The 49,845-nt window shown below is 48.1% G+C and carries 42 protein-coding genes; 6 read left to right on the forward strand and 36 right to left on the reverse strand.

Going from position 1 to position 49,845, the window contains the following annotated elements:
* Nucleotides 1–54 precede the first annotated feature (54 nt).
* The 16 genes from DXA36_RS28330 to DXA36_RS28405 all read right to left on the reverse strand — a co-directional run bounded on the left by DXA36_RS28330 (nucleotide 55) and on the right by DXA36_RS28405 (nucleotide 20,455).
* A complete protein-coding gene (locus DXA36_RS28330; protein ID WP_118682630.1) occupies nucleotides 55–924 on the reverse strand; it encodes a carbohydrate ABC transporter permease in 870 nt (289 codons plus the stop codon).
* Between the two features lie 158 nt (nucleotides 925–1,082).
* On the reverse strand, nucleotides 1,083–2,495 hold the full coding sequence (locus DXA36_RS28335; protein WP_182479301.1) for an ABC transporter substrate-binding protein: 1,413 nt from the start codon (nucleotides 2,493–2,495) through the stop codon (nucleotides 1,083–1,085).
* Between the two features lie 303 nt (nucleotides 2,496–2,798).
* The gene (locus tag DXA36_RS28340) at nucleotides 2,799–3,686 is read right to left on the reverse strand and encodes a DegV family protein (RefSeq protein ID WP_118682632.1); all 888 of its coding nucleotides are present in this window, start codon (nucleotides 3,684–3,686) and stop codon (nucleotides 2,799–2,801) included.
* Between the two features lie 215 nt (nucleotides 3,687–3,901).
* On the reverse strand, nucleotides 3,902–5,800 hold the full coding sequence (locus DXA36_RS28345; protein WP_182479302.1) for a glycoside hydrolase family 127 protein: 1,899 nt from the start codon (nucleotides 5,798–5,800) through the stop codon (nucleotides 3,902–3,904).
* Between the two features lie 36 nt (nucleotides 5,801–5,836).
* Nucleotides 5,837–6,685 (reverse strand): carbohydrate ABC transporter permease, encoded by an 849-nt coding sequence (locus DXA36_RS28350; protein WP_118682634.1) that lies wholly within the window; start codon nucleotides 6,683–6,685, stop codon nucleotides 5,837–5,839.
* A complete protein-coding gene (locus tag DXA36_RS28355; protein ID WP_243114768.1) occupies nucleotides 6,685–7,596 on the reverse strand; it encodes a carbohydrate ABC transporter permease in 912 nt (303 codons plus the stop codon). The genes DXA36_RS28350 and DXA36_RS28355 overlap by 1 nt, the downstream gene beginning before the upstream one ends.
* An 88-nt stretch (nucleotides 7,597–7,684) precedes the next feature.
* Nucleotides 7,685–9,097 carry an ABC transporter substrate-binding protein gene (locus DXA36_RS28360; RefSeq protein ID WP_118682635.1) on the reverse strand — a complete coding sequence of 471 codons (1,413 nt, stop codon included), beginning with the start codon at nucleotides 9,095–9,097 and terminating at the stop codon, nucleotides 7,685–7,687.
* Nucleotides 9,098–9,228: 131 nt separating this feature from the next.
* Nucleotides 9,229–11,049, reverse strand: a complete 1,821-nt coding sequence (locus tag DXA36_RS28365; protein ID WP_118682636.1) for a sensor histidine kinase — start codon at nucleotides 11,047–11,049, stop codon at nucleotides 9,229–9,231.
* Complete coding sequence (locus tag DXA36_RS28370; RefSeq protein ID WP_182479303.1) at nucleotides 11,043–12,635, reverse strand: response regulator transcription factor; 1,593 nt, start codon at nucleotides 12,633–12,635, stop codon at nucleotides 11,043–11,045. The genes DXA36_RS28365 and DXA36_RS28370 overlap by 7 nt, the downstream gene beginning before the upstream one ends.
* Before the next feature lie 320 nt (nucleotides 12,636–12,955).
* Nucleotides 12,956–13,999, reverse strand: coding sequence for an electron transfer flavoprotein subunit alpha/FixB family protein (locus DXA36_RS28375; protein WP_118682638.1), 1,044 nt, complete (start codon nucleotides 13,997–13,999; stop codon nucleotides 12,956–12,958).
* 29 nt (nucleotides 14,000–14,028) lie between these two features.
* Complete coding sequence (locus DXA36_RS28380) at nucleotides 14,029–14,814, reverse strand: electron transfer flavoprotein subunit beta/FixA family protein (protein WP_118682639.1); 786 nt, start codon at nucleotides 14,812–14,814, stop codon at nucleotides 14,029–14,031.
* Between the two features lie 46 nt (nucleotides 14,815–14,860).
* Nucleotides 14,861–16,015, reverse strand: a complete 1,155-nt coding sequence (locus tag DXA36_RS28385; RefSeq protein ID WP_118682640.1) for an acyl-CoA dehydrogenase — start codon at nucleotides 16,013–16,015, stop codon at nucleotides 14,861–14,863.
* 28 nt (nucleotides 16,016–16,043) lie between these two features.
* Nucleotides 16,044–16,883 carry a 3-hydroxyacyl-CoA dehydrogenase NAD-binding domain-containing protein gene (locus tag DXA36_RS28390; RefSeq protein ID WP_118682641.1) on the reverse strand — a complete coding sequence of 280 codons (840 nt, stop codon included), beginning with the start codon at nucleotides 16,881–16,883 and terminating at the stop codon, nucleotides 16,044–16,046.
* A 233-nt stretch (nucleotides 16,884–17,116) separates the two neighbouring features.
* Entirely contained in the window at nucleotides 17,117–17,893 is a 777-nt protein-coding gene (locus tag DXA36_RS28395; protein WP_118682642.1) for an enoyl-CoA hydratase-related protein, read from the reverse strand.
* Nucleotides 17,894–18,088: 195 nt separating this feature from the next.
* On the reverse strand, nucleotides 18,089–19,270 hold the full coding sequence (locus tag DXA36_RS28400; RefSeq protein WP_118682643.1) for an acetyl-CoA C-acetyltransferase: 1,182 nt from the start codon (nucleotides 19,268–19,270) through the stop codon (nucleotides 18,089–18,091).
* Between the two features lie 342 nt (nucleotides 19,271–19,612).
* Complete coding sequence (locus DXA36_RS28405) at nucleotides 19,613–20,455, reverse strand: DegV family protein (RefSeq protein ID WP_118682644.1); 843 nt, start codon at nucleotides 20,453–20,455, stop codon at nucleotides 19,613–19,615.
* A 291-nt stretch (nucleotides 20,456–20,746) separates the two neighbouring features.
* Here DXA36_RS28405 and DXA36_RS28410 point away from each other — a divergent pair, with 291 nt between their 5' ends.
* A complete protein-coding gene (locus DXA36_RS28410) occupies nucleotides 20,747–21,604 on the forward strand; it encodes a type II secretion system protein (RefSeq protein WP_118682645.1) in 858 nt (285 codons plus the stop codon).
* A 237-nt stretch (nucleotides 21,605–21,841) separates the two neighbouring features.
* Here DXA36_RS28410 and DXA36_RS28415 read toward each other — a convergent pair whose 3' ends face one another.
* Entirely contained in the window at nucleotides 21,842–22,144 is a 303-nt protein-coding gene (locus DXA36_RS28415) for a hypothetical protein (RefSeq protein ID WP_118682646.1), read from the reverse strand.
* 14 nt (nucleotides 22,145–22,158) lie between these two features.
* Complete coding sequence (locus DXA36_RS28420; RefSeq protein ID WP_118682647.1) at nucleotides 22,159–22,296, reverse strand: GntR family transcriptional regulator; 138 nt, start codon at nucleotides 22,294–22,296, stop codon at nucleotides 22,159–22,161.
* A 209-nt stretch (nucleotides 22,297–22,505) separates the two neighbouring features.
* Between DXA36_RS28420 and DXA36_RS28425 the strand changes: the two genes are divergently transcribed.
* The 3 genes from DXA36_RS28425 to DXA36_RS28435 all read left to right on the forward strand — a co-directional run bounded on the left by DXA36_RS28425 (nucleotide 22,506) and on the right by DXA36_RS28435 (nucleotide 25,961).
* Entirely contained in the window at nucleotides 22,506–23,831 is a 1,326-nt protein-coding gene (locus tag DXA36_RS28425) for an MFS transporter (RefSeq protein WP_118682669.1), read from the forward strand.
* Complete coding sequence (locus DXA36_RS28430; protein WP_118682648.1) at nucleotides 23,828–24,511, forward strand: ChbG/HpnK family deacetylase; 684 nt, start codon at nucleotides 23,828–23,830, stop codon at nucleotides 24,509–24,511. Before DXA36_RS28425 ends, DXA36_RS28430 begins: the two co-directional genes overlap by 4 nt.
* Nucleotides 24,512–24,656: 145 nt before the next feature.
* The gene (locus DXA36_RS28435) at nucleotides 24,657–25,961 is read left to right on the forward strand and encodes a CehA/McbA family metallohydrolase (RefSeq protein ID WP_118682649.1); all 1,305 of its coding nucleotides are present in this window, start codon (nucleotides 24,657–24,659) and stop codon (nucleotides 25,959–25,961) included.
* Between the two features lie 156 nt (nucleotides 25,962–26,117).
* Here the strand turns inward: DXA36_RS28435 and DXA36_RS28440 are convergent, their stop codons facing one another.
* Genes DXA36_RS28440 through DXA36_RS28455 form a run of 4 tightly spaced genes read right to left on the reverse strand, consistent with a single transcriptional unit; the run spans nucleotide 26,118 to nucleotide 30,913 of the window.
* The gene (locus tag DXA36_RS28440; protein WP_118682650.1) at nucleotides 26,118–27,293 is read right to left on the reverse strand and encodes a DUF4185 domain-containing protein; all 1,176 of its coding nucleotides are present in this window, start codon (nucleotides 27,291–27,293) and stop codon (nucleotides 26,118–26,120) included.
* Between the two features lie 56 nt (nucleotides 27,294–27,349).
* On the reverse strand, nucleotides 27,350–28,987 hold the full coding sequence (locus DXA36_RS28445) for an extracellular solute-binding protein (RefSeq protein ID WP_182479304.1): 1,638 nt from the start codon (nucleotides 28,985–28,987) through the stop codon (nucleotides 27,350–27,352).
* Nucleotides 28,988–29,008: 21 nt separating this feature from the next.
* Nucleotides 29,009–29,941 (reverse strand): carbohydrate ABC transporter permease, encoded by a 933-nt coding sequence (locus DXA36_RS28450; RefSeq protein ID WP_118682652.1) that lies wholly within the window; start codon nucleotides 29,939–29,941, stop codon nucleotides 29,009–29,011.
* Between the two features lie 27 nt (nucleotides 29,942–29,968).
* On the reverse strand, nucleotides 29,969–30,913 hold the full coding sequence (locus DXA36_RS28455) for an ABC transporter permease (protein WP_118682653.1): 945 nt from the start codon (nucleotides 30,911–30,913) through the stop codon (nucleotides 29,969–29,971).
* A 150-nt stretch (nucleotides 30,914–31,063) separates the two neighbouring features.
* On the opposite strand from DXA36_RS28455, the gene DXA36_RS28460 reads away from it, so the two are divergent.
* Complete coding sequence (locus tag DXA36_RS28460; protein WP_118682654.1) at nucleotides 31,064–31,930, forward strand: AraC family transcriptional regulator; 867 nt, start codon at nucleotides 31,064–31,066, stop codon at nucleotides 31,928–31,930.
* A 75-nt stretch (nucleotides 31,931–32,005) separates the two neighbouring features.
* On the opposite strand, the gene DXA36_RS28465 is transcribed toward DXA36_RS28460, so the two are convergent.
* From DXA36_RS28465 to trxB, 7 genes are all read right to left on the reverse strand, one after another.
* Nucleotides 32,006–32,524, reverse strand: a complete 519-nt coding sequence (locus DXA36_RS28465) for a nitroreductase family protein (RefSeq protein ID WP_118682670.1) — start codon at nucleotides 32,522–32,524, stop codon at nucleotides 32,006–32,008.
* Between the two features lie 56 nt (nucleotides 32,525–32,580).
* Nucleotides 32,581–33,357: an EFR1 family ferrodoxin gene (locus DXA36_RS28470; RefSeq protein WP_118682655.1), complete on the reverse strand. Its 777-nt coding sequence runs from the start codon at nucleotides 33,355–33,357 to the stop codon at nucleotides 32,581–32,583.
* Nucleotides 33,358–33,405: 48 nt separating this feature from the next.
* Nucleotides 33,406–34,569, reverse strand: a complete 1,164-nt coding sequence (locus DXA36_RS28475; RefSeq protein ID WP_118682656.1) for a M23 family metallopeptidase — start codon at nucleotides 34,567–34,569, stop codon at nucleotides 33,406–33,408.
* A gap of 128 nt (nucleotides 34,570–34,697) precedes the next feature.
* Nucleotides 34,698–36,353: a GH39 family glycosyl hydrolase gene (locus tag DXA36_RS28480; protein WP_118682657.1), complete on the reverse strand. Its 1,656-nt coding sequence runs from the start codon at nucleotides 36,351–36,353 to the stop codon at nucleotides 34,698–34,700.
* Between the two features lie 426 nt (nucleotides 36,354–36,779).
* Entirely contained in the window at nucleotides 36,780–37,307 is a 528-nt protein-coding gene (hpf, locus tag DXA36_RS28490; RefSeq protein WP_118682659.1) for a ribosome hibernation-promoting factor, HPF/YfiA family, read from the reverse strand.
* A 614-nt stretch (nucleotides 37,308–37,921) separates the two neighbouring features.
* Nucleotides 37,922–39,247, reverse strand: a complete 1,326-nt coding sequence (locus tag DXA36_RS33730; RefSeq protein ID WP_243114769.1) for a C40 family peptidase — start codon at nucleotides 39,245–39,247, stop codon at nucleotides 37,922–37,924.
* Nucleotides 39,248–39,835: 588 nt separating this feature from the next.
* Nucleotides 39,836–40,741: a thioredoxin-disulfide reductase gene (gene trxB, locus DXA36_RS28500; protein WP_118682660.1), complete on the reverse strand. Its 906-nt coding sequence runs from the start codon at nucleotides 40,739–40,741 to the stop codon at nucleotides 39,836–39,838.
* Between the two features lie 231 nt (nucleotides 40,742–40,972).
* On the opposite strand from trxB, the gene ymfI reads away from it, so the two are divergent.
* The gene (gene ymfI / locus DXA36_RS28505; protein WP_118682671.1) at nucleotides 40,973–41,692 is read left to right on the forward strand and encodes an elongation factor P 5-aminopentanone reductase; all 720 of its coding nucleotides are present in this window, start codon (nucleotides 40,973–40,975) and stop codon (nucleotides 41,690–41,692) included.
* Between the two features lie 29 nt (nucleotides 41,693–41,721).
* Here the strand turns inward: ymfI and DXA36_RS28510 are convergent, their stop codons facing one another.
* The 7 genes from DXA36_RS28510 to DXA36_RS28540 form a co-directional block, all read right to left on the reverse strand.
* On the reverse strand, nucleotides 41,722–43,140 hold the full coding sequence (locus tag DXA36_RS28510) for an MFS transporter (protein WP_118682661.1): 1,419 nt from the start codon (nucleotides 43,138–43,140) through the stop codon (nucleotides 41,722–41,724).
* A 7-nt stretch (nucleotides 43,141–43,147) separates the two neighbouring features.
* Nucleotides 43,148–44,227, reverse strand: a complete 1,080-nt coding sequence (locus DXA36_RS28515; protein ID WP_118682662.1) for a mannonate dehydratase — start codon at nucleotides 44,225–44,227, stop codon at nucleotides 43,148–43,150.
* Between the two features lie 263 nt (nucleotides 44,228–44,490).
* Nucleotides 44,491–46,017 (reverse strand): serine hydrolase, encoded by a 1,527-nt coding sequence (locus tag DXA36_RS28520; RefSeq protein ID WP_118682663.1) that lies wholly within the window; start codon nucleotides 46,015–46,017, stop codon nucleotides 44,491–44,493.
* Between the two features lie 198 nt (nucleotides 46,018–46,215).
* Complete coding sequence (locus tag DXA36_RS28525) at nucleotides 46,216–46,947, reverse strand: hypothetical protein (RefSeq protein ID WP_118682664.1); 732 nt, start codon at nucleotides 46,945–46,947, stop codon at nucleotides 46,216–46,218.
* 12 nt (nucleotides 46,948–46,959) lie between these two features.
* The gene (locus DXA36_RS28530; protein ID WP_118682665.1) at nucleotides 46,960–48,291 is read right to left on the reverse strand and encodes an MATE family efflux transporter; all 1,332 of its coding nucleotides are present in this window, start codon (nucleotides 48,289–48,291) and stop codon (nucleotides 46,960–46,962) included.
* 171 nt (nucleotides 48,292–48,462) lie between these two features.
* A complete protein-coding gene (locus DXA36_RS28535; protein WP_118682666.1) occupies nucleotides 48,463–49,089 on the reverse strand; it encodes an SGNH/GDSL hydrolase family protein in 627 nt (208 codons plus the stop codon).
* A gap of 14 nt (nucleotides 49,090–49,103) precedes the next feature.
* A complete protein-coding gene (locus DXA36_RS28540) occupies nucleotides 49,104–49,802 on the reverse strand; it encodes a hypothetical protein (RefSeq protein WP_118682667.1) in 699 nt (232 codons plus the stop codon).
* Nucleotides 49,803–49,845 lie beyond the last annotated feature (43 nt).

A 49,845-nucleotide genomic window follows, 5' to 3' on the forward strand; every position in this document is an offset into this window, starting at 1 on the left:
AATGTTGCCAGTTCACCCGGCTTCGGGTTTTCATAATTCACTTGACACTACCCCTTAGTAAATGGTTTTGGAATTATAAAGCCTGAGCTGGAATACCGTGATAATCCCGGCTATCAGGAACATTACCACCGCAATGGCAGAGGCATAACCCTGTTCGTAATTGGTAAAAGCCGCCTCATATAAATAGGTGGCAAAGGTCTGCGTGGAGTTCGCCGGCCCGCCTCCTGTCAGAGAGGCCACCAAATCATACTGCTTGAGGGCACCGATCACACCGATAATCGTCAGGTTATATGTGGTCCCCCTTACCAGAGGGAATGTGATTTTCTTAAGTATCTGGAAATGTGTGGCCCCGTCGATTTTGGCCGCTTCATACAAATCTTCCGAAATACCCGCCATAGCGCCGTAATACAGCGTCATGGAGTAGCCGGTCCACTGCCAGATGTTAACAAGGATAATTGCCCATATAGCCAGCTTGGGATTGGAAAGAGGGGCGCTGACTCCAAAAAAAGAAAGGATATCCTTTAAATAACCGATATTCGGATCCAGGAGCCGGTAGAAAACCTGTCCGATAATGATGGAAGAAAGGATAGCCGGCATGAAGAGGACTGCCTTGGAGACATCCCTTCCCACAAATTTCTTCTGGAACATATCCGCCAGAAGGAACCCCAGAATAGCCTGCACGGTTACGGTAAACAGTGCAAAAAGCAGAAAATTCCGCAGAACAATCCGGAATACCTTGTCTTTGAATATATTCATAAAGTTCGTCAGCCCGATAAAGGTCATATCCGGGTCAATACCGTTCCAGTCATACAAACTGATTTTCACGTTATATAATACCGGATAAACCATATATACCATTACAAACAAAAGCAACGGCAGTACACATAAAAATCCAATTTTCCTGCTGTTTCTAAAATTAATCATCCTTCCGGCCTCCTGCCTTTTTAACTAACGTGCAGAACCTGCGCCCGCCGGACGGCAGCCCCTGTTCCACATGATCTCCGCGGACAGCGGGCCGGACGGACATGACAGCATGTCCACCCGGTGTCTGCCGCCAGGGTACTTCCCATACGGAATCCCTGTTATTTGGAAATTCCTGCAGCGGCTTCCGCCATTGCTGCGGCGGCTTCTTCCGGAGTGGCCGCGCCGGTTCCCAGAAGCTGCAGCTGGTCGAACAGCTCGTCATTTATCTTGGTGTAGAAGGAGCTGCGGAAGCCTACGGTCTGATCGGAGGCGGCTGCCGCCGAAATGGTATCATAAGCCGCTTTATAATCCGCCGTAAGGTCAACGGTGGGGCTGGGTGCATCCTTCAGCACGCTGAAGAACCCAAGACCGTCCACTACGGACTGCTGCATATCGTAGCACATCCATTTCACAAATTCCCAGGCCGCTTCCTGGTTCGGGCTTGCGGCGTTGATTCCCCATGCCACATCGGGAGCGGTGAGCACCGCACCTTCTTTTCCTTCGATGGAAGGAAGGGTTGCCACTTTAATATCATTGGAGGAAAAGTTTTCATAAAAGGAGTTCTCCGCCTTCAGGGAACCCAAATCCCAGGAACCGTTGAAAATCATAGGGATGGTGGAATTTCCGTCGTCATCCTTCCACTGGGAATAGCCTTCGTTGTAAATGGTGGTGGACAGCGCGCCGTCCTGTACAATGCCGTCGGTAAACAGCTTCTGGTAATAAGAAAAGGCTTTTACCACATCGCTTTCCGTCCATTCCGCATCCAGAGAGAATACGTCGTTGCACAGATCTTTGTTGATAGTAGCCAGGATGGCGATAAACATATCATAATTCTGCCAGTTATCCTTGCCGCCGAACATCAGGGGAATCTGCTTTGCACCGCGTAATGTCTGTGCCGCCTGCGTCAGTTCTTCCCAGGTTGCAGGAAACGCTGCAACACCGTTTTCCGTCATAAGTTTATTGTTGTACCAGATGGTCCCCGATGCGCTCATGGCACTGGGGAATGCATATATTTCATCACCGGAAAGCGTAATGGTGGTGAAGGAGGCGTCGGTAAACTGATCCTGCCAGTTCTCTCCCCATTCTGCAGATGCGTAATCCGCCATAGGCGCCAGCTGGGATTTGTATTGTTCCAGATCCGCGCCCGGTGCGATGCCGATAACATCCGGAGCGCTTCCGGCTGCAAAGTCAACCTTGAGGGCGTTATAGTGATCTTCCTGTCTCATTATCGTTACGGTTGCATGGATCCCGGGATGGGTGGCGTTAAACTCATCTGCGATGGCCTGTGTCAACTCGGAATCCTCACTGAATCCCTTATAATTGCCCAGGGCATACTGCCAGGACTGTACGGTGATTTCCACAACCTCCCCGTCCGCAGCCCCGGTACTGTCCGTGTTCTGGGCTGCGGCTGTACTCTGGGAAGCCGTCTCCTTGGTATCGGCGGTTTCTGCAGACGTAGTGTCCGTGCTTCCACAGGCTGCCAGTGACATTACCATTGCTCCTGTCAGCAGCATTGCAATTACTCTTTTCATAAATAAATCCTTCCCTTCCTGCTTCTGAATTTCTCTGCATGTATTTCCTTGTGACTGTTCCGTCCCTTCACAGATACTGCGCCGACGTACCGGACAGTTACCTTTCATTTACTATTGCATTATAGTGTACTGAATAATTTTATCAAAGAGCATTATTTTTAGTAAAAATAGGTTGTTTTTTTTAGATTATTAAATTTCCCCCGTTTTTTTCCGTATTATGGAAAAGCGGTGCCTGTGTCCGGGAGATGCGCATAAAAAAAGAACCGGCAGCCTGTGCATACCGGTTCTTCCTTTTCCCTGCTTCTATTCCGTTCTTTCCCTGCCCCAGAAGAACAGCGCCACGGTTCCCGGCCCTGTATGGCTTCCGATGGTAGTGCCCACATAATTGATTTCCACCTTCCCGTTCAGTTTGGGAAAACGTTCTTCTATCATGTCCGCTACCGCACGGGCATCCTCGCGGCAGGCCGACTGGGAGATATAGCATTTGCCGGAATAATCCAGACCGCCATCCGCATATTCCTCCATCTTTTCCACAATAGCCTGTATCACCTTACGCTTGGTACGGATCTTAAACCGGGGAATCAGCCTGCCCAGGTTATCCATATTCAGAAGCGGGCAGATGCCAAGCACGCCTCCGATAAACCCGGAGGCCCTGGATACACGGCCGCCCTTGATATAAAAGGTGAGGTCCGTAGAAAAAAACCAATGGTTCAGCCTGCGTTTATTCTTCTCCGTCCAGGCATAAAGCTCATCAATCCCCATTCCTTCATCCCGCAAATCTGCCAGCTTATCCATTAAGAGTCCGTATCCTGAAGAAGCCCCCAGGGAATCCACCACATAAATTTTCCGGTCCGGGTACAACTCTTCCAGCTCCTGCTTTGCCGCAAGCGCGGAATTAATAACGCCTGAAATTCCGGAGGAAAGGCATAAATGCAAAACATCCCTGCCCTCCTTCAGGAAAGCCTCAAAATATTCCCGGAATTCTTCGGAATTCACCTGGGAGGTTTTGGTATCGGCTCCCTGGGTCATCTTTTTATAAAATTCTTCAAATGGCATGGATTTGCCTAAATCATCCGCATACTGCACTCCATCCAATTCATAATGAAAGCATATGTAGGATATGTCCCTGGAACGAAAATGTTCTTCCGTCAAATCTGCCGTAGAACAACAGCTTATAATATAATCTCCCATCCTCTCCGCCTTTCTATCCTTTCTGTCAGGATTCTTTCTTCACTCAGCCGTATAGGCGGCCTTGTAGAGTTATTATACCCTATTGTGCAACCTGCCACAACTCCATTTAGCTATAGTTTCCGAAAAACAAAAGACCAGTTTCCCGTCCGCATTGGAAATCTGGTCTTTCTCCTGCTTATTTAATTCCTTACTGACTACCTGCTATCGGCCTTTCATCAGCAGCCCGTGCCATCCTTTTGCAGGAACCAGGTAGTCATTTCGCTCACGCCGCGGTTCGCCCATGCAAAATATGGAATCAGCTTCAGCTGCGTTTCTTCCTCCCCATACGGCTTATCAGAATACAAAACGGCCGACTCTTTTCTTTTCCATGCTTTCATCGTCAGCACGGGGATTTCCAGACCGCCTATTGTCTCTCTTTCCAAATTTACCGCACTTTCCCTTTGAATACGCACATCCCGCAGCAAATACGCATTGTCTATCCCTTCCGCACAAAATACAATCGGTCCTCTTACCACGGCGGCCCTGCCGCAAAGATCCGAAACTCTGGGATTTGCCTCCACGATTCTTGTTTCCAAAGGCAGCTTTACATGAATACAATCTCCCTGGGCAAAGCAGCGGTCCACATAAACATAACCTTTTACAGGGGCACATACTATCTTCTCACCGTTTACTGTGAGTTCTGCTTTTTCAGCCGATGCCCAGCCGGGTATTCTCAGGGCTATGGTAAATGCGCCTGCTGTTTTGACAAGAATCTGCACATCTCCTTCATAAGGATATTCCGTCTTCTGTTCCAGAAGAATTTCCCTGCCGCCAATGCTGACCGTGCCGGTGCCGTTCATATAACAATGGGTAAAAACCGTATTGCCCGATGTTGCGTACATAAAATCGGCGATGGAACCGACAAACCTTAACAGATTGGGCGGGCAGCAGGAGCAGCCGAATACTTTGGCTCTTTCCAGAATCGGAAGGTGTTCCTTCAGCCCCTCCGGCCTGCTGTCATTAAATGCATTTCTGCGTGGATCGACCGACATCGGATTTTCATAAAAAAAGCTGTCGCCGGATATGGATATACCGCCAAGAACCGTATTATAGATTGCCTGCTCCGCCGCATCCGCATATTTTCCATCAGCCTCTATCAGCCACATTCTGCGGGCAAACAACGCCAAAGCAATTGATGCGCAGGTCTCATTATAGGCCGTATATTCCGGCAGATCATAGTCGAAACTGAAGGATTCCCCCCTGTGGGTGGAACCTACTCCTCCGGTGATATACATTCTTTGATTCACAATATTATCAAATAAAGCCTCGCAGACCCCGGCAAGCTCTTCTTCCTTATTCTCTTTTGCCAAATCGGCCATACCGCTGTATAAATAAAGCGCCCTTACGCTGTGTCCCTCCGCCGTCAGCTGCTTTCTGACCGGAAGGTGTGACTGCATATGTTCCTGATCCGTAAAGCTGTAGGTTTCATCCCTTTCGCTTGTTCCTCTTGTATTGATAAAATATTCCGCCAGCGCCTTGTAACGTTCCTCTCCCGTATACCGATAAAGCTTCATCAGCGCCAGCTCAATTTCTTCGTGTCCCGGCGTATCAAAGCCGGCCGAGTGCTCGATACGGAAAACCCTGTCAATTAAATCTGCATATGTAACCGCCACCCTGAGCAACGCGTTTTTCCCCGTAGCCTGGGCATAAGCTATGGCTCCTTCGATTAAATGGCCCGCGGAATAGAGCTCATGATCGGTTCTTCTTGTAAACCTGGCTTCCGGTTCCACAACGGTAAAATACGCATTCAGATAACCGTTCTCTTCCTGTGCGCGCTCCATCCGCCCTACAAGCTCATCTATTTTTTCCTCCAGCAAAGGGTCTCTGCGCTTCTGCAGAAAATATGCCGCGCCTTCTATCCATTTCGTCACATCGGATTCCCAGAAAATATGCGGACGGTTAGGCATTCCCTCCTTCCAGTTGAATTTCAGCGCCTCAAATCTTCCGGTTTCCTCAAATCTGTCATAAACAGCTTCCATCGTAACACCCCGGAATAAATCCTGTTTTTTCTTCCAGAATCCTCCCGTTATTGTTATGTTTTTAAAGGAGTTCTGCTCTCCGGTATACTTTTCCATAGTCGTTCCTTTCCAGATATTATTTACCGCCATCACCTATGCTTTCAGACCGGTCAATGAAATTCCTTCAATCAGATATTTCTGACCAATCAGATATATCAGAATACATGGGGCAACCACAATTGTGGAGCCCGCCATCATAAGATTCCATTTCGTGGAGTAGTCCCCGCGCAGCTGCAAAAGGCCAAGCGCCAATGTAAAATGTTCTTTTTTGTTCAGATAAATAATCGGGCCGAAAAAGTCGTTCCAATTATTCAAAAATGTAAATAAGCCCACCACTATCATAGCCGAACCTGAAAGCGGTAATATTATTTTAGTAAAAATCTGCAGCGCGTCAGCGCCGTCAATTCTGGCCGCTTCGTCCAATTCCTTAGGAATTCCGAGAAAAAACTGTCTCAGCAGAAAAATATTGAAAGCACCTCCGCCAAAAAAGGAGGGTAAAATCAATGGCCAGAAGGTATCCACCATGTTGAAATTACGCCAAATCAAGAACTGAGGTATTAATGTAACCGAACCGGGAAGCATCATAGTAGTCAGAATCATAGCAAAGCATATTTTCTTACCCTTCCACTCCACCCGGGAAAACGCGTATGCAGCCATAGCTGAAGTCAGAAGTGTCCCAACAAGGCAGCCGCCTACAATAATAATGGTATTTATGGCGTAGGTTCCGAAATTTGCCGCTTTTATGGCCTCCGCATAATTACTCCACAGCATTTCCTCCGGCCAGACGATAAACGGATCCATCACATAAATCTGCGTATTTTTCATAAAAGAGGAACGTACCATCCAATACAGAGGGATGACACAGATAAGGGCCATAGAGCCTAAAACCAGATAAAAAATTATTTTGCCTATATAATATTTTGCATTCCTTTTTCTTACCACTACTTATCCCCTCCTTCATAATAAACCCACTTATTTGACGTTTTAAACACTACTATGGTCAATACCAAAACAGCTATGAACAGAATCCATGCCATTGCAGATGCAAGCCCCATATCCATATATTTGAACGCCTGCCTCCACAGATTAAACACATAAAACAAAGAAGAATTATTGGGACCGCCCTCTGTAATGATATATGCCTGCCCGAATACCTGCAGAGCGCCGATGATCCCCATAACCAGATTGAAAAACATTGTGGAGGAAACCATAGGGAGTGTAATATTCCAGAATTTGTGCCATGCATTACCGCCGTCTATTTCCAAAGCTTCATAGTACACCCTGGGTATATTTTGTAATCCCGCAAGGAAAATAACCTGTGTGGAACCCGTCCCCCAGATCCCCATAAATACAATAGATGGCAGCACACTTCCCTTCCCCCAGAAGAATTGGCTTTCCGGCAGATGCAAAAAACCAAGAAGCGTATTAAACAGCCCAAAATCCGGATTCATAAGCAGAATCCACACAAAACTGGATGCCACCGCGGGAAGAATGCACGGCATATAAAACAAAGATCGGAAAAAAGCCCTTCCCACCATTTCCCTGTTCAGCAGCAATGCAACCATAAATGAAAAAGCGAGATTAGCAGGCACCGCCATAATTGCATAAAGCAATGTCACACGCACGGAAATCCAGAATGTGGTTTCTTCCCCGCCGAATAATTTTATATAATTCTGTAAACCAATCCACTCGGGCTTTCCAATAATACTATACTCACAAAAACTGTAATATCCGCTCAGGAGCATAGGGAGCAGGTTAAATATCAGAAATCCCAGCACTGCGGGAAGCGCAAATGACCATCCGACAATATTTGACATGGTTTCCATTTTTATCGTTTTCTTTTCTTTCTTCAAAGGAACCCTCCTCTTACCATACAGGGGACCTGCATATTTTCTGCACGGCCCCCTGATATCTTAACGATTTGTCAGTTTTGTCAATATGCTATTTCCCAAACCAGCCCTGAACTTCCTTATTTGCCTGATCTTTTATAGCTCCCATCGCTTCTGCAGCTGTCTTCTCACCAGACCACACATCATCCAGCGCCGGATTCAATATATCATTTATTTTTGCAAAATTCTTTACCACTGCGGCTGTGGAAGGTTCCGCCGTGCCGTCAACCTGCGGCTTTACAATAGCTTCATAGTAATTGGAAGGGTGTTTATCCGTAATTACGGTTTTAATATACGCATCCGATAATTCGGCTTTTGTGGTAGGCAGCCATAATCCTGACTTATATAACGGCTCACATGCACCTTTGGAAAGTAAATATTTCATAAATTCCCAGGCAGCCTCTTTTTTGTCGGTGTTCATAATGCTTATACCGCCGTATGTCATAACCGTTTTACCGCTGTCACCGCCCATCTTAGGCAGGGCCGCAACATTATATTCCACCTCATCGGCCATCAGAGTCGCATTTACCCACTGACCGTCAAAAGCCATGGCAACCTTTCCTGTTACCAGTGCTTCCGATAATCCCGGCATTGTCTCACTCGCCGTAGGCGTGGGGGCAACATGATATTTATAAATCAAATCGGAAAGATTCTGAAGTGCGGTAATTCCGTAATCTTCCGCATATCCTACTTTGCTTCCGTCTTCTGTCAGATAGTCTCCGCCCAGAGTATAAATAAAAGGCATATAACCTGCCCACCATTTACTGATGTTAATGCCGTAGGTATCAATATTTTCCGGGTCAAATTCTGGATCCAATGCATTTTTACCGTTTTTATCAACAGTCAGCTGCTGACAGATATTCACAAAGGTATCCCAGTCCCATGCATCGGCATAGCTTGCCGGCGGCTCCTCCACCCCGTACTTTTCAAAGATGGCGGGGTTATAAAACATACATATATTTTCAGAACCGATACCATATCCTGCCATATAATCATCGTTCAGCATGAATGTAAACGGATCCATCAGATTGTCCTTGTCGAATTCAGGATCCCTCTCCATGAAATCATTGAGGTTTAACACAATTCCTTCCTCCGCATATTTGTACATCAGGGTATCCGCATTTAAACAGCAGATTTCCGGGATATCATTTCCCGCTATCATGGAAGTAATTTTCGTATCATACTCATCCGGAATATTCATAACCGTAACATGGATATTGGGATGTTCTTTATTGAAATTTTCGGCAATCTCTTCATAAACAGCGAGTGTATCACCGCCGTCCCATTCTGTGAAGCGGATTTCCACCACTTCACCATCTGAAGCGGCCGTACCTCCCCCGTCCTTTTTTTCCTCAACTGCACTGTTTCCCGCCTGATCCGTATTTGTTGTCTTTACCGACCCGCATCCAACCGCAGAAACCACCATTGCAGCTGCCAGCAACATATGCAACAACCTCTTTTTCATCTTCCTTCTCCTTTCGTACTCTACCTTTTCCAGGTAAATGTAAAACTGTTTTCATGTACTTTGAGTTTACCATCCATGCTATATTCTTCTCTACAGGACAATTCTAATATAATCGGACATTTCAAAGTTCCTTACAATTCAAAAGGAATATACAGATGAAGGCAGGTGCCTCTTCCTTCCTCAGACTCCACGTCCACCCGATACCGCTCTCCATAAATCAACACCAGCCTTCTGTGCACATTGGAAATTCCGATTCCTCCGTCATTTGCGGCTTCAGCAATATGCTGTTTCATAGCTTCGGCATCCGTTCCTTTGCCGTTATCGCTTATTCTGAAATGAATATCTTCCTCTTCCTGACAGGCTGTTACCAATAATAATCCGCCCTCCGACTTTCCTTCAAAACCATGGATAATGGCATTTTCCACTAAAGGCTGCAGAAAAAATTTGGGAACCCTGCACTGCATGAGATCGGAAGGGATCTGTATATCTGCAGTGAATATATTGCCGAACCTCTTCGCCATAATAAAAATGTAGTTTGATGTCCACACAATCTCATCAGACAAAAGAATCTTTTCCGATCTGTTTTTGAATGTATACTGAAGCATTTCCGACAGGCTGACAATCAGATCCGACGTTTCTTCATCATCATTCTGAATGGCCAGCATATTAATCGTATTCAGGGTATTATACAGAAAATGAGGATTGATCTGCATGGCCAGGGCCATCAGCTGTGTTTCTTTTTCTCGCAGAGATATTTCATAATTTTCATGAATCAGCCTGTTGATCTCCAATTCCATATGATTAAAGCTTTCCGTCAGCAGCCTGAAATCCCCGCCTTCCGGAACCGGTGTATCGGCGCTGAAATTACCTGTTGCCACTCGCCTGGCAGCTTCTGTCAGCTTTCCCACAGGACGGCTGATTGTTTTTGACAGAAGACTTGCCACCACTGCCGATAAAACCAACAATATTGCCAGCATCACAAGCTGAATAAGCCTGGCCTGCATCAGCGTATCCCGGATCAGCGTATCCATAGGTACCAGCACCCAGGAAAACCATTGCGGATATTCCAAGGTATCATAACACACCAGGTATTCCCTGTTTCCCAATACACAGGTTGAAAAACCATCCTTCCCATAATATTTCCAGATGTCCTCCGGCAGCTTTTGAGATATTGCAAAGCTTTCATTATCACTGGATATCACGATCCCATTCTCGTCGGAAATTCCATAAATACTGTCTTTATATTCAACACTTTTCTCATATACCTTCCTTATACTGTCTTCCAATATGTATACAAAAAGCACCGGATTTTCATCTTTTTCCGAAAGTCTCCGGTAATCGGACTTAAAAGAATACTGAAAAGTCATTTTCCTGACCATAGTAATCGGATACCTGTAAGAATAATCTTCTTTTCCGATGAGGTAATCCGACTGCACGGCCTTTCCGTAGTCATACCCCGCCGTCCAGCACGGCAGTCCGCCTCCCATCTCCGCTTTCTCCAGCAGCCCTGACCGTTCGATTCCATCCAGCGTCGTGCTAAGCATACCGCTATCACCAAAAATCCATTTCGATGTAAAGAGATAAGCTTCATATACATCCTTTGATGTGGAAAACTGCCTGGCAAGCTCTGTTTCCAGCCGTCTGTCATACCGCATCAAATCCGATGTTGAAAGCGAATCAAAATCAGAGAACACTTCATAATAGTATTCATTGTTCAGCATCAGCTGAGAGATATCTTCAATTTGATTCAGCATCATTCTCAAAACATTATTATTTGCCCGCACTACGGAATAGATGTTCCTTGAAGCTTTCTCTATGATATGATCTTCGTAAAAATGCATCATCAGCTGCTGCATCAGTATGGATGGTATAAATGTAAACAACACAAGAATCACTCCGATTTTTTTCCGAAAACTCCATGATTGTATCATATCTCTCGCTTTTTTCAGCATTTTTTATGTACCTTCCTGTATTGCTCCGGTGATATTGTAAACTGCTTCCGAAATACACGGTTAAAATAACTGCTGTCTCTGAATCCGCTTTTCCCCGCTATATCCGCTATTTTTAAGTCTGTCTCCGTCAGCAGCTTACAGGCCAGTTCCATACGTAAAGACAAAATATAACTGCTATAGGACATTCCCATCCTGTTTTTGATCTGTGTTGACAGATAATTCGGATGAAAATGAACCTGATCCGCAAGAAACTGCAGGGACAGATCTTCCTCCAGATGGTTTTTAATATAGCTGATACAGCTTTCCACCGCATCATAACTCATTGCCGTCTGCATATAATATCCGGCAGCCCGGTCCAGAAGATCTTCTGAAATACCAAATAACGACACGAACGAATCACACTGACCAAACAGCTGATATGCTTCATTCAGCAGCACATCATAATCTGCCTGGGGAATCATGCCGTCCAGTTCCTTTAAGACAGACATTATCATTGAAGAAACTCTGTGCTTTATCTTGTTAGGATATCGGTACGGCGCCTGCCCAAGAACTTTTTCCAGCTCCGACAAAGCTCCTTTCCTCCTTTCTCCATCCCCTGCGCGCACTGCCTGCCGTATATCCGTTTCATAGGCTGATACAGATATCATCGGCATTTCCATGACAGCCCCGAATTTTGCATATTGGAAAATCCCTCCCGTTTCAGGGGTAAAAAAGTAAAACGACAGAACTTCTTCAGCCTGCCTGAAGCCTTCCGCCCCATGCTCAATCATGTTTGGCAGGCTGTTGGATATACCTGCCCAGAAAATAATGTCATGAAGCCGAAGCCGCAGCAGCAGCTTCTCCAACTGGGATGCAACGACTGCGGCTTCCCATCCTGCAAGCATTACCGCCGCCTTCTGCTCGGTCTTATCCAATCCATGTTCCCGGGGCACAAAACAGGCTCCGTGAAATCCGTTTATCATTTCTGCAATCAACTGATCCTGCTGCTGTTCACTCATCTGCGCCCTGCTCTGGCGGAACCCTCTCCTGACTTTCCATCTCAGCGCCACTATTGTACCCGGACAGGCAAAACCTTTCAGTTCCTCTTCCGCTGTCTGGGATTCATTCCCGCTGTTTAAAACAGACCAAAGCAATTTCAATCTGTCCTGTTTTTTCCCTTCCTCCACCATTGACTCATAATGGATCAGCTGCCGGCTGGTTTTCCGTTCTCTTTCCAGCTCCTCCGATACTTTATCAATCAGCTTTTGTGCATCGCTGATCCGGAACGGCTTAATCAGATAATCGGATACACTTCTTTGAATTGCTTCCCTTGCATATTCAAACTCCTGGTAAGCGCTTATCAGTACTATTTTAACACATGGATAATTAGCTGATATCTGCCTGATCAGCTCCATCCCATCCATAACCGGCATGCAAATATCCGTTATCACCAGGTCAGCGCCATTATTCTGAAGCTCCTCATACACTTCCTTTCCATTGGCACATGCGGTGATTTCCGTTTCCGGCGTGATTTTCTTCAATATTTTAGTAAGCACATTTCTTTGCAATATTTCATCGTCAGCTACAATAATCCGACGCAATATCATGTCTATCCCCCCTGTAAACCGCAGGCTTACCTGCGATACAACATAAACTATTCGTTTTCGATATTTTCCTAAGTTTACCATTTAACGGCTTTCGATTCTATTGTAAATTCATTACATAATATAACAAATCAAATATGTATGTTCTGCCGGAACAGCTGTGGAGAGGACGGTGATATCCATGATTGGATTAGAAGGTTTGATTGCAGTAATAAGCCTCCGCATTACTGCATTTGGACTTGGCTATCTAATTGGAAGTAACAGCGCACAAAAATAAACCGCCCTACGGCAAAGCCGTAGAGCGGCGGTCATTATTTACTGCATTATTTTGCAGCTTTTGCTTCTTTGATTTTTTCGGTAAGGGCAGGAACAATCTTGTTCAGGTCACCTACGATGCCGTAGTCAGCTACGTCAAAGATAGGTGCGGTATCATCCTTATTGATAGCGATGATGAGATCCGATTCTTCCATACCAGCCAGATGCTGGATGGCTCCGGAAATACCGATTGCAAAATATACATTGGGGCGTACGGTCTTACCGGTCTGTCCAACCTGAAGATCCTTGGGCTTCCAGCCGGCATCCACTACTGCACGGGAGCAGCTTACGGTTCCGCCTACTGCATCTGCCAGATCCTGAAGGATTTTAAAGTTCTCAGGGCTGCAGACACCGCGTCCGCCGGATACCAGAATCTTTGCATCCATGATATCAACCGCATCCACTACGGATTTAACAACTTCCATGATTTCCACATATTTGTTATTCGGAGCAAATCCGGGATTGAACTCTTCCACAACTGCCTTGGCGCCTTCCACCTTAGGAGCCTTCTGCATAACGCCGGGGCGTACAGTAGCCATCTGAGGACGGAAATTCGGGCAGGCGATGGTTGCAATGGTATTGCCGCCGAAAGCAGGACGGGTCATCAGCAGCTGATTATGTTTCTGCTCCTGTCCGGGAATGGGATTTAACGGGAAATCACCGATATCCAGCTGGGTACAGTCTGCGGTCAGACCGGTATGGATTCTCGCGGAAACGCGGGGGCCCAGGTCACGGCCGATTGCGGTTGCACCAACCAGGAAGATTTCCGGTTTGTATTTCTCGATTACAGATGCCAGTGCATGTGCATAGGGCTCTGTTCTGTATTCCTTCAGTTCCGGATCGTCAACAACGATTACCTTGTCAGCACCGAAAGCTGCCAGTTCGTCAGCCAGTGCCTTTACTTCATAACCAACCAGTACAGCAGTTACTTCCGTTCCTAAATCTTTTGCCAGATCTTTCCCTTTGCCAATCAGCTCAAGTGCGATTCCGCTCACTACGTTATCAACCTGCTGTGCAAAGACAAATACTCCCTTATATTCTTCTAAATTCATCCTTATTCACCACACTTTTCTGTTTATTCTTAAATAACGTGTTTCTCCAGTAACTTTTCAACAATGTAAGAAGCAGATTCCTCCGGCGTATCCAGAACTACTTTCTGTCCTGCACCCTTTCTTACCTTATCAGAAGCCTTGGCAATCTGTGTGGGTGAGCCCTTCAGACCTAAGTTGGAATCGTCAACATCTACCAGATTTGCTCTTCCCCATACGGTGATTTCCTTTTTATAAGCATCGAAAATTCCGCCGGGAGTCATGTAACGAGGCTCGTTTAATTCGCCCAGAGCAGTGATCAGGCAGGGCATTTTTGCTTTCAGCACATGATATCTGTCATCAAACTGACGCTCTACGATCACGCTGTCACCTTCCACCTTGATATCCTGTGCATAGGAAATAACCGGGATTCCCAGATGCTCGGAAATCTGAGGGCCAACCTGTGCGGTATCGCCGTCGATAGCCTGGCGGCCAGTGATGATCAGATCATATTCCAGGTTACGGATCGCTCCGGCCAGTGTCTGGGAGGTAGCCCAGGTATCCGCACCGCCGAGTACTCTGTCAGTTACGAGAATACCATTATCTGCGCCCATAGCCATAGCCTCGCGCAGAACTTCTTCTGCCTTGGGAAGACCCATTGTGATTACGGTAACTTCAGCGCCGTATTCGTCCTTCAGTCTCAGTGCGGCCTCCAGACCTGCCTTATCATCCGGGTTCATGATTGTAAGCATAGCACCTCTGTCCAGCGTACCATCGGGATTGAATTTAACGCCGCCCTTTGTATCAGGTACCTGCTTAATACAAACAACAATTTTCATTGTATTCCTCTCCTTGTTTTCTTATATTCTCTTAACCTTAGCGGTGTTATTTCAACAGTGCACCGGAGATTACCATTCTCTGAACTTCGCTTGTTCCTTCATAAATCTCGGTAATCTTGGCATCACGCATCATGCGCTCCACATCGTACTCTCTGGTATAACCATAACCGCCGTGCAGCTGTACCGCCTTGGTGGTAACTTCCATAGCAACCTCAGCCGCATACAGTTTCGCTCTTGCAGCTTCCACGGAATATACCTTCTGGGCAGCCTTAGCCATAGCAGCCTTGTAAACCAGCAGCTGTGCACATTCTACCTTGGTAGCCATGTCGGCAAGCTGGAACTGTGTGTTCTGGAAAGCGCCGATAGCTCTGCCGAACTGCTTTCTTTCCTTCACATAATTAACGGTGCACTCAAGAGCGCCTTCTGCAAGTCCGAGAGCCTGTGCAGCGATACCGATACGTCCGCCGTCCAGGGTATGCATGGCAATACCAAAACCCTTGCCTTCCGCACCCAGCAGATTTTCCTTGGGGATTCTGCAGTCGGTGAAGATCAGCTCATATGTGGAAGAACCGCGGATACCCATCTTCTTCTCTTTGGTACCAAAGGAGAAGCCGGGAGTTCCTTTTTCCACGATAAATGCAGAAATCATTTTTTTCTTTCTGCCTCTTTTATCTTCTACAACGCTGGTAACAGCGAAAATTACATAAACATCAGCTTCTTTACCGTTGGTGATGAAAATCTTGGATCCGTTAAGAACCCATTCGTCCCCGTCCAGATAAGCCTTTGTCTGCTGTCCCTGTGCATCCGTACCTGCACCGGGCTCGGTCAGGCCGAAAGCGCCCAGCTTCTCGCCTTTTGCAAGGGGAACCAGGAATTTTTGCTTCTGCTCTTCCGTACCATAGGTCATGATGGGATCGCAGCAAAGGGAGGTATGTGCGGATACGATAACGCCTGTTGTGCCGCAAACCTTAGAAAGTTCTTCCACGCACATAGCATAAGTTAAAGGATCGCAGCCCTGTCCGCCGTATTCCTTCGGAACCGGGATTCCCAGGAAACCAAGCTTAGCCATTTTTTCTACGGTAGCCCTGGGGAACTCCTCTGTTTCATCAACCTCCTGTGCAAGAGGCTTTACTTCTTTTTCTGCAAATTCTCTGAAAAGAGTTCTTGCCATTTCATGCTCTTTGCTTAAAGTAAAATCCATGATTAATTACTCCTCCGTTTTATCTTATTTACTTGCTGTAATCATAGAAGCCCTTGCCGGTCTTCTGTCCAAGCTGTCCGCCGCGAACCATCTTCTTAAGCAGTGTATGAGGACGGTACTTCGGATCGCCTGTTTCGGATTCCAGAACTTCCATGATAGCCAGAACGATATCCAGACCGATCATATCGCCCAGAGCCAGCGGTCCCATAGGATGGTTAGCGCCCAGCTTCATAGCGGTATCGATATCTTCTACAGAAGCAACGCCTTCCGCATAAATGCCGATTGCTTCATTAATCATGGGAACAAGAATTCTGTTAACTACGAAGCCTGCTGCTTCATTTACCTGTACAGGAGTCTTGCCGATAGCAGCGGAAATCTCTTTGATGGTTTCCACAACGCTGTCAGGTGTATTCAGGCCTGCGATAACCTCAACCAGCTTCATAACAGGAGCGGGATTGAAGAAATGCATACCGATAACAGGTCTGTCAAGGCCTGCGCCGATTTCCGTAATGGAAAGGGAAGAAGTATTGGTAGCGAAGATACAATCCTTCTTGCAGATATCCTGCAGCTCCTTAAAGGTCTGCTTCTTGATATCCATAACTTCCAGAGCAGCTTCCACAACCAGATCACAATCCGTGCAGATAGTCTTTACACCGGTAGTAATCTTACCAAGGATAGCGTCAGCAGCCGCCTGCTCCATTTTTCCTTTAGCAACTCTCTTCTCCAGAGCCTTTGCAATTCTGTTTTTGCCGTTAGCAGCAAACTCTTCATTAATGTCGCACAGAAATACCTCGTATCCTTCCGTCTGGGCAAAAGCCTGCGCAATACCGGATCCCATTGTACCTGCACCAATAATACCAACCTTCATGATGTATAGCCTCCTATGTGTTTTATAATTGAGCCGGGCGTGGAGATGAACCTGAGCCCTGATCGGGGAGCTTGCTCACCGACCAGGACTCAGATTCACCTCCACATGCGGCGAAGCCGCACAGCGAAGGGCCAAAGGCCCTGAGCGGCCCGGCGGAGTAACGCGCCAAAAGTCCTTAAGTCCTTAAATCCCTTAAGTCCTTAAATCCCTTAAGTCCCTAAATCCCTTTTTTCCTACTTATTAAGAAACTTCTCCACTTTCCTCTTCTCCAGGAAAGCCGCCATTCCTTCCGTCTGATCATAACTCTCAAAGCAATCCCCGAACAGCTTCTCCTCGATCACAAGCGCATCGTCCATATCCGCATCCAGCCCGTCATTTATGGCCTTCTTGCAGTTTCTCACAGCGATAGGCGCATTCTTTGCAATTCCCGCCGCCATCTTCTCAGCAGCCCCCATCAGCTCTTCCTGTACATAAACCGCATTCACAAGCCCGATCCTGAGAGCCTCATCCGCCTTAATATTCCTTGCCGTATAAATCATCTGCTTAGCCATTCCCGGCCCAACCAGACGCGCCAGCCTCTGCGTTCCGCCAAAGCCCGGAGTAATTCCCAGACCGACCTCAGGCTGTCCGAACACTGCATTATCCGAACAGATTCTGATATCACAGCTCATGGAAATCTCACAGCCGCCGCCCAGAGCGAAGCCATTCACAGCAGCGATTACCGGAACAGGGAAGGTTTCCAGCTTACGGAAAACATCATTTCCCTTCTTCCCGAAAGCCTCTCCTTCCGCCTTTGTCAGTGTGCTCATCTCCCCGATATCCGCTCCGGCAACAAAAGACTTGGATCCGGCTCCGGTAAGAATCAGACATCTTACCTCCTCCAGATTCACTCCGTCAAGAGTCTTGTCCAGTTCATCCAGAACCTGGGAATTCAGTGCGTTCAGCGCCTTTTCACGGCTGATGGTAATAACCGCATAAGAACCCTTCTGCTCATAAACAATGTATTCCATGATACTCATCCTTTCTCTCTTTCCGCCTGGCGGTTGCCCCCGGCGGGAATTGTCCGCCGCTTGGGCGGTTCATCAACAAGATACAAAAATGTAACCGTTCAGCCCTGCCCCGAACCATTACACGAAACAACCTGCTGCATAACGAATGATTAGCAGACAAAAAGTCTACTAATCATTCTGTTTTTTAAACCTATATCAGTCTCTCTCAACGATGGTAGCGCAGCCCATACCGCCGCCGATGCACAGAGTCGCAAGCCCCTTCTTCGCATCCCTTTTAACCATCTCGTGAAGCAGAGTAACCAGAATACGGCATCCGGAAGCTCCTACAGGATGTCCCAGAGCGATAGCGCCGCCGTTCACATTCAGCTTGTCATTATCGATGCCAAGGTCATGTCCCACTGCCAGGGACTGTGCTGCAAACGCTTCGTTCGCTTCAATCAAATCAAATTCATCTATATTCATTCCTGTCTTAGCCATAACCTTCTGTGTAGCTGCAACAGGCCCGATTCCCATGATAGTGGGATCCACACCGGCCAGTGCGCCTGCCACCCAGGTTGCCATAGGAGTAACACCCAGCTCTTTTGCCTTTTCTTCGCTCATAACGATCACGGCTGCCGCACCATCGTTAATTCCGGAAGAGTTCGCCGCAGTTACAATACCATCTTTCTTGAATGCAGGACGAAGCTTTGCAATACCTTCCGCCGTGGTACCCGGACGAGGGCCTTCATCCTTATTGAAAACGATAGTCTCTTTTTTCTTCTTTATTTCCACAGGTACGATTTCCGCATCGAACTTTCCTGCTTCCTGCGCTGCAACAGCCTTCTGCTGGCTCCATGCCGCGAACTCGTCCAGCTGCTCTCTGGTCTGTCCCCACTGCTCAGCAATGTTCTCTGCGGTGATACCCATATGATACTGGTTAAAAGCATCGGTAAGGGCATCATTAACCATGGTGTCCACCATTGTGGCATTACCCATTCTGTATCCGTAACGTGCCTGAGGTATTGTATAAGGAGCCATGGACATGTTTTCCATGCCGCCTGCAACAACGATATCCGCATCACCTGCGAGAATCATCTGTGCCGCCTGGTTCACACAGTTCAGACCGGAACCGCAGACAACGTTCATGGTAACCGCCGGAACCTCGATAGGCAGACCAGCTTTGACAGATGCCTGACGTGCTACGTTCTGTCCAAGACCTGCCTGGATAACACATCCCATATATACCTGATCAACTGCTTCGGGAGCAACTCCCGCTCTGTTTAAAGCTTCCTTAATAACAATAGCACCCAGCTCAGCCGCCGGAGTTGTGCTTAAGCTTCCGCCCATAGTACCGATGGCAGTACGGCATGCACCCGCCAAAACGATTTTCTTTGCCATGTTTTCTCCTCCATATTCATTAAAAAGTGCGAATTTACCGGGCTTTAACGGTATTGTTAATTTTTTGTCATTGCCCGCAGCCTTTATTATAACATAGAGAATATTTAATAGCAAGGATTTTTCAACTTGAAATCCGATGAAATAACGGATGAAATGCCCGTAACTTTATCAATCAGGAAAACTCTCTTAAAATAAAGTAAAAACTATAAATTTTTCATAAAAATCCCGGTTCTGGACCATTCTTTTTTCCCTTTTAATCAGTTTATACAAACTTCGCAGGAGCAAAATGGCCTTCCGCTCTGCCAGCGGGCGGAAGGCCATTTTGCTCCTGCAAAGTTTAAGTCAGTTTAAAAACACTGCCAGGGCATTCGCCCCCGGACCCACATGCACACCGATTACCGATCCCACCGCCACCGTTTTTTTATATCCGGATCCCAGACGTCCCTTCACGAAACGTGCGAAATCATCCAGACATTCCTTTTTTCCCGTGAAGCCCAGATTATAACCCATGGCTTCATTCATGCCGCCCTCCTTTTCCATTGCCTTAAACAGCTTATCCCAGGCCCCCTTCTGCCCTCTTGCCAGCCCCGCGACCTTAACCTCGCCATAACGCACGGCCAGCACCGGTTTCAGGTTCAGCGCACTTCCCACCGCCATGCCGGCGGCTGAAAGCCTTCCACCCTTCTGCAGATAAAGAAGCGTATCCACTATCAGGTAAATACATACTTTTTTCTTATCCTCTTCCAGTGCCCCAACAATCTGCTCCGCGTTTTTCCCTTCCTTTTGCAGGGCAAAAGCGCGTTCAATAAGAAGCTGTGTCCCCAGAGTCGCCTGCATGCTGTCCACGATATAAATCCGGTCATATTCCACAATATCCTTTGCCACCAAAGCGCTCTGGCAGGTGCCGCTCAGCCTGCTGGCAAGCAGGATACAGATTACATCATCCCCCGCCTCTTTTGCCTCCCGGAAATACGCAAGAAAAGCCTCCGGCGACGGCTGGCTGGTCGTGGGCAGTTCTTCCGATGATTCCAGCTTCTCATAAAACGCTTCCGGTTTTATGTCCACTCCGTCGTAATATTCCTCCTCCCCGAATAATACCTTGAGGGGAACAAGCGTGATGCCCAGCTCCTCCGCCTGCTGCTGCGTATAGTCACAAGTTGAATCACAGATAAAACGAATACTCATTTTTCCTCCTATTAAAAGCGCACACCGCCGTTATCTTACAACAATATCATATGCCGAATCAAATAATTTGATTATCAAAACATTTGAAAGGATAACAAATATTCTGGCAGCTGTCAATGTTATTCTTTGACAATTCCGCAGGAAAAATATTTCCTGCTGTGGAGCAGGCCGGGACATAAAAAGAATGCAATAAAATAGTTTGCTATTTCGCAGGCTTTTTGCTAGAATGAAGGAAATAAATATACAAAAGGGTTACTTCCGCATAATGCGGAAGAGGAAAAGGATCTACATATGAAACGTGAAAATAGAAACAAGGGTTTTACCCTTGTAGAGATGATTGTTGTAATCGTTATTCTCGGCATTCTCCTGGCAATTTTAGTGCCGGGTCTTTTTAAGTACATAAAAAAGGCGAAAGACCAGCAGGCGATCATTGAATGCCGGGCGGTAGTTACGGCAGCGCAGGCTTTGGCGCTTGAAAGCTATGGAAAAAATATTTTTGAGCCTGAATTTTTCCTTAATAACAATAGGTCCCAAATTTTATCTACTGCTGATGTTGATGGAGAAATTAATCTTCTACGTTTTGAGGATACACTTAATAAGGCGCTAGTCACTTATTTAAGCTATACTACTAAAGGAAAAATTAATGTAATTTATGATATTTCTTCTGCGACTGTATATAGCATTCTTGATGATGACATAGGCAAAGGGCGGATTGAACATATCACAAAATTATATAAGGATTCCTCTTCATCAACAAGTATGACAAAATGGGAAGATGCTAAAAATGCGTTCTATAATAATGCCCAATATTCAGCTTTAACGCAAAGTGAACTGGCTTATTTAGAAAACACTTGTAAGTTAACCTCAGAAAACGCTGCAAAATATAAATGGAAGCCATGCAAATATATAGATTCCGCCGGCAATGTTCAATTTTTATTAACTGCAACTCAAGCAAGCAACACACAAAATACCCCTCTTATATATTATAATGGTGCCTATTATTACTGGCAGGGATACGGAAAGCCGCATACGACTTCAATAACAGATGCTAACGCTGAGAATGCTGTGAAAGACATACAATCCAGTACATATACCAGTGATACAATCAATAGCAATGTAAAAGACACATGGGTACGTATCGTAAATTAAATCTGTTTATTAGTATGGATTATATGTTCTTGATAATCTTACACATATAAAAGCGTTATTTCATTACAATGAATTAACGCTTTTATATAATTGCCAATTTATGAATTACATTATAATTTCCACTTACCATAATTGTTATTAATTTAATGAAACATTATCTTCCACATTTACAACCGTATGCTGTTACCCTGCTTTTACTATTTTTTGTATATCATTTCTTATTCAAGATCCCGGGAATCAAATAATCATCCTCTTCACATCGCTTCCCCGCAGTTTCTTATCTATCATAACCATGAGGAAGTCATCTAGGTACAACTGAAGGATGGCCGGGCTGTAGTGCTTCCCGTGGCTGGGCATAATGATCCTGCTGTCCATCTGGTACCTCATTTCCAGGCCGTAGGGTGTGGATACATGCTCCAGAGCCAGTCCCAGCATATGCCCGGAACCGCCTTTCCCCCCTTTCGTACCCTCTTTCTCCTTTTCCCTAACATAGGTTCCTCTTACCGGCCCCCTTCTCACATAACCGCTGTCCGCCAGCATTTCCGGCGCCTTTTTCAGCGTGATGCGCTCACCTTCAGTTCATCACTTAATATATCATCCCCGGGCAGCTTCCCGCCCGGTACGTAAATCCCCTTCCGGATCCGTTCCTGCAATATCTCATACACCTTCTGGTATAAGAATACCTTACCCATCTACGCTCCTCATTTCCGCACTAAAGTAAATTTCAAATTGTTTCCTGCAAGATATGTGTCACAGTTTGCAGGGAATATATCATGAATTTATGAAACGCAGCGTGCTGCGTTGATTGCTATATAAAGAAAAAATGCCCTCCGATTTACAAAATATACTTATTATGCTACCTTTGAATGAGAAGGATGATCCCGCCGCAAAGGAGGATTTTATGAATCAACCGAAGAAAACCAGTCCCTTTCGTTATGCTGTCGGCATGTTCGGCACTTCCATACCTATTAATATGTTCAAAACCTACGCCGCCGCCTTTTATGTCATCGGACACGGCGTCACCACGGCACAATTTTCCATGGTATTGTTCTTTTATACCTTTGTGGATGCCATTGACAATCCGGTCTATGGGTTTTTGTCCGACCGGACGCGCACCCGCTGGGGGCGGAGGCGTCCCTGGCTCGTTATCGGCGCTCCCCTGCTCGCCCTGTGTTTCATCGGCTTCTTCAACATTCCCGCCGGCCCGGTCGGTGGCGGGATCGTTTCCTATATGCTTCTGATGTATATTCTTACGGGAACCCTGGATTCCCTGATAAATGCCAATTATGGAGCGCTCTTTCCCGAATTGTTCACCTCTGATGCAGAACGGGCCAAATCCAATGCCATGCGTCAGGCTTTTCAGCTGCTTGCCATGGTCATCAGCATTGCGCTCACACCGCTGGTAACTGAAGCTTTGGGATACGGGCTGACAAGTATTCTCTACGGATGCCTGGCTGTGGCTGTTATCCTTTACTGTACGCTTGGCTGCCACGAGACCGCACAGGCAGAGGAACTGCCGAAGCCGCGTCTGCTCGCCACGCTCCGGGATCTGCTCACCAATCCCAAGTTCTGGATTTTCGGCTTTACCAACGCTTTTTACAGTGCGGCCATGTCCCTTGTCATGTCCGCGGTCCCTTTCTATGTAAAATATACCCTGGGGCTTGACAGTATGGCAAATACCGTCCTTCTTGGCATGGTTCTCCTGTTCGCCATGGCAGGGGTTTCCGTATGGGCTGCTTTTGTTAAAAAGCATTCCCTGATGCCCGTATGGCGCATTGCCTTAATCGCTTTGACGCTTTCTTTTCTTCCCCTGTATTTCGTATCCGGGCTTATTCCGGCCGTAGCGGCCTCCTGCCTTTTGGGTTTCGGTTATGCGGGCGCCATTACCACCATGGATTTGATCGGCGCACGTATCATGGATGAGGATACACGGAAAAACGGGCTGCGGCGGGAGGGTACGTATGCCAGCGCCATGGGATTTATGAACCGTCTGAGCGGTTTCTATACCAGTTTTGCCTTCCTGATCGTAGGACGCATATATGGCTTTGAAAGCGGGGAGATTCCCGGCCCCCGCCCGCATGATGCCGCACGTTTCCTGATGGTGGTATTTCCGCTGTGCGTCATGGCGGTCAGTGTTCTGTGTTCCCGTTTTCTGAAATTCCCGGAAACAGGAGCAGGTTCTCCCTCTCCGTCGGAAGACGGCGCTGCGAAAAAGGAGTCGGTATGAACGAACGGTATCTGATTATTAATGCCGATGATTTCGGTCTATGTCCGGCCATGAATCAGGCGATCTGCGAGCTGTTCCGTATGGGCTCCATTACTTCCTCCTCTGTTCTTGCCCCGGCTCCGGAGGCTGTGGCTGCCTGTAAATATGCCGTGGACGGCCATTTTCCCGTAGGCGTACACTGGACTCTGTATTCCGAGTGGGAACGCAGCTGCTGGCCTCCTGCTTATTCCTCCGGAAAGCCCTCTTCCCTTACGGCAGACGGCTGCCTGCCCGCCGACGGAGGCGTTGCCGCAAAACGGGCTGCTTCCGGGGATGTGACAAAAGAACTGGGTGCCCAGTACCGGCTGATGGCCGGTGAAGGCTGTCTGCCGGATCATGCTGACAGCCACGGAGGAACCTTATACGGCATCAACGGCAGGTTTTTCTTTATCAATGCCTTCCGTCTCTGTCAAAAATACCGGCTGCCTTTCCGCTTTGCCCGTTCCCCCTCTTTCCTGGAGCGGCAGTTTTGCGGAAACGTATCTCCTGCCCTGAAGGCGGCTCACGCCGGGATCATCTTCCTGGCGGATCGGATGAAGGTTTCTCTGCCGGATGATTTCATCACCCATCCGTTCCTGATCCCGGCATGCTGCGGCTTACCCCCCAATGGCGGAAGCGGGTTTGGGAATACGAATATTTAAAAAGCGGGCGGCTTGCCCATTTTCTGGAGAAAGAAGGTTTCCGCACGGTTTCCTGGAAAACGGCGCCTTTTCCGAACAAGTAACATAGTATCCGCCAATTTCCAAAGCGGCACAGCCATTTTCCCCATATAAAAAAGGAGTACCTATGACGAAAAATATCCATTTCCAGCTTTTTCTTGATAAATTCCGGGAAAGGGAGTATATCCGGCTTCCCTTTGATGTGGAAAAAGATACGGAAAGCATTACGATACAATACAGATATCCTTCTTCTCCCCTGCGGGAGGAAGGCCCGTTTACCGTCGCGGGGGAACCCTGCACCATTGATCTGGCCGTCATGATGCCGGACGGAACAATGGCCGGGGCTTCCGGCTCCGACCGAAGCTGTATCCGCCTCTCCCCCCTTGGCAGCAGTGCGGGTTTTGCCTCCTGTGAGCTGCCGGCAGGGACCTGGCACATAATAGCCGGGGCTTATCATATTCCCTCCGGCGGAGTTACCGTAGAATACGAACTGGAGCTGACATTAAAGGAACGCAGGCTTTTTAAGGGAGACACCCATGTCCACACCACTGCCTCCGACGGGGTTCTGGAACCTGTTGAGGCCGCCATTCTCGCCCGCCGCATGGGCCTGGACTTCCTGATCCTTACGGATCACAACAACAGTGCACAAAATGAACGGCTGCCCTTTTTCCAGGATATCACGCTTATCCCGGGAACGGAATGGACACATTACAAAGGCCATGCGGGCTTCCTTGGGGTAAAGCAGGCTTTCCGCGCTCCTTATTTTACCGCTTCGCTGCAGGAAACGGCGGACTTATTCCGGGAAGCGGGAGAAAACGGGGCTTTCCGCGTCATCAATCACCCCTTCTGCCCTCTGGTTCCCTGGGAATGGGATTTTACCCTGCCCTTTGACGGTCTGGAGGTATGGAACGGTGTCATGTCGGAACGGAATGAAAAAGCGGCCTTCTGGTGGCACCGGCAGCTTTGCGCCGGACGCCGGCTTCCGGTTACCGGGGGAAGCGATTATCACCGGCCCGGTCTGCTGGGCAGCCTTGCCATGCCCTGCCAGTGCCTGTATGCTGCCTCCCGATCCCAAACCGATCTGATGAAGGCACTGCGCCGGGGAAACGGCTACCTTTCTTATCTTCCCACAGGCCCACAGGCGGATCTTCTTACCCTGTCGCCGGAAGGGCATCCTGCCTCCTTTGGTGAGGACGCCGCCCCCGGAGCGTCCGTGGAAATCTTTTTTTCCGGCCTTTGCCAGGGGGATGAAATCCGTCTGCTTACCGATACGGCAGCGGAATCCCTGTCCGCTCCTGCAGGCGCTGCTGAATTAAAACTGACAAGACGTTACCCGGATGCCCATTTTCTGCGTCTGGAATTGTACCGGAGCTATGCCCCCGGCCTCCCTCCCATGAAGGCGCTTCTTACCAATCCGGTCTATTTCCGATAACAGCCGGGAAGTCTTTGAAGCGGCGAGGGCCAGGGATAAAACTGGTTCCGGTGGGGTACGAACTTCAAACAATGGTTTGAGGAGGATACGCGTTTTGAATTTGCGATCCTCTTGTAACCGTTCAGACAAGTCAGAACGGTTACATCTTTTTCTACCCTATAATTCATATTGGAAATACCTCGCCGCAGCCGGGAATGCCTTATCCGTCTTTAATTTCAGTGCCACTTTCTGAACTACTAAATTATAATCATCCCAGGATCCCGATGACACCATATACAGGATCCTTCCGTCCTCCGTCATCCATTTTGTGGGAAAATTAGGCTGATAATCGCCATAGCTTCCCCAGCGGTCATCCTGATAGAACAGTTTCCAGGGTCCCCAGGGTTCCGCCGCCTCGTATAAGGTAAGCTGGCTGTAGTGGGATTCCGGATACCGCATCTGATGGACAGGACGGGGATTCAGGTTTTCATCCACAAAGCTGTAGTTCCCCATCAGATATCTATGAATGCCCGGATTATAAGCCACATGGTTAGCGCCTGTCATTTTATAATAAGTAAATACCGGTTGGGCAAGTTTTTCATTTTTACTCCACGCCGGATGCGCCGGATCGGTCCCGCAATAAAATTCCCAGGAATCCCGTATAGGAATCTGATCCGCCAAAACCCTGCCCAGCAGCAGTGCGTCATTGTTTTCCCAATAGCTGTTCCCATCCTCCAAATCACAGGGAAAATAGGCATAAACATAACCGTCCCGCGCACCGGTATACCCTCTGCCGAACTGCAGGAAATGGCAGGAAGACAGCTTTCCTTCAAAGAAGCTGCGGGGTGTTGTTTCCGGGTCAAAGCTTCTGCCGCCGTCTGTTGATTTTACAATCCATCCATGGATATTCCGCTGTCTGCAGAAATAAGGATTATCACCATAATTCTGTGCTTCCATGCTCAGGTAAAGGCTTCCCCCAATATCCAGAAGCCCGGAAGGCTTAACATAAGGCGCTGCGGGATCCATGCAGTATTTTTTGATATCTATCGGCTGTTCATTGACGGGATCCATGCACCAATGCCCTGTACAGGTCAGGCTGTCAGGGGAAAAACGCAGCGTTTTTATCCTCCAGATATTCATAGGGCAGCCACGGTTATCTCCTGCGCCGGCGTAAATCATATCATCCTTTGCCCAGGTAAGGGGCCACATATCCCCTTCTCCGCTGTGATAACGGAAACGGTCAAAAAGAACCGTCTCGATATAATCTGATTTTTCATAAGGGGGGACTGCCCTGGGATATAAATAATAGTCTCTTCTGTCACCGTCAATTCCTGTTATTTCTCTGATTTTCATAATTTACGCCTTCAAGGGGGAGAACAGACACCCTCTCCCCCTACCCTTACTATAGATTAAAATTTCTGATCCAGGAAATCCTGATACCATTGCAGCCAGGTATCATATTGCAGGGCCTCCAGCTGTTTCAGATGCGCATCCCATGAAGCATCGTCCACTCCTTCCAGAATACTTGTAGCGGTAAAATTTTTAATATAGGCAAAAAGTTCTGTTTCCATAAAGGTTCTTTCACTTGTTTTGGCAGGATCCACGAACCGGACAGGGGGCTGGTTTTCCACAGGCTGACAGTAATCATGCACCTCTTTTACACATTCGATACGATACCAGGAGGTCCAGGCAATATCCTCCGGCACGTCTGCGTTTTCGTCTTTCCTGATCAACGGTCCATAATCCACCATACCATTGGTGTATTTATAATTTTCAATTGTAAAATCATCTGTCAGGCCGTCGGGCAGTTTTTCGTATACCTGACCGCTTTCATCAACATCCCAGGCTTCCCCTTTTGCCCCGAAGCGGGAAATGTATTTTAATTCTGTGGTACTTGACATATAATCCCACCACGAAAGCAGCCTGGAAACATCCTTACAGGCACTGGTAATGGTAAATCCCGTCCGGTTTGCCGCAAATTTATCCTGTGCGCCGGTTTTTACATAGCCAGGGCCGTCTTCTGCACGGATCTCCCCAACCGGCACATAATTGGCGGCGGCAGCATCGCTCATATCCCCATTCGGTATCCAAGTATAATAGCATCCCACAACGCCTTCATTCAATTTGGCATGATATTGTTCGGAGGTCTGTGAAAAAGCTTCCATATCCAGCAGCCCTTCCTGGATCATCTGATGGGAAAACTCCAGGAAGCTCCTGAATTCGTCCGTATTTACGGTTCCTGTTACCTTACCGTCCTTTACCATCTTATAGGCATCCTCATCTGCCGAATCCGTTCCGGCAATTCCCCACGGGTTTGCCGCATTCATAATCTTGGAGCACCAGTCACTCTGGGAAGGTTCAAAAGGAATTTCATCGGAAGCGTCTCCGTTTCCGTTCATATCCCCATCCCGGAACGCTCTGAGGACATCCATAAACTCCTCCGTTGTTTTGGGAATTTCCTTTCCCGCCTTATCGAGCCACTCTTTATTCATGAACATGATACCCATTGCATCGTTTTCATAGCTGGTCTGTCTGCCGGTCATCAGGGAACGGATGGAGCCGTCCGGCCAGGTTACCAAATCAAGACCGCCGGGTATCGTTTCATAATCCGAATAAACGTGAGGGGCGTTATTCTTCAGCATATCATCCGCGGCCAAATCCGCAAAGGAGTCCATATTGTTTGCTATCTGGCCCTCGCTTATCAGTCCCAGAAAAGCATCCGGCAAATCCGAAGCGAGCATAATATTTACCTTGTCCTCCGCGTCCGATGCCGCAATCGGGATCCATTCAATATGTACGCCTGTGGCTTCCTCCGCCAGCTTATAGATTTCCTTATTGTTAAACTCTTCATCCTTGGTCAGCGGATGGAGGACCACCGCAATTTTAAAGGTAGTCTTCTCCTGCTGGCCGCCCGCCTCTGCGGATGACGCTTCCTCCCCTCCGGCCTGTGCTTCCGGGGTTTTTGTTTCTGCCGGTGCTGTGCCTTTGCACCCGGCCATGACGGTCATAACCGCCGCCAGTAAAATTGCCAGTACTTTTCTTTTCATTCCTTTTTCCTCCTTCTTCATTTACCCTTTTATTGATCCAATCATAACTCCCTTGACAAAATACTTTTGCAGGAAGGGATACACACAGATAACAGGCAGTGTGGAAACCACGATAACACCATATTTGATCACCTGAACCATAGTCTGAAGCTTGCGTGCGGCATCGGCATCCGTAGTCATGGAATTGGCGGCCCCCGTTGCCGCAGTGAGCAGTATCTCCCGCAGATATAAGGCAAGAGGATATTTGCTCCGGTCAGTCAGGAAAATCATGGGGTTAAAATAAGAATCCCAGTAGGTTACCGCGATATAGAGCACCAAAACAGCCATAATTGCCTTGGAGAGCGGCAGGACGATTTTGAAAAAGAAACGTCCGTTGCCGCAGCCGTCCACCCTGGCCGCGTCCCGCAGCTCCTCCGGAATGTTGCTTTCCATAAAGGAACGGGTAATGATGATATTATAAACGGCAACCGCACTGATAATGACCATCAGCGTCTTGGTATTGGTCAGCGAAAGCTTCTTTACTACCATATAAAAGGGGATCAGGCCGCCCCCGAAATACATGGTAAATACAAAATAGCCCATCATGGCATTGCGGAAGGGCAGATCCTTTCTGGACAGGGCGTAACCCGCCATCATGGTTACCAGTGTCCCCAGCGCCGTTCCGCCTATCGTATAGATCAGGGTATTGCCGTAACCAATCCATATCCGCGTATCCTCAAATACCTTCTGATACCCCAGGAGGGTAAAACCTCTCGGCCACAGCAATATGCTCCCGTTGTTCACATACGCCGGATCCGAAAAGGAAGCTACGAAAACAAAATAGATCGGATAAGCCATAATCACAATTATCAATACCAGGATCACAGCCACCACGAGGTCAAAAACCTTGTCTTGTGTAAACCGGAATTTCTTGACTTTACTGTTCTTACAGGAAATTTTTTTTAATTGCGCCATAATGATCCTCCCTGATCCCCGTTTTTGCTACCATAAACTGGATCCCGATACTTTTTTGGATATCTTATTCACAACAACAAGCAGGATAAAATTAATCAAATTATTAAACAGCCCGATAGCGGCGGAATAGCTGTATTGCTGCTGTTTCAATCCAATTTTATATACATAGGTAGAGATGACCTCCGCCGTTGTCAGATTCAGATCATTCTGCATCAGATATACCTTTTCATACCCCACACTCATAATATTGCCTGCATTCATAATGAGCAGGATTACCATAGTCGGAAGAATTGCGGGTAAATCGATATGGATGATGCGTTTCAGCTTGCCTGCGCCGTCCACCATGGCAGCCTCATGCAGTTCCTGGTCCACCCCGGCCAGGGCTGCCAGATAAATGATTGAGCTCCAGCCCATATTCTGCCAGATGCCCGACCATACATACAGATGCGGAAAGGCTGATGCATTCCCCATATAATACATATCTCCGGGACCTCCCAGCATGGTAATCAGATGGTTCAGGAAACCCGATCTTGGTGAAAGGAAAACCGACATCATACCTACCAGAATAACCGTGGATATAAAATGCGGCATGTAGGTTACCGTCTGGGTTATTTTTTTAAACCTGGTACTTTTTACACTGTTTATCATCAGTGCAAGTACAATGGGAATCGGGAATCCGACTACCAGGGAATAGAGGCTTACCACCAGCGTATTCTTCACAATCTGCCAAAAACGGGGTAAATCAAAAAAGGTGCGAAACCACTTCATGCCTACCCAGGGGCTTCCCATTATGCCCTTCCCCGGCGAATAATCCTGAAAGGCCATAAGCACGCCGTACATCGGCGCATAACAGAATATTGCGATAAAAACCACGGCCGGAACCAGAAAAAGATAAAGACAGTAATTCCTTTTCATCAGTTTCCATGTCTGGTTCTTCTTTCCGCCATTTACAGCGGTTTCTGTTTTCCTCATTTCTTTTCCTCCCTGTCCTGTCATGATTGGCATATCATTATTTTATGGTATCCGAAGCCTGTGTTCTTGTATAATTTTAGTGTATTCTGGTAAAATATTCACTTTTCTGTGGTATACTTAAGTTAATCGAAGGAAAGAGGGGATTTTCATATGAAATTTTTGGACTATCCGGAACAGCAAAAGCACGGCAGCCAGGATTTCCCGTATTTTTTTTATCATGTCACCTATATCCACCCACGTTACACCATGCCCTATCACTGGCATCCGCTCTGTGAAATCGTGCATGTTTTTTCAGGGCATTTCCGTCTCCAGCTGGAGGATTGCGAGCTTCTCCTTTCCCCCGGGGACAGCGCCTTTATCTCTTCCGGCATCACACACGGCGGAGCTCCGCTGGAAGCGCAGAGCTGCTGCTATGAATGCCTACTCCTGGATTTGGATACTATTTTCCAGGCCGGCTCCCCCACCAGGGTATATGAACATAAAATCTTTGATCTTCTGAACCAGAAAATACTTATCCGGAACTTTTTTCCGTCCGACTGCACCATCATAAACACCATAGTGGGCAGCATGCTGGATTTACTCCGTTTCAAACCGAGTAGTTACACGCTTCTTCTCCAGGGATATACCTTCCTTCTGTTCGGGCAGCTTTTTCAGCATCATTTTTATTCCAAAGCCCCCGTTCTGAGCACGCAGAAAAAAGTCCTGCATCTGAAGAAGGTGCTTACCTTTATCGATGAGCACTATGCAGAGGATATCCGGCTGTCCGATTTGGCGGCCTGTGCAAATATGAACGGCAATTATTTCTGCCGCTATTTCCGTGAACTGACGCATCGGACCCCGCTTGACTATCTGAATTATTACCGTGTGGAGGCCGCCTGTGAACAGCTTTCTTATACGAATAAAACCATTACGGAAGTTGCCTACGACTGCGGCTTTCACGATGCCAGCTATTTTGTGAAAGTATTCAAACGCTATAAAAAGCTGACGCCCTCTGAATATACGAATGCCGACTTTTAGCGTACAAAAAACCAGGCCGGCATTCCTGTGGTGAAATGCCGGCCCGGTTAATCGTTTCCTCTTTGCTAAATCGCTCTATGCCCGGATAATATATCCTTCTTTTCTCTCTTTTGCCTGCGGGAGCGGTTGATCGGAATATCCCAGAATACAATTTCCGATACCGATATATTCCTCTCCCAATCCCCATTGTTTCATAAGGGCCTTTCCTTCATCCGTAAGGAATACCTCCTTCGCCCGGTTAATCCAGCAGGAATCCACACCCAGGGAAAAGGCGGCGTTCATCAGATTCCCCATAACAAGGCTCCCGTCCTCCACGTAGGTTCCCCTGGTGCTGTCTCCAAACACCACAACAACCGTAGGCGCGCCATAAAAGGGATCGCCGCCGCCTCCCATAACGGCCGCATTCATGCGGGACATCTGCTCAATGGTGTCCTTGTCACGCACCACCACCATAACGGCTGACTGGAGTCCCATTCCGCTGGGCGCATATTCTCCGGCTTCCAGGATCTGCCGGAGGATTTCCTCCGGTACCTGCTCCTCCTTATAAGAGCGTACACTTCTGCGTTCCAATAATGTTTTCAAAGTCTCATTCATTTCCGCTTCCTCCTGTTGTTTCCTGTGATCAGGTACGATCCGTACTGCATTCTTCTTTATAAATACCATTCATTTTTCCCGCGGATTTCCATGAAAGGGGCCAGCTTCTGTTCCAGGCCGGCCATAACCGGTTCCGGCAGCTTCCTTGCTTTTTCCGGGCAAATGGCAACACATCTCATACAAAGGAAACATTTGGACGGATCGGTCCGGGACGGTTCCTTTGCCGGGATTGCCTCCACAGGGCATCTGCGCGCGCACAGTCCGCACCGGACACAGGCGGCGGTGACCTCCGGGACGGCCTGCATAGGCTTCCAGCTCTTATACGGGCGGTTCCCCGGCACCGGATATCCGTCCGGCTGTTCGGATCCAGAAAGGATCCGCTCATATTTCATGAGAATTTCATTGGCAAAATGTCTGATTTCTTCCGCATCCTCCTGATCGGGGCGTCCGGATGCCAGCTGTGTGACAATAGAATGCTGCGCCGTAAGTGCGGCTGACGAAAGGTGCCTGAAACCCTGTTTCCCCACACTGTCATCCAGCTCCGCCAGCGCGTCCTCATAAGCCCGGTTCCCATATACGGCCAGCGTTACCGCCAAGGCCCCGTTTCCCTGCAATGCCGCCATTCTATGTACCATTATCTCCGGCAGACGGCCTCCATACACCGGCCCTGCCACAATTACCACATCCTCCGGGCCAAACGTACAGCCCTTATTCTGCGGCAGGGTCAGATCCTGTTCTGTCACCCCGCTGCCCAGGGCCTGTGCCAAAAGCAGAGCCGCCTTCCTGGTATTCCCGGTCGGGCTGAAGTGCACCACATGTATATTTTCCAGCATAATCCCACCCCCATTTTCTCCGCCGGCAGTTCTGCTTTACCGGCAGCGTTACTTCTGTAATTGTTCTATTTCATCCCCATATTCGGAAACATCATTATCCGACACGCTGTTGCCTGAGACTTCCCCTCCATGCTCCTCCAGATATTTTTCCACCGCCGGATCTTCCATGTCATACACCCGTTTCCATTCCTTGCTGTCATCCACCTTCACCGCTTCTGAACGGTTCAGATACAGGAAACGGGAAAGCTGATAGCAGTCAATCCAGATTTCATTATCCGATTCCTTCTGGGACTCGTCGAAAACCAGCTCCAATCCCCAATGAAGATGCACGGTCTTAATGTTGTTTACATTCTCCTGTTTGGAATAACCGGTGTGGCCCATATAGCCGATAATATCCCCGGCAGTCACCGCGCTGCCCTCCGTCAGCCCTTCCGCATAAGGATAATCCTGGCGCAGATGGGCGTAATAATAATATCTCTTTCCGTCAAAGCTGCGGATCCCGATACGCCAGCCTCCGTACTGGTTCCAGCCAAGCACCTCCACGTATCCGGATTCCACGGCCACCACGGGCGTTCCGATCTGCCCCATCATATCATGGCCCAAATGAGGTCGTTTGTAGCCGTAGCTTCTGGAGGATCCGAAATCATCGTAATCGGAATAGGGAAAGCCCTTTGCAATAGGGGAATAAGCTTTAAGGCCATATTTGCGTTTCCATACCGTATTGCCGGAATCATCCTGTTCCTGGAGCAGGAATTCCCCCACCATACCGCCCAGGGCAGCGTCGTAGGCCTGGTAAAAGTAATCGTAATTCTTTAAATCACCGGAAGCCTCCTCCAGTGTAGTTTCCCCGTTTTTGATTTTCTCGGTAACGGATTCCATATCCTTCAGAGCCTGTTTTCCGAATTCGCCTCCGTTTTTTGCGGCGGTATAAGCCAGCAGGGAAATCCAGTCAATGTGGAAATCCTCGCCATAGGTTTCCACATCCGTTTCGTAGGCCTGGCAGAGTGCTTCATAGGATACGTTAAAATCCACCCATTTAATATAATCCGTTCCGGCCTCCTCTTCTCCCTCTCCCTCATTCATTTCTTCCACTAAAACAGAGCCGGAGACCGCCTGATCGGAAGTCTTTCCTGCCTGTCTGACCGTAAACAAAAGGATGAGAAGCACCAGTTCAATTAGAATTGCATGTTTTAGTTTTCCGCAGTGTTTCATGGCGGCTCCAAAGGTCTTTTCTATCCAATATATGCGGCGGACGGCGCTGTAAGTCCTTTAGGAAGGGAATTTCTTTGCCGCCGGGCTTTGCTGCAAAAGCCCGTACCTTACCCTGTCATCAGCCTTTTTTATTGGATTACCAGATAGGAAACCGCATGGGACGGCATACAAAAATCCAGTCTCAGGCATCCCTGCGCCATAACCGTTTTATCCGCACACAGCTTTTCCAGGCCGTCCTTTTTCTTAATCGCGTCATACTGCTCGCCCGACGGGAACAGAGGCCGTCCCTGCTTTATCCATTCCGCATACGCGTTGGAATGTGCGGAATCGATCCGATAATGGCTGACCGCAGCTTCCTTTTCCCCGATTCCTTCCACCGTCAGGCTGATTTCCTGCGTTTCCTCCTTATCCCTGTCATTACAATGGCTGTAAATAACTATCTGGATTTCTCCGTTTTTACCCCTCACGGCAAAACCGGCCACCTCCGTATCTTCCCCTTCTCCGGTATACCGGCTGTGGTTCTTCACACCGATTTCCGGCTCCTGCAAAAATTCCAGCGTCTTTGTGCCATCGCTTGCGAAAGCCAGCTTTTCGTCACCAAGGGAGCCGTATATTTTGAACATATTAAATACCGCCTTATCAATTCCCTGTGTGGTAAAGGTTCTGGTCCCTTCAAAGCAACGTTCCCCGGGGAACATAAAAGCCCAGGCGAGAGGTCTTATCCGGATCCCGTATTGGCTGCCGAGCCGGTCGATTTTATCATAGGCGGAGGCAATATAGGTCGCATAGTATTCCGTATTCCTGAAAATCATATTGGCATTATCGTAAATGCCGCCTGCCGCCCATCCGTCCGGATCCGCTTCGGAGAGAACCACCTCACGGTCCTGGTAGCCGTACTCTGTAATGATATCCAGGCCCAGCTTCACCTGATGCACCAGGCTTTCCACGGAAGGAACCGCTTTAGGCGCATGCATTTCAAACGGGAAGCCGCCCCCCTTCACATGGAAAGTAATAAAATCCAGCCGCGTTCCCTTTTCCTGGGTGCAGAAATTCGCCCCATCCCTGCAGTGATTCAGGAAAAAACGGAAAAATTTCTGCGCATGGCCGCCTTCGAAAATACCGGTCACAGCGGGTCCGGAAAGCCGTAAACCGGGAAGTACCTCATGTACCGCATGCTCCGTGTAGTCATACAGCTTACAGTATTCTGCCGCAGTTCCGCTCCAATAGAAAATATCCGGCTCATTCCAAAGTTCAAAATACCAGCTTTTCACTTCCTCTTCCCCGTATTTTTCCACCAGATGGGCCGCCACCGCCTTGATGAACGCATGCCATTTGTCATAATCCTTGGGCGGGCAGGTCCAGCCGGCTTCTTTGTACTGTCCATATTTTTCCCAGTTGCCCGCCGCCGGCCTCAGATAATTGGTATCCGCCAAATCCATAGGCATAAATCCCAGCTCCACAAACGGTTTATTCCCGGTTCTGAGAAAAGTGTCTATGATATAGTCATAGTAGGTAAAATCATAGACCGGTTCCCCCAACTCATTTTCCCAATAAACATTGGTGGAGCCGAATTTATAGGTTCCGTGGCAATTCCCGGTGCAGAACATAAAATGGGTTCTGAAATAATAAGGGGCATCTTCCAGGGCCGCAAATTTTTCCAGAAGCTCCACGCCCTCCGGAATATAGGTATAGTTGCACTCGTCATAGCCGATATAACGCCAGAGATGTTCCTGTACTCCCGTGGATTTTCCTGCGTCCACCTTCACATTTACCTGTCTGCTCATCTTTCTTTTTCCTCCGCTCCATTCGTTTTTATTTTTTCCCTTTCAGGGAAGGACTTTTTATTTTAGTCACATTATACAATTGCGCAGTTTGGTTTAACCCAAAATGTATTTATATATCATAATAAATGCATATTTTTTATATTAGAATTGGTTTTATCGCTTTTTTATTTTTCTAATTTTATCTTATTTATTCATCAGTTTTACCAATAATACATCCGTACATTTTCGATGTCAATGCCATTCTTGCTTCTATCTTTTTTCGCAGGCAATCCGTTGTAACTGTTTAAGTAATATTTTTTAACCGGAAATATAAAGTCAGTATATTTTGCATGACAAAAATAGTTCGTCGAGGCAGCAAAAAAACCGCGCCCCGGTGTATTATAAACACCGGGAACGCGGTTCCTGTTCGGTTTCATTGGCTGTATTCTAGTATTCCGGTTCAATCAATCCGTAAGTATTTCCTTTTCTCTTATACACAACGTTAACCTGTTCGGTTTCCGCATTAAAGAATACAAAGAAATTATGCCCAAGCAGTTCCATCTGGATACATGCGTCTTCGGGATACATCGGCTTGATGTCAAACTTCTTGGTCCTGACAATCTGCACTTCCTCTTCTTCCGGATATTCCTTTTCAATAAAGGCCTGCTGGAAGTTGCCGCCTGACTGATGCTTGTCCGTAATTTTATTCTTATATTTCTTAAGCTGTCTTTCGATTACCTCTTCAACCAGGTCGATGGATACATACATATCGTTGCTTGTCTGCTCCGACCTGATAATACTGCCTTTTACCGGGATTGTTACCTCTATCTTCTGTCTGTCTTTCTCAACGCTCAGCGTCACATGTACTTCGGTATCCTGGGTGAAGTACTTTTCCAGCTTTCCGATCTTCGATTCCACGGCGCTGCGAAGCCCCTGCGTTATTTCGATGTTCTTTCCGCTGATAATGAATTTCATGCCGATCATCCCTTCTGTTTCATATTAGGCACAAAGGCAATACTGCCTGTCCACTTCCTGCGGCATATCCTTTTGTCCTTAACTGGATTATACCATATCCCCATACTCACGTGCAATGTTTTCAGAATTTTAACTGAAAATTTATAATTGTTTCAGTCAATGCAAAGCGACATATTTTCGTAATTATTTTGTAAAATTCGTGGAACTTACCAGAACATTCGTTTCAATATACGTTCTCCCGCACAGCAGTGAAATACTTTGTCAATCTGTGGATAATGTGTATAACTTCGTGTATAACTCTCTAAGCCCCATGAATACCGCATTTTTTATGTGGATAACTTTGTGGTTAAAAAAACCCCTTTTCGACAATATCCAACAGATTTTGTGCAGATTTTACAAACGGCTTATAATCAGCCCATTTTCAGATAATTTGCAAGCTGTCTGACAATTAAATACTTTTGTCTGATTTCTATGACGGTAACAGTTCAGACGGCCCTTTGTGTCCTGCGGCATCCATGGATACCCGTACTCAGCTCCGTTCCGTCCATTTTTCCGCAAAAAAACAAGGTATGTCTTAAAACATACCTTGCACTCAGCTATTTATTATTCATCTGTTAATGAAGGACTCTTCTTACAGCAACCGGAGTTCTGTAATCTGCTTCCGAAATTTTGATTCCGGTGCTGGCCGTACTTGCATGTACAATCTGGCCGTCTCCGATATAAATTCCCACATGTCCGGTATAACAAACCAGATCGCCAGGCTGTGCGTTTTCCAGTCCGCCTACATCCACGCCTACGTTTCTGTCAGCAGTGGAAGAATGAGGAAGGGATACGCCGAAGTTCTCATATACGCTCATTACGAACCCGGAACAATCGGCACCGTTGGTAAGGCTTGTCCCGCCATATACATACGGGTTGCCAACAAACTGTACCGCATAATCCGCAACTGCACCTCCATGGTTAGAAACCGCTGCCGCTGAGGAAGGGGTTTCCGCCGCTGTTTCCGCCTGCGAGGAGGCTTCTGTACTTTCCTGAGAAGCAGCCGTTTCTGCAGTCGAAGAGGTTTCGGTCTGGCCTGCTGTTTCCACAGTGGTTTCTGTCGTCGTTTCCGTAGTGGTTTCAGCGGAAGATTCCGTAGTAGTTTCGGTAGTTGTCTCCGTTGCCGTTTCCGTTGTTGTAGCGGATGAGGACTCCGAGGTTGATTCCGAAGCCGTCTCCGTCGTAGTTTCTGAGGCCGTTTCAGAAGCCGTCTCTTTTGTGGTTTCTGAAGCAGACTCCTTCTCAGACTCTGATTCTTTGACGGATTCTGTCTCCGATTCGGATTCCTTGTCCTTCTTATTATTATCATCGGCCTGTGCCGCTTCGTCCTGCGCAGGCTTCTCTTCTGTCTCTGTCTTAGCTGTCTGTGTTTCCTTTAAATCTACAGGTTCCACAATTGTCTTGGGCAATTCTGCCGCTTCTCCAACTGCCAGGGTATCTGCCGGCAAAACAGCCTGTCCGCCTGTTGCGGTATTCCCAACAGCTGCCGGAAGAGCATTCGATACGGAAGCTGTCGTCTCAGAAGTTCCTGCCGCATCCAGCACACTCGCTACGCCAATACCATTGGCAATGGCTGCTTCCGTCTGCTGCTCCTGGATGTGGTTATCCACCTGTGCATCGATAGAAGATTCTCCGACACTGGTGATACCGGATTCCATATCCGCAGAAGTTAAATCCGAAGATTCCTGTGCTGCCTGTACGGTCTGTTCCGCTTTTTCACTCTGATCAGCCGCTTCCTGTACGCTTCCAAAGGAACTGCCTTCATCCAGTGCCAGGCCAACACCTGCCGCCGGAAGCTCATAAGATACACCGGTTGCACTTGCCTGCATTGCAGCTGTACTGAAAAGCATCGCTGATACAGTCAGTGCACATGTTACTGCTTTCACGCGTGTATATTTCATGCGTTCCTCCAAAATCATTTGAACTGTTACATTTGTTACGAAATTATTACATCTGTTGTTAACTATACCACCGAAGCCTTCCTTTGTCAACCTTTACACAAAAAGCGGTTCTAAAGGAAAAACTCCTTTAAAACCGCCTAAAATCAAGAAAAGAAGGGTATTTTTCCCTTCTTTTCAAATTGTGAACATTTTTTGAATTTTTGACATATTCGTACGAATTTTGGAAATTTTTAACAAAAATAATTGTTACGTAACATTTAATATTTATATTGTAATATCCATGCCTATCGGTGCCCGTGTAGAATAACATTATTCAAACTTCGCAGGCGCCAAATGACCTTCCGCCCGCCGGCAGAGCGGCATTCCCGGGACGGAAAAGGAATGTTCACCAGATCCTTTCAGGCCATGAAGATGAGACCGGTCAAGTGTGTCAGCCTCATCTGACATACTTGACGCCTTCGGGCTCGTCGGAATGTCCGGCCTGACGGACTGGCGAATATCCTTTTCCGTCCCGGGAATGACGCTCTGCCAGCGGGCGGAAGGCCATTTGGCGCCTGCGAAGTTTGAATAATGTTACAGGAAATATTCCTACAGGAAGTATTCCTGTATTCCCTCCACCGCATTTGCACCGTCTGCCACTGCTGTAACAATCTGGCGCAGCTTTTTGGTACGGATGTCCCCTGCAGCAAAAACTCCCGGCATGCTTGTGGCGCAGTCTTCACCGGCTATCAGATAGCCTTTTTCATCCGCCGCTATATTCGTTATGAAGCTTTCGGAATTCGGCCTGATACCCACGGCGATAAATACGCCCTGTACCGCCAGTTCATTCTTTTGGCCTCCGTTTTTATGGAGCAGTGTGATGGATTGGACTTTTCCGTCCCCGTTGATGCTCTCCACCACACTGTTCCAGCATACTTCCACGTTAGGGAGCGCGAGCATGGTATTCTGAAGGGACTGGGCGGCTCTTAAGCTGTCGCGGCGATGGATCAGATACACCTTTTCACAGGCTCTCGCCAGGAAAATGGCATCCTCTACCGCTACATCGCCCCCTCCTACCACAGCCACGGTCTTTCCGCGGAAAAAGGCACCGTCACAGGTGGCGCAGTAGGATACCCCCATTCCGCTCAGTTCTTCTTCCCCGGGAACGCCCAGATGGCTGTGGGAAGCGCCCGACGCGATAATTACCGCCTTTGCTTCATAATCCCCTTCCGCCGTTTTCACCAGCTTCAGGTCTCCCATATCTTCGATTCCCAGCACGTCGGCTTCCATGAACTCCGCCTGCATTTTCTCCGCATGCTCCCGGAACTTCATCCCCATATCAAAACCGTTGATTCCGGGAAGCCCCAGGTAATTATCCACCTCATAGGTATTGAGCACCTGTCCGCCGCTCATAGGATTCTTTTCTATTACTAATGTGGAAAATCCGGCTCTTCTTCCGTATACCGCAGCGCTGAGCCCTGCGGGGCCTGAACCGATAATAATCAAATCATACATATTTTCTACCCCTTTACTCTATCATACTTGGCTTCTGTTTCATTTATACCTGATTCACCCATTCTCTCATACCCGCATCGCGGGCATGGAGGTATAATGTCCACTCTGTGGACATTATACCTGTTTCTGCCGCAGCTTTCAACCTTTGGCCGCATATGTTATAATAGGAAAATCATGTTCCGGAAAATAACTTATGGTTTCCCCGCACTTGCGGAAACGGAGGATATAAGAATGAAGAAAAAAGCATTGATAACCGGTGCTTCCCGGGGAATCGGGAAAGCAATTGCCACGCAGCTGGCAGAACAGGGCTATGATCTGTATCTCACCTGCCTGCAGTCCATGGAGGAATTAACGGCACATTGCCGGTACCTGGAACAAGCATACGGAATTTTGTGCACCCCTTTCCAGGGGGACATGGGCGACCCGGACGCGGCGGACAGGCTGTTCGAAACTATCACCCGTCTGGATGTCCTCGTCAATAATGCAGGTATTTCCTATATCGGCCTGTTGTCGGAAATGTCCGCCGGCGACTGGCGGCGGGTTATGTCAACTAACCTGGACAGCTGTTTTTATACCTGCCGGCATGCCATTCCGCTCATGGTGCATGCAAAACAAGGCCGGATCCTTCAGATCTCTTCCGTCTGGGGACAGGCCGGCGCATCCATGGAAACAGCCTATTCGGCATCCAAGGGAGGGGTGAACAGCTTTACCAGGGCGCTTGCAAAAGAACTTGCTCCCAGCAACATCCAGGTAAACGCCGTGGCCTGCGGTGTTATCGATACCGATATGAACCGGTGCTTTACCGAAGAGGAAAGGAATGCCATGATCGAAGAAATCCCTGCCGACCGGATGGGAACACCGGAGGAAGTGGCCGCACTCGTGGGCCAGCTCGTCAATGCCCCGGCCTATATGACCGGCCAGATCCTCACAATTGACGGAGGATGGATTTAGGAACCATCCTCCCTGCCGCTGTTACTCCGTCAGCGTCCTTCTATCTCCCTTTTCTTTTTGAGGATGGCTGCGTTTTCCTCCACTTTTTTCCGGCCCAGCGGATAGATAAAAGCGAGGATTGCCGCTACTGCCAGAAAGCAGACCGCAGGTATCAGGTTTACCGTGGCATAGATCCCTTCCACAACGCGGGTGCTCTGAACCGCTGCCAGCTCGTCATACCCTATGGCCTGCAGCGCCGCCCCGCCGAGTCCGCCGGCCAGGGCCTGGCCGATTTTTCTGGCAAAAGAATAGACGGAATAGACCGTTCCGTCATCACGGCTTCCTGTCCGTACCTCATGGTCGTCAATGACATCCGTGATATTGGCCCATATGATCATGTTAAACAGATTCACCCCCAGAAAGCCGATGACAGAAAGGAACATATACAGCCAGGAATTCCTGATATGCATAAAGTATAAAAGCAGATAGGAGGCTCCCGAAAAGCAGGTGGCCGCCGCCGCAACCTCTTTCTTCCCGAATTTCCTGGAAAGAGGTACCGTCATACCCGCAATGGCCAGGGAAACGGCTGTGGACACCAGGCTGAAAACGGACAATGCCCTGGTATCCTTGAAATAATCCAGGTACAGATACTGGTTCATAGACTGGATCAGTAGCTGGCTCAGCAGAAGGCCTATGGCCGCTCCGATAATTGCCAGAAGGGCCCTGTTCGAAAAAACCGTCTGAAAGGTACGTGCCAGGGAAACTCTGTTCTGCCCTCTTTTTTCCTCCATACGCACCCGTTCTGTGGTGCACTTGTAGCAGATAAAATAGCAGAGGATTGCCAGTACCGAAAAAACTCCCGCAATAGCCGTGAATCGGGGCCCGCTTACAATCTGGTTCCCGGCGGCGTCCGTGGTATAGATGAAAAGAGGCGTCCCCGCCCCAATCACCAGCCCGGCAAGCGTAGCCCCGATTCCCCGGAAGGTGGACAGGGAGGTGCGCTGGTCCGGTTCGGAAGTAATTGCCGATGCCATGGATCCATAGGGGATGTTGATCGAGGTATAAAAGATACTCCCCCACAAAAGGTAGGTCACATACATATAAACCATTTTCACCGGCATGGACGCCCCTGCCAGGCCGGACTGGTACATCAGAAAGCTCGCTAACGCCACAGGCGCGCTCATTCTCCGCAGCCAGGGCTTAAATTTCCCGTCCCGTGACGGGCGGCTGATATCCACTATCCGCCCCATGGTGATATCCGTAACCGCATCCACACACCGTGCAGCCAGAAACAGTGTCCCCACCGCCAGTCCGCTGATTCCCAGCACCTTGGTATAAAATACCATAAGAAAAGAGCTTGCAAAAATAAACGTGAAATCATTACCGAAATCTCCGAACATATAACCTATTTTATCGCGCAATCCAAAGGGTCTGATCCCTTTCCTGTCCTGTTCCGTCCGACCGTTCATTTTTTTGTCACCTCCGCTGTGCCCGTTCACCGGCTTTTCCGGGCTTTTGTCCGCCTTCCTTTTTCAGTGTTTCCCAGATGCCTGTGAGATAGGCGGCTCCCAGCGCCCTGTCATAAAGGCCATAGCCCGGCTTCCCCTGTTCCCCCCATATCATCCTGCCGTGATCCGGACGCATATAGCCTGTAAAACCAGTCTCATAATAAGCCTTCATAATTGCTTCCATATCCAGCGAACCGCAGAAGGAAGGATGGGCGCTTTCTTCAAAGGAACCATCCTCCAGGATTTTTACATTACGCATATGGGCAAAATGAATCCTTCCCATCCCGCCATATTTGCGGACCAGATGGGGAATATTATTACAGGCGCTGCATCCCAGGCTGCCGCTGCAGAGGCTCAGGCCGTGATGGCTGTCATTATACAAAGCGAGGAACCGGTCAATCGCGGCTTCCCCGGTTATAATCCGGGGAATGCCGAAAATCGGCCATGGGGGATCGTCCGGATGCAGTCCCATATTCACATCACACTCTATGGCGGTGGGCATGATTTCATTGATAAAGTATTTTAAGTTTTCCCAAAGCCCTTCGATACCCAAAAGCTGATATGCCTTTATCAGACCGTTGATTTCTTCCGGAAAATAAGAGGAGTCCCATCCGGGAAGTGCCATTTTGGCCGGATCCATCCTATCCATATCCTCTTTATAGTAAACCAGCGCATGGGAACCGTCCGGCAGGGGCTGATCCAGCCGGGAACGGGTCCAGTCAAAAACCGGCATAAAATTATAACAGATACACCGGATGCCCTCCGCTGCCAGACGCCGTATGTTTTCCTTATAATTTTCAATATACTCCTGGTATTTTCCTCTTCGCAGCTTGATATCCTCATGGACCGGCACGCTTTCAATCACTTCCAGTTCCAGCCCCGCGCCGGTCACTTTTTCTTTCAGTTCTTTTATCGCCTCCACAGGCCACACCTTTCCCACAGGGATATGGTAAACAGCGGAAACCACTCCTGTCACACCCGGGATCTGCCTGATATCGGCAAGGGTGACCGGATCCTCTTCTCCATACCAACGGAACGTCATTTTCATGCAGACTGCTCCTTTCTGAGCTGTCCCTTCCTATATTAATACAATACAGGCGGACGTATGCCTTTGTAACAGTTCGGATACATCCGGACTGTTACATCTATTTTCATCATTTGCCATTATTCTTTCCCGGACTTTTGTTTTTATGAGAAAGTTGGAAGAATAGGATTGGAAAATTTTGCAGTAAAAAAGGCCAAAGCAGCGGTATCCGGTTCTTTCCCGTATCGGATATTCCGCTGCTTTGGCCTTTATGACTGCTTAACCGGTCAATAGATATTTCCTGCCTGACGGACAAGGCTTTCCATCAGTGTCTCCATATTGTGTATCACGGGCTGTGTATCCAGCCCATATTCTGCCGCCATCCGCTGAAGCCGCGGAAAAGCCAGCCAGGTGCTCCCTGCTTCATCCTCCCATACGGAGATACGCAGCGGCAGTTCAACAGAAATACTCTGATCAAGCTGCATTAATCCGGTTCCAACTTTAGGGGATCCAAATACAAGCACTGTGGTAGGGCGCAGCACAAGCCCTGCCTCGTCCGCATTCCGGGCGTGATCAAACTTGGCAAAAACAGGGATTCCCCTCTCTTTGAGCGCCTCATCCAGCCTTTTAACGGTATCCGCCACCGGTAACTGTCCTTCCAGTAAAAAAAGCTTGTTATCATCATATCCCGTGGAAAGCAAATCCCCAAAGGCTCCGGCAATGCGCCGTCCCAGATTGGTAAAATCCACGCCTTCCCTGTTCGCAAGCAAGGTCACGCAGACCAGTTCCTCCGGATGGGTAAAACGGCTGAGAAATGAGGAGTAACCCGGAACCGATCCCTTTATGTCCATTAATCCCCGATGTTTATAAAACTGCCATCCTGCCACGGCAGGCATTTCCCTGCCGTCCGGCAGCTGCCAGGGAGCGTAAACCACCGCCCTGTCCTCCGGCTTCTTAATCAGTACGGAACCGGCGAGGCCGATATCCCAGAAAGAGATATCCTGCGCGGAAGCCCATATATCGGAAAATCCTCTCAAAGCAGAAGAATCCGTGCGTTTTATGATGTTTCCATCCGCATCAAAGCTGGCCGCCGGTTCGACGGGATCTATGTAAAGCCGGTCGGCTTTGAACATCTGATGTACATTTTCTGTCAATGCCACCTCTTCATGGGGAAATCTGGTATCCAAATCCTCTGAGAAACCAGTATGGCGCAGTCCCAGGAATTCTATCTGCCGCAGCATCACAAAGTCGTGATAGCTCATACCGCTGGTACGTTCGATGATCTCTGTAAGAACCAGGAAATTGGTAGCGCTTTGCTCTACCTGTGTTCCGGGTTCAAAAGACAGCTTTTGGTCTTTTACCAATCCAACCAGTTCCTGAAAATCCCATTTACGGAAAGGGCAAAATGCTTTTTCTTTCCGGTAATCGGGCAGCCCCGCCGCATGTCGTATCAACTGCCGGGCGGTAACCGCCAGCCAGCTTTCCGGGAGTTCCGGCACATACTTTCCTGCAGGAGCATCCAACTCCAGCTTCCCGTCCTCAAACAGCTGCATCGCTGCCACAGCCGCAAAAGCCTGGGAAATGGGCCCCGCCGGCCACAGGGTATTGGGAGATGCCAGACGCCGCTGTCCGGTATCAGACATCCCATACCCCACTACCCTGGGAATATAGGGGGCCTGCACTATAGCCAGCGTAAGACCCGGTATATGTTCCTCTTCCATGAACTGCCAGATCATCTGATCCACGGTTTGCCCTAAATAGGAGGTATCTGCACTGCCCCGCATTTTCATAACTGCATGTTCTCGTGTGTTCATTTGCAACCTTCCTTTCTTTACCGTCCGGCTTTCCCGGGCAGCAGCAGCTTTGCTTTTCGCTTCTTACTGTAACTTTTATTATTACAGTTTATAAATTAATAATACGTCGCTTTTCCTGGTTTGTCAATAGGAATTAACCTATCTGTCCGAAATAAAACTGAGTTGCTATAAATTGCCCGGGGATTACTATCTCTCCTGCTAATTTTTTTCCTTCTTTCCGCTTTTATCTTTTCTCTTACCGGCTATCAAACGCAGTGACCGGGCGGCCTCAGCCCCGCATAAATCCGGCTTTCCGGCGAATTCTTCCAAAATCTGGATTCCTTCCGGCACCGGAAAAGCGGAAAGGCAGATAAGTGCTTTCCACTGGATGACTTCATCCTCACAGGATGTCAGGAGACGGATAACCCTGTCAGCGTTTTTTTCAGAAACCAGGGACGGATGATAAAAGGCCATAAAACCAACCGCATCCAGAGCCTCCGAAATTTTCCATGTATCCCCGGTATCCAGGACATCAAGGAGAAGAGGGAAAACAGCAAGGTCCATTCCTGCCAGCGTCCGGGCTATCAGATCTCTCGGCAGCGGATACGATTTTTTGGAGGATACCTTATCCGGCAGGCTTCTGTGCTGATTTTTCCCCACCCTGCCCAGATAGGGTATCATCTTTTCAGCCGCAGCCCTGCCGCCTTTTTCCAGGCTTTCACAGACAGCGATTCTTGTATAAAGACACGTTTCCCGGCACAGCTGTTCCAGAAGCAGTTCCGCCGCGCCTTCCGTTTCCGGATGCAGACAGTATGCTGCCGCCGATCTCCGGCAGGGATCAGGATTGTGAAGTTCCTTTGCCAGTTCTTCTGCCGGCAGGCCCATACAGGCTGCAATCTCTTCTTTGGAAGCCTTTCCCCGGCTTCTCAATTCGGTTTGTGTACTTTTCACTCCGTTCCTCCCCTATTTCCTTTTATAGCATATTACAAATATAATCACCGAGGCCACAGCGGTCAAGGCTTCCGCCGCAGGAAACGCCGTCCAGATACCGATAACACCGGCAATCCTTATCCCCAGATATGCTGCCGGTACAATCAGCGCAAGATAACGCAGCGCAGATATGAGGAAAGAAGCAAAGCCTTTTCCCAATGCCTCCAGGGCGCCGGAACAGACCACACTCACACTGGAGACTACAAAACCAAAGCTTATAATGCGCAGGGCCAAAGCCCCTTCTCTGACAGTAACGGCATCCACGGTGAACATTTTCATAATGGAGCCGGAAAATACAAGGAACAGCAGCATCCCCACAGCCATAATCGCCAGTATCATCGTGCCGCATATCTGAATGATCCGTTTCATACGTTTTCTCTCATCCGCGCCGTAGTTATAGCTGAGTATGGGCCGCATTCCCTGAACGATACCATTTGCGGGAAGATAAATAAAGGACTGCAGCTTAAAATATACCCCCAGAATCAGAATATAAATAGGGGAAAACGCCGCCGCAAAACCATTCAGTATGGTGATCAGCAGGGACGGAAGCCCCATGGTCATGGAACAAGGCACACCCACCATATATACCCTGCGGCAGATATCCGCAGTAGGTTTCATATAAGCCCTTTTGATTGCTAATCCCATATCCTTCTTAAAATACCAAATCAGATACAGCAGGAGCGTAACCACCTGCCCGATAGCCGTTGCGATTGCGGCTCCTTTCACCTCCAGTCGGGGAACCGGTCCCAGGCCGAAAATAAACACAGGATCCAGTATAATATTCGTAATGCTTCCCGCCGCCATGCAGACCATCGGCACGAACATATTCCCGGTTGACTGGTATATTTTTTCAAACGCGATCTGCACCGTTACCACTACGGAAAAACTCAGGACGATGACCGCATATTCCTTTCCCCACGCAAGAATCCGATTGTCTGTGGTAAACATAGGCAGAAAATAGGGAATACAGATAACAGTCCCTACAGAGAGAAGAATCCCATGAACCAGACTCAGAAAAAGCCCCTGGGACGCCGCCCTGTCAGCCTTCTCCTTTTCTCCCGCTCCCATAAAAAAAGCCACTGCCGCGTTAATTCCCACGCCGAAACCCACTCCGATGGAAACGATGAGTGTCTGCAGCGGATAAACAAGGGAAACCGCGGTAAGGGCCTGTTCCCCAAGCCGGGCCACAAACATACTGTCCACAATGTTATAGAGGGAATTGATAAGCATGGAAAGCATCATTGGCAGCGACATGGATAGCACCAGCGGTAAAATAGGTTTCGTTCTCATAAAATCCTGATTCATGTCTTTGTATCTCCTTTTATAAATACGGGATATTGTACTTATTTTACATAAAAAAGACTATAAATCTCACTGTTTGACTCAGAAACAGAAAAATTTATAGTCTCGTATTGGACGCAATATCATTTCAGCCAATATAGGGTATCATACCTTATATAAAAAGGCAAGGGGTATTTACAGGTTTACCGTTGCAAATCCCTTTAGCCATTCCCGCCCGATCAGCTCATGTCCTGCTTCTGTAGGATGTACGCCGTCCCACAGCCAGTAATCGGAAGGAGCCGTTTTTAACGCCTCGTCAAATTTATCCTGAAGCGGCACAAAGATGAGATTATATTCTTCTGCAATATCCCTTGCTTTCGCCGCCCTTTTTTCGACTTCCGAACGGAAGATATCCCAGCAATCCCCGGTAGCTGTTCCTTTCAACACAAAAGGCTCCAGAATCATGATTCTGACTCCCGGCAGCGCTTCCCTGACCTCCTCGATCAGCATGGCATATATCCGGTAGTATTTTTCTGCATCAACACCGTTCTGTAATGCCAACTCATGCCACACATCATTAACACCGATCAGCATACTCATCACATCCGGCTTCAGATTAATGATATCACTCCTGATCCGTGCATAGATATCTACCACCCGGTTACCGGAGCAGCCCCGGTTCAAAAGCCTGTACTGTCCAGGATATTCAAATGCAAGCCGGGCGCTTACAAGCATCGGATAACCGATTCCCCGATTGGTATCATCTTCGCGGGAACGTCCCGCATCCGTAATAGAGTCTCCCTGGAATAAAATCGTTTTCATCTACCTTCTCCTTATTAAAAAAGTTCGAGATCCAGTGCAAAATACAGTGCATAGTCCTGATCATTTGCCCATTCGTCATAAAAGGCACCTTTACATCCATTTAAACGGAAAGGAAAGAGATAAGCACAGGATCCCTCTCCGTTCTCATTAAAGAGGCAAAGGCAGTTGCGTATGCATTCCTCCGCCGCCGTCCGGTAATGTTCATCGCCTGTCAGCCAATAATACTCCATATATCCTCTTGCTGTCAGGCAACTCCAGTAATGGGGAAAGGTATCTCCGAACAACCTGCTTTTTCCAAACCAGAAACCGTCCCAGTAGCGGATAGGAATCTCCTTCAAATGAAAACTGGGCTGATGCCCGCTGAAACGTTCCAGTATTTCCAGGTGCTTCTTGGCCTCTGACGCATATCCCGGCTCCCTTGTCAGTCTCCCCATCTGACAGATAAAAGTCACTGCCGGTGAAACAATGGTCTGTTCAAAATTCACCTCATGTCTGGGATAGTCCGTACCGTTTTTGATAATCTGTTCTACATGCTTTCTAAACCATTCCTGGGCGGTATTCCCTTCTTTCTCCATTCCCGCCCGTCGAAATGCCTGCACCGTATTGAACATGGACAAACCGTTGGGATAAAACAGATACCCGTCATTATCATAATACAGTTGCAGCATTTTTAAAACAGTAATTAAATAATTTTTATCCTTAGTATGAACCATTTATGATAATGTCCTTATATACCCCAAGCGAAAATGTCCCAAC

The sequence above is a fragment of the Eisenbergiella sp. OF01-20 genome, from assembly GCF_003478085.1.
In the GTDB taxonomy this organism is placed as follows: domain Bacteria; phylum Bacillota; class Clostridia; order Lachnospirales; family Lachnospiraceae; genus Eisenbergiella.

Coding starts and splice junctions, on each gene's coding strand:
- DXA36_RS28410 (WP_118682645.1), top strand. CDS start 20,747: ATGAAACGTGAAAATAGAAACAAGGGTTTTACCCTTGTAGAGATGATT.
- DXA36_RS28330 (WP_118682630.1), bottom strand. CDS start 924: ATGATTAATTTTAGAAACAGCAGGAAAATTGGATTTTTATGTGTACTG.
- DXA36_RS28425 (WP_118682669.1), top strand. CDS start 22,506: ATGAATCAACCGAAGAAAACCAGTCCCTTTCGTTATGCTGTCGGCATG.
- trxB (WP_118682660.1), bottom strand. CDS start 40,741: ATGTATGATTTGATTATTATCGGTTCAGGCCCCGCAGGGCTCAGCGCT.
- DXA36_RS28440 (WP_118682650.1), bottom strand. CDS start 27,293: ATGAAAATCAGAGAAATAACAGGAATTGACGGTGACAGAAGAGACTAT.
- DXA36_RS28335 (WP_182479301.1), bottom strand. CDS start 2,495: ATGAAAAGAGTAATTGCAATGCTGCTGACAGGAGCAATGGTAATGTCA.
- DXA36_RS28360 (WP_118682635.1), bottom strand. CDS start 9,097: ATGAAAAAGAGGTTGTTGCATATGTTGCTGGCAGCTGCAATGGTGGTT.
- DXA36_RS28420 (WP_118682647.1), bottom strand. CDS start 22,296: ATGGGTAAGGTATTCTTATACCAGAAGGTGTATGAGATATTGCAGGAA.
- DXA36_RS28475 (WP_118682656.1), bottom strand. CDS start 34,569: ATGAAACACTGCGGAAAACTAAAACATGCAATTCTAATTGAACTGGTG.
- DXA36_RS28380 (WP_118682639.1), bottom strand. CDS start 14,814: ATGAAAATTGTTGTTTGTATTAAGCAGGTACCTGATACAAAGGGCGGC.
- DXA36_RS28390 (WP_118682641.1), bottom strand. CDS start 16,883: ATGAAGGTTGGTATTATTGGTGCAGGTACAATGGGATCCGGTATTGCG.
- DXA36_RS28465 (WP_118682670.1), bottom strand. CDS start 32,524: ATGAATGAGACTTTGAAAACATTATTGGAACGCAGAAGTGTACGCTCT.
- DXA36_RS28385 (WP_118682640.1), bottom strand. CDS start 16,015: ATGGATTTTACTTTAAGCAAAGAGCATGAAATGGCAAGAACTCTTTTC.
- DXA36_RS28430 (WP_118682648.1), top strand. CDS start 23,828: ATGAACGAACGGTATCTGATTATTAATGCCGATGATTTCGGTCTATGT.
- DXA36_RS33730 (WP_243114769.1), bottom strand. CDS start 39,247: ATGAAATATACACGCGTGAAAGCAGTAACATGTGCACTGACTGTATCA.
- DXA36_RS28510 (WP_118682661.1), bottom strand. CDS start 43,140: ATGAACGGTCGGACGGAACAGGACAGGAAAGGGATCAGACCCTTTGGA.
- DXA36_RS28540 (WP_118682667.1), bottom strand. CDS start 49,802: ATGGTTCATACTAAGGATAAAAATTATTTAATTACTGTTTTAAAAATG.
- DXA36_RS28415 (WP_118682646.1), bottom strand. CDS start 22,144: ATGCTGGCGGACAGCGGTTATGTGAGAAGGGGGCCGGTAAGAGGAACC.
- DXA36_RS28480 (WP_118682657.1), bottom strand. CDS start 36,353: ATGAGCAGACAGGTAAATGTGAAGGTGGACGCAGGAAAATCCACGGGA.
- DXA36_RS28365 (WP_118682636.1), bottom strand. CDS start 11,049: ATGCTGAAAAAAGCGAGAGATATGATACAATCATGGAGTTTTCGGAAA.
- DXA36_RS28370 (WP_182479303.1), bottom strand. CDS start 12,635: ATGATATTGCGTCGGATTATTGTAGCTGACGATGAAATATTGCAAAGA.
- DXA36_RS28530 (WP_118682665.1), bottom strand. CDS start 48,291: ATGAATCAGGATTTTATGAGAACGAAACCTATTTTACCGCTGGTGCTA.
- DXA36_RS28395 (WP_118682642.1), bottom strand. CDS start 17,893: ATGGAATACATTGTTTATGAGCAGAAGGGTTCTTATGCGGTTATTACC.
- DXA36_RS28460 (WP_118682654.1), top strand. CDS start 31,064: ATGAAATTTTTGGACTATCCGGAACAGCAAAAGCACGGCAGCCAGGAT.
- DXA36_RS28375 (WP_118682638.1), bottom strand. CDS start 13,999: ATGAATTTAGAAGAATATAAGGGAGTATTTGTCTTTGCACAGCAGGTT.
- DXA36_RS28515 (WP_118682662.1), bottom strand. CDS start 44,227: ATGAAAATGACGTTCCGTTGGTATGGAGAAGAGGATCCGGTCACCCTT.
- DXA36_RS28400 (WP_118682643.1), bottom strand. CDS start 19,270: ATGGCAAAGAAAATCGTTTTGGCGGGTGCATGCCGTACTGCCATCGGT.
- DXA36_RS28535 (WP_118682666.1), bottom strand. CDS start 49,089: ATGAAAACGATTTTATTCCAGGGAGACTCTATTACGGATGCGGGACGT.
- DXA36_RS28435 (WP_118682649.1), top strand. CDS start 24,657: ATGACGAAAAATATCCATTTCCAGCTTTTTCTTGATAAATTCCGGGAA.
- DXA36_RS28405 (WP_118682644.1), bottom strand. CDS start 20,455: ATGAGTATTCGTTTTATCTGTGATTCAACTTGTGACTATACGCAGCAG.
- hpf (WP_118682659.1), bottom strand. CDS start 37,307: ATGAAATTCATTATCAGCGGAAAGAACATCGAAATAACGCAGGGGCTT.
- DXA36_RS28450 (WP_118682652.1), bottom strand. CDS start 29,941: ATGGCGCAATTAAAAAAAATTTCCTGTAAGAACAGTAAAGTCAAGAAA.
- DXA36_RS28340 (WP_118682632.1), bottom strand. CDS start 3,686: ATGGGAGATTATATTATAAGCTGTTGTTCTACGGCAGATTTGACGGAA.
- DXA36_RS28470 (WP_118682655.1), bottom strand. CDS start 33,357: ATGCTGGAAAATATACATGTGGTGCACTTCAGCCCGACCGGGAATACC.
- DXA36_RS28345 (WP_182479302.1), bottom strand. CDS start 5,800: ATGGAAAAGTATACCGGAGAGCAGAACTCCTTTAAAAACATAACAATA.
- DXA36_RS28455 (WP_118682653.1), bottom strand. CDS start 30,913: ATGAGGAAAACAGAAACCGCTGTAAATGGCGGAAAGAAGAACCAGACA.
- DXA36_RS28445 (WP_182479304.1), bottom strand. CDS start 28,987: ATGAAAAGAAAAGTACTGGCAATTTTACTGGCGGCGGTTATGACCGTC.
- DXA36_RS28520 (WP_118682663.1), bottom strand. CDS start 46,017: ATGAACACACGAGAACATGCAGTTATGAAAATGCGGGGCAGTGCAGAT.
- ymfI (WP_118682671.1), top strand. CDS start 40,973: ATGAAGAAAAAAGCATTGATAACCGGTGCTTCCCGGGGAATCGGGAAA.